This window comes from Streptomyces bikiniensis (assembly GCF_000716625.1).
Taxonomy (GTDB): domain Bacteria; phylum Actinomycetota; class Actinomycetes; order Streptomycetales; family Streptomycetaceae; genus Streptomyces; species Streptomyces bikiniensis.
The window spans coordinates 1-56,810 of sequence record NZ_JNXJ01000029.1 but is presented as its reverse complement, the minus strand read 5'-3'; the positions used below and the strand labels follow the sequence as shown (position 1 = coordinate 56,810).

The following is a 56,810-nucleotide window of genomic DNA, read 5'->3' as shown; positions in this document are numbered from 1 at the left end:
CAGGGCCGCCCAGGCCACCGCCGCGACGACGGCGGTGACCCCGATCCCGATGACCTTGCCGTCAGGCGCGTGCCGCTCGTCCGGGACTTCCGGGGCGCGCCCGCTCGGTTCCGTGCTCATGCGACCCACTATGGTGCGCCATATCCGTACATCAGGGGGTGGCACGCCGTCCGGGGCTCCGGATAGGGTCGGCAGCGGCGCGACTGCACGTTCGAAAGCAAGGGATGCAAGGTGACGGACGGAGCAGCAACGGTCGCTCGCGTGCTCGTGGCGGCCGACAAGTTCAAGGGTTCGCTCACGGCCGTGGAGGTCGCCCAGCGGGTCACGGCGGGTCTGCGACGGGTCGTCCCGGACCTGGAGGTGGAGACGCTGCCCGTCGCGGACGGCGGCGACGGCACCGTCGCGGCGGCCGTCGCGGCCGGGTTCGAGCGCCACGAGAGGACGGTGACGGGGCCGACCGGCGAGCCGGTCACCGCCGCGTTCGCGCTGCGCGGCACCACCGCGGTCGTCGAGATGGCGGAGGCCTCCGGCCTCCAGCTCCTCCCGGCCGGCGAGTTCGCCCCGCTCACCGCGACCACGTACGGCTCCGGCGAACTGCTCCGCGCGGCCCTGGACGCCGGTGCCACCACCGTCGTCTTCGGCGTCGGCGGCAGCGCCACCACCGACGGCGGCGCCGGGATGCTCGCCGCGCTCGGCGCCCGCTTCCTCGACGCGGACGGCGAGCCCGTCGGCCCCGGCGGCGCGGCCCTCGCCGACCTGGCCACGGCCGACCTCACCGGCCTCGACCCCCGCTTCGCCGAGGTCGACCTGATCCTCGCGAGCGACGTCGACAACCCCCTCACCGGCCCCAAGGGCGCCCCCGCCGTCTACGGCCCGCAGAAGGGCGCCACCCCCGACGACGTCCGCACCCTCGACGCGGCCCTCGCCCACTTCGCCACGGTCCTGGAGAAGGCGATCGGCCCCAAGGCGGCCGAGGCCGCCCTCGCGCCCGGCGCGGGCGGCGCCGGCGGCATCGGCTACGGCGCCCTCATCCTCGGCGCGAGCTTCCGCCCCGGCATCGAGCTGATGCTGGAGGTCCTGGGCTTCGCCCCCGCCCTGGAGCGCGCCACCCTCGTCGTCACCGGCGAGGGCTCCCTCGACGAGCAGACCCTCCACGGCAAGGCCCCGGCGGGCGTCGCCGCCGCGGCCCGCGCGGCCGGCAAGGAGGTCGTCGCGGTCTGCGGCCGTCTCGCCCTCCCCGCCGAGGCCCTGGGCCGGGCCGGCATCCGCCGCGCCTACCCCCTCGCCGCCCTGGAGCCGGACCCCGCCAAGTCCATGGCGAACGCGGGCCCGCTCCTGGAGGAGGCGGCGGCGAGCATCGCCCGGGACTTCCTGAGCTGACCCCCGGGCCGGAGGGGTACGGAGACGGGACCGGTCACCCCGGCCCCGTCAGCCGGAACGCGTCCAGCGCCAGCGTCATCTCCGTGAGGTCCCGCGGCCGGGAGAGCGACCGCGACGTCAGCTGTTCGAGCCGCCGCAGCCGGTTGAAGACCGTGTTGCGGTGGCAGTACAGGCGCCCGGCCGCCCGCCCCGCCGACCCCTCGCACTCCAGCCACGCGTCCAGCGTCTCCAGGAGCACCGCCCGGTCCGCCGGATCCAGCTCCAGGAGACCGCCCAGGACGTCCGATACCAGCAGGCTCGCCATCTCCGGCTGGCCCACCACCAGCGCCCCCGTCATCCGCCGGTCGAGCCGCACGATCCGCCGGCTGCCCGGCGGACACGTCCGCAGCGCCAGCTCCGCGAGCCGGCGCGCCCGGCCCAGCTCGGTCAGGCCCACCACCACCGGACTGATCCCGCCCGGCCCCGGGCACCGCCCGTCCAGCAGCTCCGAAAGGGCGTCCAGACCGGTGTCACCGGCGAGCGCCACCACCCCCAGCTCGCAGTCCGCGCCCATCCGCCACAGGAACCGCACCCCCTCGCCCTGCACCTGCCGGTGGAACGCCTCCCGCTCCTCCCGCCGGTCGTAACGCAGCACCACCACCGCGTACCGCCCCTGCTCCGGCAGGTCCAGGCCCGCCGCCGCCCGCGCCACCAGCTCCGGCGAGCGCTGCCCCTGGAGCAGCGCGTCCAGGAGCGCCTGCAACTGCTCGTCCGTACGGCTGCGCAGCTCCAGCTCCGTCTCCCGGTACGCCTCCGACGCCGTGTCCGCCTGGGCGTCCACCGCCGACCACACCGTCGTCGCCGACTGCATCAGGGCTTCGAGCCGCGCCGCGTCCGACCCCGCGTCCTCGATCAGCGCGTCCCACACCAGGTGCCCGGCGTGCCGGTAGGCGTGCACGACCAGTTCGAGCGGCATGCCCTGCGCGGCCCGCCGCCGGCCCATCCCGTCGGCGTGCTCCAGGTCCCGCCGGGGCGAGTTCCGGGGCGCCGAGATCATCTCGATCCCGACCCGCATCGCCTCGTGGGCCTCCTGCCAGTGCTGGTCGTACGGCAGGATCCGCCCGTAGGCGGGCTCGTACGCGTGGAGTTCCCTCAGATGCTCGTCCACCAGCTCCGGCACCCGCTCCAGAAGCTCCGTGCACGCCTGCGCGAGCACCTTCCAGTCGTCACCGGTCCGCCGTCTGCGCCGTCCCATGCCGGGAGGATCCCCCGTCCGGGCCCCCTTCGCACACCCCCTGACGCGCACCGTTGTGCGCGTGCACAACCCGCCGCCGCGCCCGCTGGTCACCGGCAGCGATTCGGCCGCCGGGCGTGGACGCGCGGTCCGGTGCGGTGCTGGGGTGAGCGCCACCGAACGGCCGGGCCGACGTGGGAGGCCCGGGAAAGGGGAGCCATGGGAGGTACCGCACCCGCCCTGGAGGTCACGGACCTGACGGCGGGATACGGACCGGTGCGCGCGCTGCGGCGGGTGTCGCTGACCGTGCCCGCGGGCGCCGTCGTCACCGTCCTCGGCGGCAACGGAGCCGGCAAGTCCACCCTGCTGCGGGCCGTCTCGCGCACCCTGCGGTTCCACGGCGGCGCCGTGGTCTCCGGCACGGTGAGCCGCGACGGGCGCCCGCTCGACGGACTGCCGCCCGACCGGGTCGTCGCCGCGGGCGTCTCCCAGGTGCCCGAGGGCCGCCAGGTCTTCGCCCGGATGACGGTCGAGGACAACCTGCGGGCCGGGGCGCTCGGCCGGCGCGGCGGCCGGACCTCCCGGGCCGCCGCCCTGCGCCGGGTCCACGAGCTCTTCCCGGTCCTCGCCGAGCGCGCCCGCCAGCCGGCCGGGCTGCTCTCCGGCGGCGAACAGCAGATGCTCGCCGTCGGCCGCGCCCTGATGGCCGCACCGGGCCTGCTCCTCCTGGACGAGCCCTCCCTCGGCCTCGCCCCGCTGATGGCGGCCCGGATCGCGGACGCCGTCCGCGAGATCAACGCCCAGGGCACGGCGGTGCTCCTCGTGGAGCAGAACGCGGCGCTCGCGCTGCGGCTCGCCTCCCTCGCGTACGTCCTGGAGGTCGGCGAGGTCACCCTCTCCGGTCCCGCCGCCGAACTCGCCGCCTCCGACGAGGTGCGCCGCCGCTACCTGGGCGTGGTGGACGAGGACGCCGCCGCCGACGCGGCCCGCGCCGCCACCGCCCACCCGGTCCTGACCCGCTGGGAGGCGACCCGATGAGACCGCAGTCACCGCAGCCCCCGGAGCCTCCGCCGTCGGGACCCGGCCCGGAATCGACACCGGAGCCCCCGCCGCCGGGACCCGCACAGGGCCCCGGGCCCGACGTCCCCGCCCTCCACGTCCGCGACCTGACCGTCCGGTTCGCCGGGCTCACCGCCCTCGACGCCGTCGGCTTCACCGTCCGGCCCGGCACCGTCCACGCCCTCATCGGCCCCAACGGCGCCGGCAAGTCCACCTGCTTCAACGTGCTCTCCGGCGTCTACCGCGCCACCTCCGGCTCCGTACGCCTCGGAGAGCACGAGCTGACCGGCCTGCCCCCGCACCGGATCGCGGACCTCGGCGTCGGCCGGATCTTCCAGAACCTGGCCCTGCCGCCCCGCGCCACCGTCGAGGACAGCCTGATGCTCGGCCGCCACCGGCTCACCCGCACCGGCTTCCTCGCCGCCGGGCTCCGGCTCCCCTCCGCCGCCCGCGAGGAGGCCCGGCACCGGGCCAGGGTCCGGGAGATCGCCGCCTTCGTCGGCCTGGAACGGCAGCTCGACCGGCCCGCCGGCTCCCTCCCGTACGGACAGCAGAAGCTCGCCGAACTGGCCCGCGCCCTCTGCACGGAGCCCCGGCTCCTGCTCCTGGACGAGCCCGTCGCCGGCATGACCGCCGACGAGCGGCGCCGCACCGCCTCCGTCATCGCCGGGGTCCGCGACGGCCTCGGCATCTCGGTCCTCCTCGTCGAGCACGACATGGGTCTGGTGATGCGGCTCGCCGACTCCGTCACCGTCCTCGACTTCGGCCGCCGGATCGCCGACGGGGCACCCGCCGACGTGCAGAACGACCCGGCGGTCGTCCGCGCCTACCTCGGAGAGGAGTCCGCCGCGTGAGCACCTTCGCGGAGTTCCTGATCAACGGCGTCTCCCTGGGCTCGATCTACGCCCTCATCGCCCTCGGCTTCGTCGTCATCTTCCGCGCCACGGAGGTCGTCAACTTCGCCCACGCCTCCCTCCTCCTGGCCGGCGGCTACGTCACCGCCGTCCTCCACGACGACATCGGCTTCTGGCCCGCCCTGCTCGCCGGGATCGCGGGCGCGGCGGTGGTCGGCGCGGCCGTCGAGTTCCTGGTCATGCGCCGCCACCGGGGCTCCGACCACAGCGTCCTCGCGATCGTCACCATCGGCGTCGACATCCTGCTCGCCACCGAGCTGACCCGCCGGATCGGCACCGACATCCTCGCCCTCGGCGACCCGTGGGGCGACGCCGTCGTCACCGTCGGACCGGTCACGGTCGCCCAGACCCGGATCGCCGCCCTCCTCGCGGCGGCCCTCCTCATCACCGCCTTCCTGCTCGCCTTCCGGTACACCTCCTGGGGCGTCGCCATGCGGGCCGCCGCCGAGAACCAGGAGACCGCCGCCCTCATGGGCATCAGGCTCGGCCGGGTCTCGCTCGGCGCCTGGGCGGTGGCGGGCGGCCTCGCCGCCGTCGCCGCGCTCTTCCTCACCGTCTTCCCGACCCCCGGTCTGGAGCGGGCCACCTCGCTCGCCGCCCTCAAGGCCTTCCCGGCCGCGATCCTCGGCGGCCTCGACTCCACCACGGGCGCCCTGGTCGGCGGCCTCCTCGTCGGCGTCACCGAGTCCCTGGCCACCGGCTACCAGGGCGACCTGGCGTTCCTCGGCCGGGGGATCGGCGACCTCGCCCCGTACCTCGTCATGGTCGCGGTGCTCCTGATCCGCCCGGCCGGCCTCTTCGGCACGAAGGAGCTCGCCCGTGTCTGAGACCCTCGCCCGCCCCGGCCTCCGGGTGCGGCCCGCCGCGTACGGAGGGGCCGCCGCCGGGCTCGTGCTGCTCGCCCTGCCCTTCTACCTGGACCGCTTCTGGCTCCAGGCCGGCCTCTTCGCCATGGCCGCCGCCCTCGGCGCCATCGGGATCAACCTGCTGACCGGCGCCACCGGCCAGCTCTCCATGGGGCACGCCTTCTTCCTCGCCGTCGGCGCCTACGGCTACTGCGCCCTCGCCGGGGAGGGCACCGACGGCCTCGCCGGACTCGGCCTTCCCGGCTGGCTCGCCGCCGTCCTCGCGGTCGTCCTCGCGGGCCTGGCGGGCGGGGTGTTCAGCCCCATCGCGGGACGGCTGCACGGCGCGTACCTCGGCATCGCCACCCTCGCGCTGATCTTCATCGGCCAGCACGTCCTCTTCAACGCCCACGACCTCACCGGCGGCTACAACGGCCGCGCCGTCCCCCCGCTCTCCCTCTTCGGCCTCGCCTTCGACGACACCGAGCTGCTCGTCGCCCAGGTCCCCTTCGGGGCCGTCGAGAAGCTCTGGTACCTCGGCCTCGCGCTGCTCCTCGCCGGTGTCCTCTTCGCCAGGGGAGTCCTCCGGGGCCGCCCGGGGCGCGCCATGAACGCCATCCGGGACCACCGGATCGCCGCGGGCGTCATGGGCATCCCCGTCGCCCGCCACCGCGCCGCCGTCTTCGTCCTGTCCTCGATGTACGCGGGCCTGGCCGGCGTCCTGCTCGCCCTGGTCTTCCAGCGGACCGTCCCCGAGTACTTCGGCATGGCGCTCTCCCTGGAGTACCTGGCCATGATCGTCATCGGCGGCCTCGGCTCGGTCGCCGGGGCGGTCGCCGGAGGCGTCTTCGTCTCCCTCCTGCCCCAGCTCCTCACCCGCTACAGCGACGCCCTGCCCCTGGTCTCCGCCCCGGGCACGGGCGGGATCGCACCGGGGGAGGCCGCCCGCTACCTGTACGGCGCCGCCGTCGTCGCGGTGGTGCTGTTCCTGCCCGGCGGCCTGGCCCGCCTCGCCGCCCGGAAGCCCGGGCCGTCCGAGCCGCCCGAAGCACCCGAGACCCCCACGCCCACCGAACCCCCAGGGGAGACACGATGAACCACAGACGACAGGCCGTGCGGGGCCTGGCCGCCGCGCTCGCCGCACTGGTCGCCCTCACCGCCGCCGGTTGCAGCTCCAAGGCGAAGACCGGCGACGGCAAGCAGACCGGCGCGGGCGGGGTGAAGACCGGCAAGGGCGTCACCGACAAGGCGATCACCCTCGGCGCGCTCACCGACATGACCGGCGTGTACGCCACCCTCGGCAAGAGCGTGACCCAGGCCCAGCAGCTGTACGTGAAGCAGGTCAACGCCGCCGGCGGGATCTGCGGCCGGCAGCTGGAGCTCACGGTCCGCGATCACGGCTACGACCCGCAGAAGGCGCTCGCCGCCTACACCGAGCTGGAGGCCGGGGTCGTCGGCTACCCCCAGTTCATCGGCTCCCCGTTCGTCGCCGCCGTCAAGCAGCGCGTCGACGCCCGGGACAAGGGCCTCGTCCTCCCGCAGGCCTGGTCGGCCTCGCTGCTCGGCTCGCCGTACATCCGCGTCCTGGGCTCCACGTACGACGTCGAGACGATCAACGCCGTCGACTTCCTCCTCACCGAGAAGGGCCTCAGGGCCGGCGACAGGCTCGGCCACGTCTACTTCGAGGGCGACTACGGCGAGAACGCCCTCAAGGGCTCGAAGTACGCGGCGGAGAAGGCCGGCCTGACCGTCGTCGAGCAGAAGATCAAGCCCACCGACAACGACATGTCCGCGCAGGTCGCGGCGCTCAAGCAGGCCGGGGTCAAGGCCGTCGTGATCAGTGCGGGCCCCCGCCAGGCCGCCTCCCTCGTCGGCGTGGCCGCCGCCACCGGCCTGAAGGTCCCGGTCGTCGGCAACAACTCGGCCTTCGCCCCGCAGCTCCTCGGCACCCAGGCCGGGCCCGCCCTGGAGAAGATGTACTGGTTCGCCTCCCCGAGCCTCCCCGTCGGCGCGGACACCCCGGTCGCGAAGAAGCTGGTGGCGGACTATCGGGCCGCCTACCCGGGCGAGGCCCTCGACAACGGCATCGTCGCCGGCTGGACCGCCGCGAGCGTCTTCGGCGAGGCCCTGAAGAAGGCCTGCGCCGACAAGGACCTCACCCGCGAGGGCGTCGGAAAGGCCCTGCTCACCCTCACCTCCCACGACGCCGGCTTCGGCATGACCCACGACCTCGGCGACCCGAAGGCCCCGTCGTCCCGGGAGTCCGTCATCGTCCAGCCGGACAAGTCTGTCCCCGGCGGCATGCGCACGGTCCGGCAGCCCTTCGTCTCGGACGCGGCGAAGAGCTACACCCCGTAGCCGGCCGTCGGCCCCGGCCCGCTCGGCCCCGGCCCGCTTGGTCCCGGTCCGCTCGGCCCCGGCCTGCTCGGTCCCGGCCCGCTCAGCCCTGGTCCGCGAAGCCCGTCCGCCAGGACGGGCGGGCCGGGGCCCAGCCGAGCGCACGGGCCCGGGCGTTCACCGCGCCCCGGGCCCACGGCGTCCGCCCCTCCGTCCGGCCGGGCGCCGGAACGCCCAGCGCCTCGGCCAGGACCGGCAGCCAGGCGTGGCCGGGGGCGGGCTCGTCGTCCACCACGTTGTACGCGCCCGGGGGCCACTCCAGGGCCCGTACGGCCGCTTCGGCGGCGTCCCCGACGTGCACGAAGGAGCCGACCGAACCGTCGGCCGCCGTGCTCCCCAGGAACCGCGCCCCCGGGTCCCCGGCGAGCGCGGCGGCGACGGCGCCGCCCGGCGCGTACCAGGTGCCGGGCCCGTAGAGGATCCCGTACCGCAGGACCACCGCCTCCGGCAGCTCGGCCACCGCCGACTCCAGGGCGCGCACCCCGGCGACGATCCGGGACCGGGGCGGCTCCTCCGTCGGGTCGAGCGGCACGGACTCGTCGGCGGGCGCGTCCCCGGGCGCGTACGCCCAGGAGATCGACTGCGCCACGATCCGCCGGACCCCGGCCTCCCGCGCCGCGTCCACCAGGTTCCGGGTGCCCTCGACGCGGACCCGGTTGTTCGCGGCCCCGTCCGCCCGGCCCAGGTCGGTGAGCTGGTGCACCACCGCGTCCGGCGCGGCCTCGGCCACGGCCCGCCGCACCGCCTCCGCGTCGAGCACGTCCACCGGGCGCGGACCGCGCCGGGAGATCCCCACGACCTCGTGGCCCGCCGCCTCCAGGCGCGGCACGAGCTGACGACCCACGGCGCCCGTGGCGCCCGCGACCAGTACACGCATGGGCGCCAGCCTAGAAGCCCCCGGGAAGCGCCACCCCGGAAGCCCTCCGGGGAGATCGTCATCTCCCGGAAACAAGCCGGTGTGAAGCTCGCCCCATGAAGCCGCACACCGCTCCGCTCATCGAGGAGAACCGCTCCCACCCGCACCTCGCCGGCCTGCTGGGCGCCTACCACCTGGCCAACCAGGCCGAGAAGGGGACGCCCGTGGCGACGGTCGCCGAGCTCCCGGCCGTCTACCGCGGGGAGGCCGAGGACCCGGTCGCCGCGTTCGCCGCCGACACGGTCCTGCTCGCCACCCCGCCCGGCGGGGAGCACCCGGTCGGCTGCGTCGTCCTGAAGGCTCCCCGCGCGGGGCGCGCGCCCGAGGTCAAGCGCCTCTGGGTCGAGCCGGGGGAGCGCCGGAAGGGCTTCGCGCGGGCCCTCGTGGCCGAGGCCCTGCGCCGGGCCGCCGCCCTCGGGGCGTCCTCCGTGCGGCTCACGGTCTGGGACCGGCGGCGGGAGCCGCTGGCCCTCTACCGGAGCCTCGGCTTCGCGACCGCCCCCTCCTGGGACCCCCGTCCCGGCCTCCTCTGCCTGGAGAAGCCGCTCGCGGCGGACCGCGTCGAGCGCCTCACCCCCGACGCCGTCCGCGCCCACGCCGCCGACGGCCTCGCCGCGCTCCTCGTGGACGCCGTGGACGGCGGCGCCTCCGTCGGCTTCCTCACGCCCCTGGAAGCCGCCGAGGCGGCCTCCTGGTGGCTCCGGGCCGCCGGGGAGGCCGAAGAGGGCGTACGGGACGTCTGGGCGGCCCTGGACGCCGACGGGCGCCCCGTCGGGGCCGTCACCCTCGTCCGTACCGGCGCCGCCAACGGCCGGCACCGGGGCGAGATCGCCCGGCTCCTGGTCCACCGGTCCGCCCGGGGCCGGGGCCTCGGACGACGGCTGCTCGCCGCGGCCGAGGCGCACGCCGCCGCCACCGGTCTGACCCTGCTCGTCCTGGACACCCAGACCGGCAGCCCGGCCGAGCGCCTCTACCGGGGCACGGGCTGGACCGCCGCCGGAACGATTCCGGACTACGCCGCCGACCCGGCCGGAGCCCTCCGCGCGACCACGCTCTACTACAAGCGGCTCGGCTAGGGCACGCGGAAGGGCCCCGAGAGGCTGTTCGCCTCTCGGGGCCCTTCCGTACACGCACCGTCCGCTACGGCAGCTGGGCCGCCCGCGCCTCCCGGCTCTCGCGCCGGTTGTCGCGGAAGGTGTTCACCCGGCGGGCCGTCGCGAAGAGGGGGATCACGGCGCCCATCACGACCTGGAGCGCGCAGCCGGTCTGGAGCAGGAACTGCCCGCCCGGGGCGTCGAACGCCCAGGCCGCCAGCATGCCCATCGCGCCGACGATCCAGGAGAGCATCGCCACCGCGAGCACACCGCGCGGCTTCGGGTACTCGACCCGGCTCACCATCAGCCAGGCCACCCCGATGATCGCGAGGAGCGTCGGGATGAACGGCAGCTCCAGGAGCACGATCGAGACCACCGTCAGCGCGCCGAAGGGGCTCGGCATGCCCTGGAACATGCCGTCCTTCATGGTCACGCAGGAGAATCTCGCGAGCCTGAGGACCACCGCGAGCAGCACCACGATCGCGGCCACCGCCGAGACCTTCTGCTGCGCGTCGTCCGCGACCATCCCGTACACGAGCACGAAGTAGGCCGGGGCCAGACCGAAGCTGATCAGGTCCGACAGGTTGTCGAGCTCGGCGCCCATCGGGGACGAGCGGAGCTTGCGCGCCACGATCCCGTCGAAGAGGTCGAAGATCGCCGCGCACAGCATGAGGATCACGGCGGTGGCGGCGCTGTTGCGCGCCATGCCGGTCTCCGTGCTGCCCGTCAGGTGCGGGATGAGGATTCCGGTGGTGGTGAAGTACACCGCCATGAATCCGCACGTGGCGTTACCGAGCGTGAGGGCGTCCGCTATGGACAGCCTCAGCGACAGCGGCATCTCCTCGGCCTCTTCGGCCGCGTCGGTCTCGGCGTCGGCGGCCCAGTCGGCCGCCCGTGTGTCGGGATCAATCACGGTCAATGCGAGTCACCCCCGCTGTGGTGACCTGCCCGACCTCGACCGCGACCTCGACGCCCTCGGGGAGGTAGATGTCGACGCGCGAGCCGAAGCGGATCAGGCCGATACGGTCGCCCTGCTCCACCTTCGTCCCCTGCGGGATGTACGGCACGATGCGCCGGGCGACGGCGCCCGCGATCTGGACCATCTCGATGTCGCCGAGCTCGGTGTCGAAGTGCCAGACGACGCGCTCGTTGTTCTCGCTCTCCTTGTTGAACGCCGGGACGAACCCACCGGGGACGTGCTCCACGGACGTCACCGTGCCGGCGAGCGGCGCGCGGTTGACGTGGACGTTCAGGGGGCTCATGAAGATGGCGACCCGGGTGCGTCCGTCCTTCCACGGCATGATGCTCTGCACCACGCCGTCGGCGGGGGAGATGACCCGGCCCCGAGCGATCTCGCGCTCGGGGTCGCGGAAGAACCACAGCATGCCGGCCGCGAGGGCGGTGGTCGGGACGGCGACGGCCGCGGCGCGCCGCGACTTGCGGGCGCGCACGAGGCTGAGTGCCGCGGTGGCGACGGTCGGCAGGAGCCACGGCGATGCTCCGCGCGCGAGGCGTACGCCCTTGAGGCTGTCGCGGTGTGCAGAGGTTTGGCTGTGGGGCATGGATGACCTTCGTAGCGGATGATGCCGCGCAGGCAACGGGGACGGCGGCTTTCCGGCGATGCTATCGGTTGCGGGGCGCAACTGGGCAAGCCAGGAACCGAGTCGGAGGCCGGAAGACGAACACAGGGTGTGATCTTCTTCGCGGCCAAACCGGCTCAAAAGCGACAATCATCCCTGGAATCGGTACTCCTCGAGCAGCCGACGACCAATGATCATTTTCTGGATCTCGGCGGTACCTTCACCGATGAGCAGCATCGGCGCCTCGCGGTAGAGGCGCTCGATCTCGTACTCCTTCGAGAACCCGTATCCACCGTGGATACGGAAGGCGTCCTCGACGACCTCCTTGCAGTACTCGGAGGCGAGGTACTTCGCCATCCCTGCTTCGAGGTCGTTTCGTTCCCCGGAGTCCTTTTTGCGTGCTGCGTTGACCATCATCGCATGAGCGGCCTCGACCTTGGTAGCCATTTCGGCCAGCTTGAACTGGATCGCCTGGTGCTGGGCGATGGGCTTGCCGAAAGTGTGACGCTGCTGGGCGTACGAGACGCCCAGCTCGAACGCACGCTGAGCGACGCCGCAACCACGGGCCGCCACGTTCACGCGCCCGACCTCGACACCGTCCATCATTTGGTAAAACCCTCGGCCGGTCTCCCCACCGAGCACACGATTGGCCGGAATGCGCAGTCCGTCCATGATGAGCTCGGTCGTGTCGACGCCCTTGTAGCCCATCTTGTCGATCTTCCCGGGGATGGTGAGGCCGGGGCGGACCTCTCCGAAGCCGGGCTCCTTCTCGACGAGGAAGGTCGTCATCGACTTGTGGGGCGCGGTGCCCTCGGGGTGTCCTTCGTCACTCCGGACCAGGACGGCCACCAGCGAGGAGGTGCCGCCGTTCGTCAGCCACATCTTCTGGCCGTTGAGGACGTACTCGTCGCCGTCCCTCACCGCCTTCGACGTGATGGCCGACACGTCCGAGCCGAGGGCCGGCTCCGACATCGAGAAGGCGCCGCGCGTCTCGCCGGCCGCCATCCGCGGAAGGAAGTACTCCTTCTGCTCCTGAGTGCCGTGCTGCTTGAGCATGTACGCCACGATGAAGTGGGTGTTGATGATGCCGGAGACCGACATCCAGCCGCGGGCGATCTCCTCCACGCACAGCGCGTAGGTGAGCAGCGACTCGCCCAGGCCCCCGTACTCCTCGGGGATCATCAGGCCGAAGACGCCGAGCTCCTTGAGCCCGTCCACGATCTGCTGGGGGTACTCGTCGCGGTGCTCCAGGTCCGTCGCGACCGGGATGATCTCCTTGTCGACGAAGTCCCGGACGGTGGCGAGGATCTCCTGCTGGACATCGGTCAGACCGTGGGTCTGGGCGAGTCGCGCCATGACTACTTCTCCGACTTCTTGGAGGGCTCGACGAGCGTGGGGCGGCCGGGCTGCTCCCCGCCGCGCTCCTTGATGTACGTCTCGGTGGGGACCATCACCTTGCGGCGGAAGACGCACACCAGGGTGCCGTCCTGCTTGTAGCCCTTGGTCTCGACGTAGACGATGCCGCGGTCGTTCTTCGACTTCGACGGGGTCTTGTCGAGGACCGTCGTCTCGCCGTAGATCGTGTCGCCGTGGAAGGTCGGCGCCACGTGCCGCAGCGACTCGATCTCCAGATTGGCGATGGCCTTGCCGGAGACGTCCGGCACGGACATGCCGAGCAGCAGCGAGTAGATGTAGTTGCCGACGACGACGTTCTTGCCGAAGTCCGTCGTGTTCTCGGCGTAGTTCACGTCCATGTGCAGCGGATGGTGGTTCATCGTGAGCAGACAGAAGAGGTGGTCGTCGTACTCCGTGACCGTCTTCCCGGGCCAGTGCTTGTAGACGGCACCGACTTCGAACTCTTCGTACGTGCGGCCGAACTGCATCGGACTCAGGCCTCCGGGATCTCGAACTTGCCGGTGCGCTGCATGCCGGCGGCGCGGCCCTTGCCGGAGATGACCAGGGCCATCTTGCGGGAGGCCTCGTCGATCATCTCGTCGCCGAGCATCGCGGAGCCCTTCTTCCCGCCGGCCTCGGACGTGTAGTAGTCGTACGCGTCGAGGATCAGCTCGGCGTGGTCGTAGTCCTCCTGCGAGGGCGAGAAGATCTCGTTCGCGGCGGCGACCTGGTCCGGGTGCAGCACCCACTTGCCGTCGAAGCCCAGGGCGGCGGCGCGCTGCGCCACGGCCTTGTAGCCCTCCTGGTTGCGGATCTGGAGGTAGGGGCCGTCGATCGCCTGGAGGTTGTTGGCGCGGGCGGCCATCAGGATGCTCATCAGGATGTGGTGGTACGCGTCGGCCGGGTAGCCGGGCGGCTGCTCGCCCACGACCAGCGACTTCATGTTGATGGAGGCCATGAAGTCGGCCGGGCCGAAGATGATCGTCTCGACGCGCTGGGAGGCCTGCGCGATGGCGTTGACGTTGGTCAGGCCCTGCGCGTTCTCGATCTGCGCCTCGATGCCGATCTTGCCGACCTCGAAGCCCATGGTCTTCTCGATCTGGGTGAGGAGCAGGTCGAGCGCGACGATCTGCTGCGCGTCCTGGACCTTCGGCAGCATGATGCAGTCGAGGTTCTGGCCGGCGCCCTCGACGACCGTGACGACGTCCCGGTACGTCCAGTGGGTCGTCCAGTCGTTCACGCGGACCACGCGCGTCTTGCCGGTCCAGTCGCCCTCGTTCAGGAACTTCACGATGGTGTGCCGGGCCTCGGGCTTGGCCAGCGGGGCGCAGGCGTCCTCCAGGTCCAGGAAGACCTGGTCGGCGGCGAGGCCCTGGGCCTTCTCCAGGAAGCGCGGGTTGGAGCCGGGGACCGCCAGGCAGGAACGGCGGGGGCGCAGCCGGTTCACGGGGGACGCGGGGCTGGTCATGCGGGGACCTCCAGGGGATCGAGCTTGTTCGCTTTCCGGATCTCGTCGACGATACGGCCGATGATCTCCGTGATACCGAAGTCCTTCGGTGTGAAGACGGCGGCCACACCCGCGCGCTTCAGTTCTGCGGCGTCGGCGTTCGGGATGATCCCGCCGACGATGACCGGGATGTCGGCCGCGCCCGCCTCGCGGAGGCGGTCGAGGACGTCCGGGACCAGCTCGGCGTGCGAGCCGGAGAGGATCGACAGGCCCACGCAGTGCACGTCCTCGGCCAGGGCCGCGTTGACGATCTGCTCGGGGGTCAGCCGGATCCCCTGGTAGACCACCTCGAAACCGGCGTCACGCGCGCGTACGGCGATCTGCTCGGCCCCGTTGGAGTGCCCGTCCAGGCCGGGCTTTCCGACGAGCAGCCGCAGCCGCCCGGCGTTCAGCTCCTCGGCGGTCCGCGCCGCCTTCTCCCGCACGAGGGCCAGCGGCGTGCCGGCCTCGGCCGTCACCGCGACCGGGGCGGAGGAGACGCCCGTGGGGGCGCGGAACTCGCCGAAGACGTCCCGCAGCGCCCAGGCCCACTCCCCGGTGGTGACGCCCGCACGCGCGCACTCCAGGGTGGCGGCGAAGAGGTTGCCGTCGCCGGCCGCCGTCGCCTTCAGCGCCGCCAGGGACTCCTGGGCGCGGGTCTCGTCGCGGTTGTCGCGCCACTCGTGGAGGGCGGCGACGACCCGCGCCTCGTTCGCCGGGTCCACCGTCATGATGGCGGTGTCCAGGTCGGCGGTGAGGGGGTTCTCCTCGGTCGACTGGAAGATGTTGACGCCGACGATCTTCTCCTCGCCGGCCTCGATCCGGGCGCGCCGCTCGGCGTGCGAGGAGACGAGCTGCGACTTGAGGTAGCCGGACTCGACGGCGGCCATCGCGCCGCCCATCTCCTGGATCCGGTCGATCTCGGCCAGGCACTCCTCGACGAGGGCGTCCACCTTGGCCTCGACGACGTGCGAGCCGGCGAAGATGTCCTCGTACTCCAGGAGGTCGGACTCGTGGGCGAGCACCTGCTGGATGCGGAGCGACCACTGCTGGTCCCAGGGCCGGGGCAGGCCCAGGGCCTCGTTCCAGGCGGGGAGCTGGACGGCCCGCGCGCGGGCGTCCTTGGAGAGGGTGACGGCCAGCATCTCCAGGACGATCCGCTGGACGTTGTTCTCCGGCTGGGCCTCGGTCAGACCGAGCGAGTTGACCTGCACGCCGTAGCGGAACCGGCGCTGCTTGGCGTTCTCGATGCCGTACCGCTCGCGGGTGACCTTGTCCCAGATGCGCCCGAAGGCGCGCATCTTGCACATCTCCTCGATGAAGCGGACGCCCGCGTTCACGAAGAACGAGATGCGGGCGACCACCTCGCCGAAGCGGTCCTCGGGGACCTGGCCGGAGTCCCGGACCGCGTCGAGCACCGCGATGGCGGTGGACATCGCGTACGAGATCTCCTGGACCGGAGTGGCCCCGGCCTCCTGCAGGTGGTAGCTGCAGATGTTGATCGGGTTCCACTTCGGGATGTTGTTCACCGTGTAGGTGATCATGTCCGTCGTGAGGCGGAGGGAGGGGCCGGGCGGGAAGACGTGCGTCCCGCGCGACAGGTACTCCTTCACGATGTCGTTCTGGGTGGTGCCCTGGAGCCTGGTGACGTCCGCGCCCTGCTCCTCGGCGACCACCTGGTAGAGCGCCAGGAGCCACATCGCCGTGGCGTTGATCGTCATCGAGGTGTTCATCTGCTCCAGGGGGATGTCCTGGAACAGCCGGCGCATGTCACCGAGGTGCGAGACGGGGACCCCGACCCGGCCGACCTCGCCGCGGGCGAGGATGTGGTCGGGGTCGTATCCCGTCTGCGTCGGCAGGTCGAAGGCGACCGAGAGGCCGGTCTGACCCTTGGCGAGGTTGCGCCGGTACAACTCGTTGGACGCCTCGGCGGTCGAGTGACCGGCGTACGTCCGCATGAGCCACGGACGGTCCTTCTGGCGCTCAGTCATCTATGGTCCCGGGCTCAGATGTTGCGGAAGCGGTTGATGGCGTCGATGTGCTGGGACCGCAGCTCCGGGTCGCGCACGCCCAGGCCCTCCTGGGGCGAGAGGGCGAGGACGCCGACCTTGCCCTGGTGGAGGTTGCGGTGGACGTCGTAGGCGGCCTGGCCGGTCTCCTCCAGGGAGTAGACCTTCGACAGGGTCGGGTGGATCTTGCCCTTGGCGATGAGGCGGTTGGCCTCCCAGGCCTCGCGGTAGTTCGCGAAGTGCGAGCCGATGATCCGCTTGAGCGACATCCACAGGTAGCGGTTGTCGTACTGGTGCATGTAGCCGGAGGTGGAGGCGCAGGTGGTGATGGTGCCGCCCTTGCGGGTGACGTACACCGAGGCGCCGAAGGTCTCGCGGCCCGGGTGCTCGAAGACGATGTCGATGTCCTCGCCGCCGGTCAGCTCGCGGATGCGCTTGCCGAAGCGCTTCCACTCCTTCGGGTCCTGGGTGTTCTCGTCCTTCCAGAACCTGTAGCCCTCGGCGTTGCGGTCGATGACCGCCTCGGCGCCCATGGACCGGCAGATGTCGGCCTTCTCGGGGGAGGAGACGACACAGATCGGGTTGGCGCCGCCGGCCAGGGCGAACTGCGTGGCGTACGAGCCGAGGCCGCCGCTCGCGCCCCAGATCAGGACGTTGTCGCCCTGCTTCATGCCGGCGCCGTTGCGGGAGACCAGCTGGCGGTAGGCGGTGGAGTTGACGAGGCCCGGGGCCGCCGCCTCCTCCCAGCTCAGGTGGTCGGGCTTCGGCATGAGCTGGTTGGACTTGACGAGGGCGATCTCCGCCAGGCCGCCGAAGTTGGTCTCGAAGCCCCAGATGCGCTGCTCGGGGTCGAGCATCGTGTCGTTGTGGCCGTCGGAGGACTCCAGCTCGACGCTCAGACAGTGCGCGACGACCTCGTCGCCGGGCTTCCAGGAGTTCACGCCCGGGCCGGTGCGCAGGACGACGCCCGCGAGGTCGGAGCCGATGATGTGGTACGGCAGGTCGTGGCGCTTGGTCAGTTCGGAGAGGCGCCCGTAGCGCTCCAGGAAGCCGAAGGTCGAGACCGGCTCGAAGATCGAGGTCCAGACCGAGTTGTAGTTGACCGAGGAGGCCATGACGGCGACGAGCGCCTCGCCCGGGCCCAGCTCGGGCAGCGGGACGTCGTCCAGGTGGAGCGACTTGCGCGGGTCCTTGTCGCGGCTCGCGACCCCGGTGAACATCTCCGCCTCGTCCTTGTGGACGGTGACGGCGCGGTACGACTCGGGGAGCTTGATGTTCACGAAGTCGGCGGACGTGGAGTCCGGGGACTGGATCGCGTCCAGGATTTCCTTCACGGGTTGCCTCCGGCGGTGAGCGTCCGGGGGAGGACGCCTGAGGGTTACGGCGGTGGGTTCTGCTCTGGAGGTGTGCCGTCGGTTCGGCTGGGTGGTGCGGTGGCGCGGCGCCGGTCCGGCGCGGGGGTGCCTGTGACGCAGGCGTCCGGGCACACGAGCCGTCGGCTTGTGGGGACAGCCGGCGCACGAGGTTGGTCTCTGCGCGCCGGCCGCCCGGACAACATCAACGTATGGCACGCCGTGTCACCTGACAAGGCACTGCGTGCCAACGATTTCACTCAGATGCAATCTGGCGGTCACACATGAGCGATGATCGATCGAATCATGCCCGTAAGCGGCTCCGAACTGGGCAAACGCGCCGAGGGCCGTTCCCGGAATCCGGGAACGGCCCTCGTGACGGACCCTCCTGGGGTTCTCGTGGGGTCCTTCGTGGGTCTTTCGTGGGTCCTTCGTGGCGGAAAGGGGCTCAGGCGGCGCCGAGCGCCTTCCGGATGGTCCGCATGACCTCGTCGAGGGGCGCGTCCGTGCGGGCCACGGCGACCACCACGTCACCGGTGGTGGAGGCCCGGACGGCTGGGGCGGCGGTCTCCTCCCGCACCTCCGGGGCGGCCGCGGCGGCGGTGGCGGAAGGGGCGGGGCGGCCGGCGCCTATGCCCGACCCGAAGGTCTCCCGGACGATCGCGAAGGCGTGGTCGAGCTGGGCCTCCACGTCGCCCTGCCCGCCCGCCCGCAGCCAGCGGCGCAGCACGTGGTTGTGGGCGGTGACGACCGCCGAGGCGGCCACCTCGGCGAGCAGCGGGTCGTCGTTGCCGTCGTGGTGGTCGCGCTCGTCGAAGTGCCCGAGGAGGTACCGGGTGAAGAGGCGCTCGTAGCGGGCCACCGAGGCGATCTCCCGCTCCCGCAGGGTCGGCACCTCGCGGGTGAGCCGGTAGCGGGCCACGGAGACCGCGGGGGACGCCGCGTACATCTTCATGACCTCCTTGATGCCCCGGCACACCGTGTCGAGCGGGTGCTCGTGCGGCGGGGCGGCGTTGAGGACCGCCTCCGCGCGCACCAGGGTGTCGTCGTGGTCGGGGAAGATCGCCTCTTCCTTGGACCGGAAGTGCCGGAAGAAGGTCCGCCGCGCGACCCCGGCCGTGGCCGCGATCTCGTCCACCGTGGTGGCCTCGTACCCCTTGGTCGCGAACAGCTCCATCGCGGCGGTGGCGAGCTCCCGGCGCATCTTGAGCCGCTGAGCGGCGGCACGGGTGCCCGCCGCGCTCTCCGGAGCGTCGGACGGGGACGTGGCACGGGGTGACTTCGCGGCCTTGGGCATGGTCCGAACGTACTGCATCGGAGGGGAAGTGTGCCCAGGTGGGGGCGGGGAGCCCCCCGGGGCACCGGGGGTGCCCGAGGGGCTCAGGAGCCCGCCCCAGCCGGAGGCGCGGGGCTCAGCGTCGGGCATATTCGCGGAAGCCGCGACCCGTCTTGCGGCCCAGGCAGCCGGCCGCCACCAGGTGCTCCAGGAGCGGGGCCGGGGCGAGGCCGGGGTCGCGGAACTCGCGGTGCAGGACCTGCTCGATCGCGAGCGAGACGTCCAGGCCGACCACGTCGAGCAGTTCGAACGGCCCCATCGGGTAGCCGCCGCCCAGCTTCATGGCGGCGTCGATGTCGTCCAGGGTCGCGTAGTGCTCCTGGACCATCTTGATCGCGTTGTTCAGGTACGGGAAGAGCAGCGCGTTCACGATGAAGCCGGCCCGGTCGCCGCAGTCCACCGGGTGCTTGCGGATCTTCGCGGTGACCTCGCGGACGGTGGCGTGGACGTCGTCGCCGGTCAGGACCGTGCGGACGATCTCCACCAGCTTCATCGCGGGCGCCGGGTTGAAGAAGTGCATCCCGATGACGTCCTGCGGGCGCGTGGTGGCCCGGGCGCAGGCCACGACCGGCAGCGAGGAGGTCGTGGTGGCGAGCACCGCGCCCGGCTTGCAGATCTTGTCGAGCCGCGCGAACAGGTCCTGCTTGATCTCCAGGTCCTCCGCCACCGCCTCGACCGCCAGGTCGACGTCGGCGAAGGCGTCGAGCGTGCCGGCCGGGGTGATCAGGGCGAGCACGGCGTCACGGGCCTCGGCCGTCATCCGGCCCTTGGACACCGAGCGGTCCAGGGACTTGGCGATCCGGGCCTTGGCCGTGTCCGCCTTCTCCTGGGAGCGGGCCGCGAGCACGACCTCGTACCCGGCCTTGGCGAAGACCTCCGCGATGCCCGAGGCCATGGTGCCCGAGCCGGCCACGCCGACCGAGCGGACCTCGCGTCCGCAGCCGCTCTCCGCCGAGGTCAGCGGGGTCAGCGCGTCGCGCACCACCTCGTCGGAGCCCGGCGCCGCGTACGTGTAGAAGCCGCGGCCCGCCTTGCGGCCGGTCAGACCCGCCTCGCTGAGCTGCTTGAGGATCGGGGCCGGGGCGTGCAGCCGGTCGTGCGAGGAGGCGTACATGGCCTCCAGGACCGTGCGGGCCGTGTCCACGCCGACCAGGTCGAGCAGCGCGAGGGGGCCCATCGGCAGGCCGCAGCCCAGCTTCATCGCCGCGTCGATGTCCTCGCGGGAGGCGTACTTGGCCTCGTACATGGCGGCGGCCTGGTTCAGGTAGCCGAAGAGCAGCCCGTCCGCGATGAAACCGGCCCGGTCCCCGACCGCCACCGGCTCCTTGCCGAGGTCCTGGGCGAGCCGCGTGACGGCGTCGACGGCCCGCGGGTCGGTCAGCACCGAGGAGACCACCTCGACCAGCTTCATGGCCTGGACCGGGGTGAAGAAGTGCAGGCCGAGGACCCGCTCGGGGTGCGCCGAGTCGGCCGCGAGCCGGGTGACGGAGAGTGCGTTGGTGCCGGTGGCCAGGATCGCGTCGGGCCGGACGATGCCGTCCAGGGCCCGGAAGACCTCCTGCTTCGCCTCGTACGACTCCGGCACGACCTCGATCACGAGGTCGGCCCCGGCGGCTGCCTGGAGGTCGGAGAAGGTGCGGAAGCGGGCCAGGACGTCCTGCCGCTCCTCCTCGGTGATCCGCTCGCGCGCCACGGCGCGGGCGGTGGAGGCCTCCAGGGCGGCGACGGCCCGGGCCGCGGCGGCGTCACTGACGTCGATGCCGATGACCTCGCGGCCGGCCCGGGCGAGGACGTCGGCGATGCCCGCGCCCATGGTGCCGAGACCGACGACGGCGACGGTGGAGAGAGGGGTGTCCATCAGGGGACTCCAGAGAGGAAGAGTGACGACTGAGGGCAGTGCGTGCGGGTGGTGCCGCTGAATTGCCCGGGCGCGCGGAGAATCGCGGAAGAACACGCGGGAAGGAGCCCGCGGAAAGGGGCGGCGCCCGGTGGGAAAGGGGTGACGGGCTCTGTCCCGGAGCCGCGTCGAAAACTGCCGAACCGACGTGCGCTCACCACGGCTGCGTCACCAGGCCGTTGTGAGAAGCGGGGGTTGACCCGCTCACCTGAGACTAACCGGCGGGTAACGAGCGCGCCAGTCCCGGGAAGTCGAGAAAGTGTGATCTGGATCGCGGATAGGCTCGGATTCATGGAATACGCCGAGGATCCGGAATTCTGCTCGATGATCGATCGATTGCGCTCCGAGATCGGGCGCGCCGAGATCGGGAATGGCACCGGAGAAGTCCCGGCGGCATTCGGCAGGCTCGCCGAGACCGGCGACCCCGGGGAACTGCCCGCCGACCCCGAGGAGCTGCACCGCGTCCTCACCGCGCCCGGACAGCCGCTCTGGGTCCGCGAGATCGCCGCCTACGCCCTCGGCGTCGCGGGCGACCCGCGCGCCTTCGAGGCCCTCGTCCTCCTCCTCAACCACCGGGACCCCGAGCGCTGCGTCACCGCCGCCCACGCCCTGGTCCGGCTCGGCGACCCGCGCACCGCCCGCGCCGCCGCGGCCCTCGCCACCAACGAACTCCGGGCCGCCTACGCGCTGCTGCCGGTCCGGCTCCTCGCCGAACTGCGCGCCCCCGAGTCCGTACCGGCCCTCATCACCGTCCTCGAACGGCGCCTCCCGGCCGCCGACCCCCACTGGCGGGTCGGCCTCGCCTGCGTCGAGGGCCTGGGCGCCCTCGGCGACCCCCGCGCCCGCCCCGCCCTGGAGGCCGCCCTGCCGCACCCCCGCCTCGGCCCGGCGGCCGCGCGCTCCCTGGGCCTGCTCGACCGGGAGCGCGCGGCCGACCGCCCCTGAACGGGGCGGCCCTCAGCGCGTACGACCGTTCAGCGCACGTGTCCGAGGAGGCCGTGCAGGGCGGTGCCGGCCGGCACCGTCCGCCCGGCGCCCGCGCGCGTGCCGCTCCGCTCCGAGGGCGCCGACCCGGTCGTGACGACGGGGTCGGGCTCCGGCTCGGGGAGCGCGGCGCAGACCGCGTCCGCCTCGGCGCCGTCCGCGCCGCGCGGGACCTCGCCCGTGGCCAGGTAGGCGGCCAGGTGGTCGTCGAGGCAGTCGTTCCCGGCCAGCGTCACGCCGTGGTTGCCGCCGCCCTCCTCCACGACCAGGCGGGAGCCGCGCAGCAGCCGGTGCAGCGCGACCGCACCCTCGTACGGCGTCGCCGCGTCGTCCGTCGCCTGGAGGACGAGGACCGGCGGCACCCGGTCGTTGGAGACGTCCGGCGGGGTCAGGGACTCCACCGGCCAGAACGCGCACGGCGCGTTGTACCAGATGTTGTTCCAGCTGGAGAACGGCGCCTTGGCGTGCGTCTCCCAGCCGTCCTTGCGCCAGACGTTCCAGTCGCGCGGCCAACCCGCGTCCCGGCACTGCACGCTCGCGTAGACCGAGTAGCCGTTGTCGGCGGCCGCGTCGGCCTCCCCGTACCGCTCGTACGCCTCGACCAGCGGCCCGGAGTCCCCCTCGTTGACGTACGCGGAGAAGGCGCTCGCCAGCTTGGGCCAGTAGCCGTCGTAGTACCCGCCGGGCAGGAAGGTGTCCTCCAGCTCGCCCGGCCCGACCTTCCCGCCGGCCGGCTCCGCGCGCACCGCGTCGCGCATCCGGTACCAGGCGGCCTCGACCGCCGCCGGGTCGGTGCCGAGCCGGTACGTGGCGTCGTACCGCGCCACCCACGCCGTGAAGTCCTTGTGCCGCGCGTCGAAGGCGAGGTTCTGCCCGAGGTTGCCCTCGTACCAGACCCCGTGCGGATCGACGACCGAGTCGAGCGCCATGCGCCGCACCCGGTCCGGGAAGAGCCGCGCGTACACGGCGCCCAGATAGGTGCCGTACGAGTAGCCGAGGTAGTTGAGCTTCGGCGCGCCGAGCGCGGACCGGATCGCGTCCAGGTCCTTGGCCGCGCTCACGGTGTCGACGTACGGCAGCACGTCGCCGTACTTCTCGCCGCAGGCCTCCGCGAAGGCCCGCGCCCGCTCGGTCCCCGCCCGCTCGGCCCGGGAGCCGCGCGGCACCGAGTCGGGGCGCACCGGCGCGAAGTGGCCGGGCCGGCAGTCGAGCGCGGGCTCGCTCTTCCCGACCCCGCGCGGGTCGAAGCCGATCACGTCGTACTGGGCGGCCACCTCCGGCGGCAGCGAGGCCGCCACGTACCCCGCCATGCCGCGCCCGCTGCCGCCGGGCCCGCCCGGGTTCACGAGCAGCGGCCCCTGGAAGGACTCCGCGGTGTGCGGGACCCGGGTCAGGGCGAGCGTGATCTTCCGCCCGGCCGGGTCGTCGTGGTCCAGTGGCACCTCCAGGGAGGCGCACTGGAGCTTCGGGTACGCCTTGGTGGCGCAGTCGGTCCAGGCGAGCCGGGGGAGCGGGCGGGGGGCCGGGTCGGCGGCGTCCGCGGGGACGGCGGGCAGCGCGGTGACCGTCCCGGCCACCAGCGCTCCAGCGGCGATCAGCATTCCTGCGCGTGGGGTCATAGGGCCTTTGTGCCTCGAACGGGGCCCGGCGGGACCCGTTCCGCCCGGAGTTGACCCGAAAGGAGGGGATCGGACGGCGTGTCAGACGGGCCGGTCCGATGATCCGCCCGGCCGTCGGGGCCGCGAGGGCTCCGGCGGGCTCAGAGGAAGGTGAGCTGCTCCGGAGCGGCCGCCGCGTCCGGCTCCTCCGGCTCTTCCGGCTCCTCCGGTGCGGCGGTCCGGCGCGTCCCGCCCCGCCCCGCCGGACCGATGCCGAACTCGGTCGCGAACTCGTGCACCTGACGGGTGATCCGGCGCTGGTACCAGGTCGGCGCGTAGGCCCCGTCCGCGTACATCCGCTCGTACCGCCGCACCAGGCCCGGGTGGTGGCGCCCCAGCCACTCCGCGAACCACTCGCGGGCGCCCGGCCGCAGGTGCAGCACGAGCGGGGTGACCGAGCTCGCCCCGGCCTCGGCCACCGCGCGGACCGTCGCGCGCAGCTGCTCCGGCCGGTCGCTCAGGAAGGGCACCACGGGGGCCATCAGGACCCCGCACTCGATGCCGTTCCGGACGAGCGCGCGAACGGTGTCGAGGCGGCTCTGCGGGGAGGGGGCGCCGGGTTCGACCGTGCGCCACAGCTCGCGGTCGGTGAAGCCGACGGAGACGGAGACGCCGACCTCGGTGACCCGGGCCGCCTGGGTGAGCAGTTCCAGGTCGCGCAGGATCAGGGTGCCCTTGGTGAGGATCGAGAAGGGGTTGGCGCGGTCCCGCAGGGCGGTGAGGATGCCCGGCATCAGGCCGTACCGTCCCTCCGCCCGCTGGTAGCAGTCGACGTTGGTGCCCACGGCGATGTGCGCGCCCTGCCAGCGGGCGGAGGCGAGCTGGCGGGCGAGCAGTTCGGGGGCGTTGACCTTGACGACGATCTGGGAGTCGAAACCGAGACCGGTGTCGAGGTCGAGGTAGGCGTGGGACTTGCGGGCGAAGCAGTACACGCACGCGTGGGTGCAACCCCGATAGGGGTTGACCGTCCATTCGAACGGCATCCGGGAGGCGCCGGGCACCCGGTTCAGGACCGAGCGGGCCCGCACCTCGTGGAAGGTGACGCCCCGGAACTCGGGGGTGTCGAAGGTCCGGGTGGCGACCGCGTCCGCACCGAACAGGGAGAGGTCGGCGGGGGTCGAGGGATTCGCGGGGTTTTCGCCCAGGTTGTCCCAGCGCATGGACGCCTCCTCGATCGCTCGGATCCGGCCGTTCGCTCAGAATAGAACACTTGTTCCCTTGATCGCCGCAACCCGGATTTCGCGCGCCGGGGCGCACGTGGTTCGCTTGGCCCGCACCCCCCGAGCAACCACGAGCTGGAGGAAGTCAATGGCGCAGGTCGAGGCCACGACGGAACGGATCATCGCCGCGGACGCCGAGACGGTGTTCGACGCCCTCGCCGACTACAGCGGCACGCGCGCGAAGCTGCTCCCCGAGCACTTCAGCGAGTACGAGGTGCGCGAGGGCGGCGACGGCGAGGGCACCCTCGTCCACTGGAAGCTCCAGGCCACCAGCAAGCGCGTCCGCGACTGCCTCCTGGAGGTGAGCGAGCCCACCGACGGGCAGCTCGTCGAGAAGGACCGCAACTCCTCCATGGTCACCACCTGGACCGTCACCCCGGCCGGCGAGGGCAGGTCCCGCGCGGTCGTCACCACCGTCTGGAACGGCGCCGGGGGCATCGGCGGCTTCTTCGAGAAGACCTTCGCGCCCAAGGGGCTCGCCCGGATCCACGACCTCGTCCTCGCCAGGCTCGCGGCCGAGGTCGAGGCCGGGGCCGGGAAGTAGGACCCGGGGCCCGAGGGGCGACGCCCGGAGCGTTCACCGATTCGAGTGGATCGCCCGCGCCTCCCGTGACCGCGCCCGCGCGCGCAGGGGGCGCGGGTCCTCTCGTAAACGCGCTGATGAGCGCCCCAAGTGCGCCGCCCTCCGGGGCCGTTCACCGCCCCGGGCCCCACCGACCTCCCGTACCGCCCGACTTGCTCCCCCTTCGCGCCCAATGCGAAGAATGGCCTGGCGCAGACGCCGTGACGAGGGGAGCAGACACGTGGGTGCGGTCACCGTGGTGAAGAACACCAAGAACGCCGCGGACGCCGCAGACGCCGCGGGCGTCGACGGTGTCGGGGGTACGGGGGACAGCGGGGGCACGGCACCGGCCGCCCCGCCCGCCGGGACCACGCCGGCAGCCGGTCCCGGACCGGACGCCCTCGACCCCCGCCGCGTCCGGCTCGTCTTCTTCGGCCTCATGCTCGCCCTGCTCCTCGCCGCCCTGGAGCAGATGATCGTCGCCACCGCCCTGCCGAAGATCGTCGGCGAACTCCAGGGCCTGGACCGGATGTCCTGGGCGATCACCGCCTACCTGCTGACCTCCACCATCGGCCTGCCGGTCTACGGCAAGCTCGGCGACCTCCTCGGCCGCAAGGGCGTCTTCCTCTTCGCCATCGTCGTCTTCGTCGTCGGCTCCGGCCTCGCCGGCTGGTCCCGGACGATGGACCAGCTCATCGCCTTCCGCGCGATCCAGGGCATCGGCGCCGGCGGCCTCATGATCGGCGTCCAGGCGATCATCGCCGACATCGTCCCGCCCCGGGAACGCGGCCGGTACATGGGCACGATCGGCGCCGCCTTCGGCCTCGCCTCCGTCGCCGGACCGCTGCTCGGCGGCTTCTTCACCGACCACGTCTCCTGGCGCTGGTGCTTCTACTTCAACGTGCCCTTCGGGCTCGTCACCCTCGCCGTCGTCGCCACCGTCCTCAAGCTCCCCAAGCCCGCCGCACGCGCCCGCTTCGACGTCCTCGGAGCCCTGCTCCTCGCCGCCGCCTCCACCTGCCTGGTCCTGCTCACCAGCTGGGGCGGCACCGAGTACGCCTGGGACTCCCGGGTGATCCTCGCCCTCGCCTGCGGCGCCGCCGGAACCACCCTGCTCTTCCTGGTCGTCGAGCACTTCGCGCCCGAACCCCTCATCCCGCTCCGGCTCTTCCGCGACTCCGTCTTCACCGTCACCGCCCTCGTCGGCGCCGTCGTCGGCATCGCGCTCTTCGGTGCCGCCAGCTACCTGCCCAGCTTCCTCCAGATGGTCGAGGGCGCCACCGCCACCGAGTCCGGCCTGCTGATGCTGCCCCTGATGGGCGGCATCGTCGTCGCCTCCGTCGTCTCGGGCCGGCTCATCAGCCGCACCGGCCGCTACAAGGCCTATCCGGTGGCCGGCGGAGCCCTCTCCGTCCTCGGCATGTGGCTGCTCTCCCACATGGACGCCGACACCCCGCGTCTCCAGCACAGCCTCTGGCAGGCCGTCCTCGGCACCGGCATCGGCCTGGTCATGCCGGTGCTCGTGCTCGCCGTGCAGAACTCCGTGCGCCCCGCCGACCTCGGCACCGCCACCAGCGCCCACACCTACTTCCGCCAGATCGGCGGCAGCGTCGGCGCCGCGGTCTTCGGCACCCTCTTCGCCTCCCGGTTCGACGACGCCCTCGGCGACCGCCTCGCCGGCGTCCTGGCCCAGGGCGGCTCCGCCGCGCTCCCGCCGGCCGAGTCGATCACCCCGCAGACGGTGCGCACCCTGCCGCCCGCCCTGCGCGACGCGTACGTGCAGGCGTACGCGGACGCGATGCCGCGCATCTTCCTCTACCTCGTGCCGGTCCTCGTGCTCGGCCTCGTCCTCGCCTTCTTCCTCAAGGAGAAACCGCTGGTGTCCCACCCCACCCCCACCACCGAGGCCACCGACCACGGCACCCGCGCGGTCCCGCACGCCCGGCACGCGGCCCCCGAACCCGCCGCTCCGCCGCACTCGGGGCTCCCGGTCTGCGGCACCGTCCAGCACCACGACGGCAGCCGCGTCCCCCGGGCCGCCCTCACCCTCATCGACGTCCAGGGACGCCAGATCGGCCGCGGTGCGAGCGGCGAGGACGGCCGGTACGCGCTGAGCGTCCCCGGCGGCGGGGCGTACGTCCTGATCGCGGCGGCCGGCGGACACCAGCCGCAGGCCGTCTCCGTCACCGTCGGGGACCGCCCGGTGGAGCTCGACGTCGTCCTCGGCGGCGCCGGACGGCTCGCGGGCAGCGTCGTCACCGCCGACGGCACGCCCGTGCGGGACGCGGCCGTCACCCTCACCGACGTGCGCGGCGAGGTCGTCGCCTCCACCCGCAGCGGACGCGAGGGCGGGTACGTCATCACCGAACTGGTCGCGGGCGAGTACACGCTCGCCGCCAGCGCCCCCGCCTTCCGGCCCGCCGCGCTCCCGGTCAGCGTCCAGGCCTCCCGCGAGACCCGCCAGGACATCGAACTGGCCGGCGGCGCCGTGCTGCGCGGGACGGTAAGGGCGGGCGGCGGGCGCCCGGTGGAGGACGCCCGGGTCACCCTGCTCGACGCGGCCGGGAACGTGGTCGACACCCTCACCACCGGGACCGACGGCACCTTCCGCTTCATCGACCTGTCCTCCGGCGAGTACACGGTCATCGCCGCCGGCTACCCGCCCGTCGCCACCGTCCTCCAGGTGGCCGGCGGAGGCCGCACCGAACGCGACCTCCAGCTCGGCCACCAGGACTGAGGCCTCCGGAGGCCTTCGCGAGGGGATCAGGAGGCGAGGCGATTCCTCCCGCGGACTCCCGCGAGCGGATCAGGAGGCGGAGGTACTCCCTCCCGCGGACTCCCGCGAGCGGATCAGGAGGCGGTCGACGCCCTGCGCAGCGCGCTGATGCAGGAGCCGATCGCCTCCTGGAGGGCTTCGAGCCGCTGGAGCATGTCGTCCTCGAAGACCTCCTCCTCCAGGACCTCGTCCAGGGTCAGCTCCTCGAAGACCTTCGTCGCCTTCTGCAGGCTGCTGTAGAACTTCGTCCGCCGCTCCTGGACCCGCAGCGCCGGGTCCTCCTCGACGGCCTTGGCGACCAGGCCCCTGACCGCGTCGTACGCCTCGCCGGCCCACTCGCCGGCCTCCTCCGAGTCGTCCAGCTCGTCGAGGAGCGACAGGTGCCGCTCGGCCTCCGCCCGCAGCTCGGGCGGCGCCTCCACGGTCTGTCCGGCAGGTGTCCTGATCTGTCCCTTCTCCACGATCTGCCGCACGTACCCGATGCGGTCGGCCGCCTTCGACTCGCTCGCCACCGCCTTCTTCAGGTCGTCGGTGCGCACGAACGCGCGGGCCATCTCCGTCTGGAGGGCCGGGTCCTCCTTCATCCGGTCGAGCAGCGCGCCGCGCGCCGCCTCCGCCGTCCCGGGGTCGGCGAGGATCGCCGCCCGCAGCGCGGTGGGGTTCTCCGCGACCTCCAGGGCCTTCGTCGGCCGGATGCCCTCGGCCTCGGCCACCGCGCTGATCGCCTGGCCGCGCACCGAGCCCGCGCTGTTGCGGGAGGAGTAGTACGAGATCCAGACGTCCGCGTCGGGCAGCTCGACGTCCTCGCCGGGGACCAGCACCTCGAACTGCGGGACCAGACCGTCGTCGGCCGCCATGTCCCAGGCCCTGTAGTGGCGCATGACCCGCTCGGGCGAGCACCCGGCGAGCTCCGCGAACGCCTTCGCGGAGACCTTCCGCCGGGCGTCGCCCTCGGCGGCCTGGCCGCCGGGCCGGACGCTCCGCGCCACCTTGAGGGCGAAGGCCCACCCGCCGGTACGGGCGTAGACGCCGAAGTCGTGGGCGTCACGGACGACGACGGGGTCCACCTCTCCGGGGTCCGGGCCCTCCTCCGGGTCCTCCCCCCGGCCCTCGACGTCCGGCTCGTCCCGGGACTCCGGCGCCGAGGGCTCCCAGAACTCGGGCTCCTCCGCCATGACGGGTCCGGCGGACTCCTCGGCGGGCCCGTGAGCCTCCTCGGCAGGTCCGGGGACGGCGGGCTCGGGGACGGCGGGTCCGGCCTCGGCGGGCGTGGTGTCGGACGGGGTGAGGGCGATGGTCACCGGGGCTCTCCGAGGGTCGGGTACGGGAACTGCGGCCGACAGCCTATACACACCCCTTGGTGAAGTTTCACCCGTTTCAGCGGTACGGCGTCCAGGAGTCGACCGGAACCCGCCGGGCTGCCCCTGCAGCCGCCCGGTCCGTGCCATTGGTCCACTCCAACGGTGGTTTTCCACAGGGGTGGTACGGCTGCCGGGCGGCGCGTACGGTGCCAGGCATGAAGATCCTCATCAGCGCCGACATGGAGGGCGCGACCGGCGTGACCTGGCCCGCCGACGTGCTGCCCGGCACGCCGCAGTGGGAGCGGTGCCGCGCGATGTTCACGTCCGACGTGAACGCGGCGGTGCTCGGGTTCTTCGACGGCGGCGCCGACGAGGTCCTGATCAACGAGGCGCACTGGACCATGCGGAACCTGCTCCTGGAGGGACTGGACGAGCGGGCCGAGATGCTCACCGGCCGGCACAAGTCCCTCTCCATGGTCGAGGGCGTTCAGCACGGCGACGTCGACGGCGTCGCCTTCATCGGCTACCACACGGGCGCGGGCGCGGAGGGGGTCCTCGCCCACACCTACCTCGCCAACTCCGTCACCGGCGTCTGGCTCAACGGCGAGCGGGCGAGCGAGGGCCTGCTCAACGCCCATGTGGTCGCGGAGTACGGCGTCCCCGTCGTCCTCGTCACCGGCGACGACCTGACCTGCGAGGACGCCCTCGGCTACGCCCCCGAGGCCCCCAAGGTCGCCGTCAAGGACCACGTCTCGCGGTACGCGGCGGTGTGCCGGCCCCCGGCCAGGACCGCCGCCGACATCCGGGCCGCGGCGAAGGCCGGCGCCGCGCTCGCCGTGCGGTACGAACCGGTCCGGGGCGGCCCCTTCACCGTGGAGGTCGAGTTCGACGCCGAGCACCTGGGCGCCGCCGCCACGGTGGTTCCCGGCGTGGCGCGCAGCGGGGAGCGGCGCGTCGCGTACACGAGCGGCACCATGTACGAGGCAATCCGTACGTTCAAGGCGGTCACGACCATCGTCTCCGCCGCGGTGGAGGAGCAGTATGGCTGAGGAGGTCCGGGAACCGGACGCGACGGCGCTCGACGAGGTGGTCACCTTCACCTCCGAGCTCATCCGCATCGACACCACCAACCGGGGCGGCGGCGACTGCCGCGAGCGCCCCGCCGCCGAGTACGTCGCCGAGCGGCTCGCCGCCGCCGGGATCGAGCCCGCCCTCCTGGAGCGGACCACCGGCCGCACCAACGTCGTGGCGCGCATCCCCGGCACCGACCCCGCGGCCCCCGCGCTCCTGATCCACGGCCACCTGGACGTGGTGCCCGCCGACCCCGCCGAGTGGAGCGTCCACCCCTTCTCCGGCGAGGTCCGCGACGGCCTCGTGTGGGGGCGCGGCGCCGTCGACATGAAGAACATGGACGCGATGGTCCTGGCCGTCGTCCGCTCCTGGGCCCGCCAGGGCGTCCGGCCGCGCCGGGACGTCGTCCTCGCCTACACCGCCGACGAGGAGGACAGCGCCGCCGACGGCTCCGGCTTCCTCGCCGACCGGCACGCGGGACTCTTCGAGGGCTGTACGGAGGGCATCAGCGAGTCCGGGGCGTTCAGCTTCCACCCGGAGCCCGGCACCACCCTCTACCCGATCGCGGCGGGGGAGCGGGGCACCGCCTGGCTCAAGCTCACCGCCCACGGCCGCGCCGGCCACGGCTCCAAGGTGAACACGGCCAACGCCGTCACCCGCCTCGCCGCCGCCGTCGCCCGGATCGGCGCCCACACCTGGCCGGTCCGGCTCACCACCACCGTCCGCGCCGCCCTCACCGAACTGGCCGCGCTGTACGGGATCGAGATCGACACCCACGCCCCCGACTTCGACACGGACCTCCTCCTCGACAAGCTCGGCCCCGCCGCCGCCCTCGTCGCGCCCACCGTCCGCAACAGCGCCAACCCGACCATGATGGAGGCCGGTTACAAGGTCAACGTCATCCCGGGCACCGCCGTCGCGTACGTGGACGGGCGGATGCTGCCGGGCGCCGAGGAGGAGTTCGCCGAGACGATGGACCGGCTCACCGGGCCGGACGTGGAGTGGGAGTTCCACCACCGCGAGGTGCCCCTGGAGGCCCCCGTCGACTCCCCGACCTTCGCCAGGCTGCGGGCCGCCGTCGAGCGCTTCGACCCGGACGGGCGCGTCGTGCCGTTCACCATGTCCGGCGGCACCGACGCCAAGCAGTTCTCCCGGCTCGGCATCACCGGCTACGGCTTCTCGCCGCTGAAGCTGCCCCCGGGCCTCGACTACGCCGCGCTCTTCCACGGCGTCGACGAGCGGGTCCCCGTGGACGCCCTCCACTTCGGCGTCCGGGTGCTCGACCACTACCTGAAGTCCGCGTAGGGCACGCGGGACGTACGGGGAAACCCGGGACACGAGGGGGAACGGACCTGTGACAGCAGGGGGAGCGGAGAGCATGGAGACGGCCGCCTACGGCAGCTGGCCCTCGCCCGTCGACGCGGCGCTCGCCGCCGCGCACGACGGACGGCCCGAATACCCGGGCACCGTCGGCGACGAGCTGTGGTGGACCGCGCCACGGCCCGCCGAGGGAGGCCGCCGGGCCCTGGTGCGGCGGCGCGCCGACGGCACGGAGGAGACCGCGCTGCCCGCCCCGTGGAACGTCCGCAGCAGAGTCGTCGAGTACGGCGGACGGCCCTGGGCGGCGGCCGACCGGCCGGAGGGCGGACCGCTCGTGGTGTTCTGCCACTTCCCCGACCAGCGGCTGTACGCGTACGAGCCCGACGCGGGCCCCGGAGCGGAGCCCCGGCCGCTCACCCCCGTCTCCGCCGTCGGCGGCGGACTGCGCTGGGCCGACCCGGTGGTCCACCCGGACCGGGGCGAGGTGTGGTGCGTCCTGGAGGAGTTCACCGGGCCCGCGCCGACCGACGTGCGCCGGGTCCCCGCCGCCGTGCCGCTCGACGGCTCGGCCGCAGGAGACCGCACCGCCGTGCGCGAACTCACCGCCGAACGGCACCGGTTCGTCACCGGCCCCCGGCTCTCCCCGGACGGGACCCGGGCCGTCTGGATCGGCTGGGACCACCCCCGGATGCCGTGGGACGGCACCGAGGTCCTGCTCGCCGAGGTCGCCTCCGACGGCACCTTCCGGGACGCCAGGACCGTCGCCGGCGGACCGGCCGAGTCGATCCCGCAGGCCGACTGGGACGCGGCGGGCCGACTGCTCCTCGTCAGCGACCGCACCGGCTGGTGGAACCTCTACCGGGCCGCGGTCGGCGCTGACGGCGCCCTGTCCGAACCGGTCGCGCTCTGCCCCCGCCCCGAGGAGTTCGGCGGCCCGCTCTGGAAGATCGGACACGGCTGGTTCGCACCCCTGGACAGCGGGCTCGTCGCCGTCGTCCACGGCGTCGGCACCACCGCCCTGGGCGTCCTCGACCCCGAGCGCGGCGACCTCGTCGACGCCGTCGGCCCCTGGACCGAGTGGGCCCCGGCCCTCGCCGTCCACGGCACCCGGGTGACCGGCGTCGCCGCCGGACCGTACGGCTCCCACGAACTGGTCGAGCTGGACACCCGCACCGGCCGCGCCCGTGTGGTCGGCGCCGCGCACACCGACGCCGTCGACCCCGCGTACTACCCCGAGCCCCGCCTCCGCACCTTCACCGGGCCCGGCGGCCGGGAGGTCCACGCCCAGGTGTACCCGCCCCGCCACCCCGCCTTCACCGGACCCGCCGGGGAGCTGCCCCCGTACGTGATCCGGGTCCACGGCGGACCCACCGGGCACGCCCCGCTCGTCCTCGACCTGGAGACCGCCTACTTCACCTCGCGGGGCATCGGCGTCGCCGAGGTGAACTACGGCGGCTCCACCGGCTACGGCCGGGAGTACCGGGAGCGGCTGCGCGAGCGGTGGGGCGTGGTGGACGTGGAGGACTGCGCGGCCGTCGCGACGGCGCTCGCCGCCGAGGGCACGGCCGATCCGGCACGGCTCGCCGTCTGCGGCGGCAGCGCGGGCGGCTGGACGGCCGCCGCCTCCCTCGTCGGCACCGACGTGTACGCCTGCGGCACGATCGTCTACCCGGTCCTCGACCCCCGGGGCTGGGCCACCGGCGAGACCCACGACTTCGAATCCCGGTACCTCGACGGGCTGATCGGCCCCGTCGACCGGTTCCCCGACCGCTACAAGGAGCGCGCGCCCGTCGAGCACGTCGACCGGATCACGGCCCCCTTCCTGCTGCTCCAGGGCCTCGACGACGTCATCTGCCCGCCCGCCCAGGCCGAGCGCCTGCTCGCCCGCGCGGCCGGCCGGGGCGTCCCGCACGCCTACCTCGCCTTCGAGGGCGAGGGCCACGGCTTCCGCGGGGCCGAGGCCCTGACCCGCGCCCTAGAGGCGGAACTGTCCCTGTACGTCAAGGTGTTCGGCCTCGACCGCACGGACGTCCCGGACCTGGAGTACCGCACGTGACCGGCCGCGAGACACGGGAGCCGCTTGCCGTCAAAGCCCTGGAGCGGCCCGCCCGGCTCCGGCCCGGGGCCCGGGTGGCCGTCGTCGCCCCCAGCGGGCCCGTCCCCGAGGAGCGGCTGCGGGCGGGGCTCGACGTGCTGCGCGGCTGGGACCTGGAGCCGGTGGTCGCCCCGCACGTCCTGGACGTGCACCCCGCCCTCGGCTACCTCGCGGGCGCGGACCGGGGGCGGGCCCGGGACCTGACCGAGGCCTGGTGCGACCCCTCGGTCTCCGCCGTGATCTGCGCGCGCGGCGGATACGGAGCCCAGCGCATGGTGGACCTCGTCGACTGGGCGGCGGTCCGGGCGGCCGGACCCAAGGCCTTCGTCGGCTACAGCGACGTCACCGCCCTGCACGAGGCCTTCGCCGTCCGCGCGGGCTTCGCCACCCTGCACGGGCCGATGACCGCCGCGGGCACCTTCCTGTCGGACCCGCGTACACAGGAGTCCCTGCGGGCCACCCTGTTCGAGCCCGAGTCGGTACGGACCCTGGGCTTGGAGACGGCACGGGCCCTCGTGCCGGGCCGCGCCCGGGGCGTGACCCTCGGCGGCTGCGTCAGCCTCCTCGCCGCCGACCTCGGCACTCCGTACGCCCGGCCCTCGGCGCGCGGCGGACTGCTGCTCCTGGAGGACGTGGGGGAGGAGGCGTACCGCCTCGACCGGATCCTCACCCAGCTCCTCCGCTCCGGCCGGCTCGACGGGGTCGCGGGCGTCGGGCTCGGCTCCTGGGAGGAGTGCGGACCGTACGAGGAGGTGCGGGCGGTGCTCGCCGACCGGCTCGGCGGCCTCGGGGTGCCGGTCGTGGAGGAGCTGGGCTTCGGGCACGGCGCGACCGCGCTCACCGTGCCGTTCGGCATACCGGCGGTGCTCGACGCGGACGCGGGGACGCTCACCCTCGACGTACCGGCCCTGCGCTGAGGCCCACGGCCCTTTCGCGGACCAGCCGCCTCCACGAACCGCCCGTCTTCGCGGACCAGCCGCCTCCACGAACCGCCCGTCTTCGCGGGCCGCCCGCCTCCACGAACCGCCCGCCTTCGCGGGCCACCCGTCTTCACCGAATCTCCGTCAACAACCTGTGACGCGCGCGTTGACGAGGCTGTGACGCGTGCCACAGCATGGGCGCGCTGCCCTGGTACTGACCAGTCGGTAGGTCGTCGTGGGCCGCCCGGTGTCGTCCTCAGCGTGGAGGTCCCTGTGTCCCGTGCCGTGCCCAGGTCCCGCAAGCTCCTCGCCCTCGCGACCGGTGCGGCCGCGCTGGCCGCGCCCCTCGCCCTCGCGGCACCGGCCGGCGCCGCGCCCACCGCACCCGCACCCACCGGAGCCGGGGAGGCCGCCGCGTACACCGTCACCCCGCTGAAGTTCACCGTCCGGGCGGGCGGGCGGAGTTGCGCGGTCGACGCCGACCTCTACCGGCCGGCCGGCGTGGACGCCGACCACCCCGCGCCCGCCGTCCTCGCCACCAACGGCTTCGGCGGGAGCAAGGACGACGGCTCCACCGACGCCATCGGCCGGGCCTTCGCCGAGCGCGGCTACGTCGGCCTCGTCTACTCGGGCCTCGGCTTCGGGAAGTCCGGCTGCCTGATCTCCCTGGACGACCCGGAGACCGACGGCCGGGCCGCCTCCCGGCTCGTCGACTTCCTCGCGGGCACCCTGGCCGCCGACGACGGCACCCGCACCGACTTCGTCGCCCGGGACGGCGCGGGCGACCCGCGCGTGGGCATGATCGGCGGCTCGTACGGCGGCGCCGTACAGCTCGCCACCGCCTCCGTCGACCGGCGCCTCGACGCCCTCGTCCCGCTCATCACCTGGAACGACCTGGCGTACTCGCTCGCCCCCAACGCCGCCGACCGCGCCACCCCCGGCGTCTTCAAGTGGCAGTGGGCGAACGGCTTCTACCTCATGGGCGAGGGGCAGCCACTGCTCGTCCCCTCGCTGGACCCCAGCCGGATCAACGCGCTCGGCTGCCTGCACTTCACCACCGACGCCTGCGAGACCGTACGGCTCCTCAACTCCGGCCGCCTGCCCGGGGCCGCGACCGCGAAGATGCTCGCCTACGCCCGCGGCGTCTCCCCTGTCTCCTACCTCGACCGGGTGACCGCGCCCACCCTGATCGTCCAGGGCCAGGCCGACACCCTGTTCAACCTCAACGAGGCGCGGGACACCTACGACCGGCTCCGCGAGCGGGGCGTCGACACCCGCATGATCTGGCAGTCCTGGGGCCACAGCGGAGGGCGGAAGCCGGGCGAACTCGACCTCGCGAACCCGGAGGGGAGTTACGTCGGGCAGCGGATCCTCGCCTGGTTCGACCGGCACCTGCGGAAGGACGCGACCGCGGACACCGGCCCCGCCTTCGCCTGGTACCGGGAGGGGGAGGGCGGCTACGGCACCGCCGACGAGGTCCCCGCCCTCAGCCAGGAGCTGTACCTCTCCGGGAACGGCAAGCTCGTGGACGACCGCGCGAAGGTCGCCCGGGGCTCCCGCACGTACAGCAACTGGCTGATCCCGACCAGTCATTCGGAGTCCTCGCTCGCCGGCACGATCGGGCTGCCCGACCCCCGGCCGTACGACACCCCCGGCACGTACCTCGGCTGGACCAGTGCCCCGCTCACCGCCCCCGTCGACCTGGTCGGCGCCCCGAGGGCCACCCTGAAGGTCGTCTCCCCGGCGACCGAGCGGGTCCAGGGCTCCGGTAACGCCGCCGACAAGCTCGTCCTCTTCGCCAAGCTCTACGACGTGGCGCCCGACGGCACGAAGACCCTGGTCAACCGGCTCGTCGCCCCGGTCCGCGTCCCGGACGCCACCCGCCCGTTCACGGTCGAACTGCCCGGCATCGTCCACCGCTACGAGACCGGCCACCGGCTGGAGTTCGTGATCGCCGCCAGCGACACGGCGTACTCCGGCAACCGTGGCGTCAAGCCGGTGACCGTCGTCAGCGCCCCCGAATCGACGGGAACGCTCTCCCTGCCCCTGGTAAGGGGGAGGGTGGGCTGAGGTCCTCCCTCAAGTCGCCCGCGTCGCAACCACGTTCGTCGTGACGACGGAACGTCCTCGCCATCTTCGTGGCTTCCGCCAGTACGGCCTTCCGGACGGCCGGGGAGAGACTTCCCGCCAGGGGCCGCGGCCTGCCCGAAGGCCGACGCCACGAAGAAGGGAACGGCACGATGGGCGGTCAGCTGTACGACGGGATCGGCGAGGCGTTCGAGGGGTTCAAGGGCCTCCCCCTCGCACGCTACGGCGAGGTGCCCGGTTTCCTCGCCCTCGTCGGGGACGTGAAGGGCAGGTCGGTCCTCGACCTGGCCTCCGGAACCGGCTTCTACAGCCGGGAGCTCAAGCGCCGCGGCGCGTCCGACGTCCTCGGCGTCGACATCTCCGGCGCGATGGTCGACGCGGCCCGGGCCCTGGAGGACGCCGAGCCGCTGGGCGCGCGGTACGAGGTCGGCGACGTCGCGGAGCTGCGCGCCTTCGACGAACCCTTCGACCTCGCGATCGCGGTCCAGCTGTTCAACTACGCCGACAGCGTCGCCACCATCGAGCGGATGTGCCGGAACGTCCACCGCAGCCTCGCGGCCGGGGCCGGGTTCTTCGTCTTCACGCAGAACCCGGACTTCCGTTTCGACGGGCCGTCCCTGGCCAAGTACGGCTTCCTGTGCGAATCGCTGGGCGAGGAGACCGAGATCGGGCCGCGCGAGCGGCTCACCGCCCTCCTCGACCCGCCGATCTCGTTCGAGGCGAACCCGCCCGGCCGCGAGGTCCTGGAGAAGAGCCTGCGGGCGGCCGGGTTCCACGGGATCACCTGGGTGCCCCTGGAGATCTCGGAGGCCGGCGTGCGCGAGTACGGGAAGGAGTTCTGGGCCGACCACGACGCCAACCCGCCGCTGACGATGCTGCGCTGCCACGCCTGACCCCGGGCGGACCCGCGGGCTCCGGGCCGCCCCCGCTCGCGACCGGGGCGGGGCGGCCCGGAATGCGAGGAACTTCACGGCCCCCGCCGTACATCCCCGGAGTTCCTTCGCTCGTCTTCCGTGCGCCGGGCCCGCACGGGCGCCGGAAGGCATCGATCCAAGGGCAGAAGACTTTGAAGACTCCCACACTCGGGGTGCGCAGCGCCGTGACCGTCACGCTCACGGCCTCGGCCGTGCTGGCCGGCGGACTCTTCGCCGGCCAGGCGTACGCCGCACCCGTCGACCCGACGGTCACCGCCCTGGGCGGTTTCATCATGAACGACGGCACGGGCACGACGGTGTACGGGAAGGCCGCCGACACCCGCCGGTCCACCGGCTCCACCACGAAGATCATGACCGCGAAGGTGGTGCTCGCCCAGAAGGGCCTCAACCTCGACGCCAAGGTCACGGTCGACAAGGCCTACAGCGACTACATCGTCGCCAAGAACGCCTCGTCGGCCCGGCTCATCGTCGGCGACAAGGTGACCGTCCGCCAGCTCCTCTACGGCCTCATGCTGCCGTCGGGCTGCGACGCCGCCTACGCCCTCGCCGACAAGTTCGGCACCGGCTCCACGCGGGCGGCCCGGGTCAAGTCGTTCATCGGCAAGATGAACGCCGAGGCCAAGAACCTCGGTATGAAGAACACCCACTTCGACTCGTTCGACGGCATAAGCAACGGGCAGAACTACTCGACCCCGCGCGATCTGACGAAGCTCGCGAGCAGCGCGATGAAGAACACCACGTTCCGCACCGTCGTCGGGACGAAGACCACGACGCAGAAGGTGACCACGAAGTCCGGTGGCTACCGGTACATGTCGTGGACCAACACGAACAGGCTCCTGAGCGAGTACAGCGGCACGATCGGCGTGAAGACCGGCTCGGGCCCGCAGGCCAAGTACTGCCTCGTCTTCGCGGCCACCCGCAACGGCAGGACGCTCATCGGCACCGTGCTGGCCTCGTCGTCCGAGGCGAACCGGACGGCCGACGTCAAGAAGCTGCTGGACCACAACTTCAAGAAGAAGTGATTCCGGGGCGGGCCGGCGCCGTGGCGCGCCGGCCCGCCGCTCCGGACGGCCTCAGAGCGCCGCGTACCCCGGGCGCACGACCTCGTCGATCAGGCGCCGGCGCTCCGGCAGCGGCAGGAACGCGGCCTCCAGGGCGGCGACCGTGAACTCCTCGAAGACCTCCGGGCCGTAGCCGAAGGCGTCCGCCATGTGCTGGAACTCCTCGCTCATGGTGGTGCCGGAGACCAGCCGGTTGTCCGTGTTGAGCGTGATCCGGAAGCCCAGGCGGCGCAGTTCGTCGATCGGGTGCGTCGCGTAGTCCTTCGCCGCGCCCGTCTGGAGGTTGGAGGTCGGGCAGACCTCCAGGGCGATCCGGTTGTCCCGGACGTACGAGGCGAGCCGGCCGAGCGTGCCGTCCTCGGCTATGTCGTCCGTGATCCGTACGCCGTGGCCGATCCGCTCGGTGCCGCAGACCTGCACGGCCTCGTGGATCGACTCCGCGCCGACGGCCTCGCCGGCGTGGATGGTGAAGTGGCAGTTCTCGCGCTTCAGGTGCTGGAAGGCGGGGAGGTGGCGGGCCGGCGGGTTGCCGATCTCGCCGCCCGCGATGTCGAAGCCCGCCACGCCGTTGTCCCGGTGCGCGACCGTGAGCCGCGCGATCTCCAGGGAGCGGTCCGTGTGGCGCATCCCGGTGAGCAGGGTGCGGACGGTGATGCGGCCGCCGGAGCGGCGCTCGCCCTCGCGGAAGCCGTCGTTGACCGCCTCCACGACCTCGTCGAGGGTCAGACCGCCCTCCAGGTGCTGCTCGGGGGCGTAGCGGACCTCGGCGTAGACGACGCCGTCCGCCGCCAGGTCCTCGGCGCACTCGGCCGCGACGCGCGTGAGCGCCTCGCGGGTCTGCATCACCGCGCAGGTGTGGGCGAAGGTCTCCAGGTACCGCTCCAGCGAACCGGAGTCGGCGGCGTCCCGGAACCAGACCGCGAGCTCGGCCGGGTCCTCGGTCGGCAGCGCGGTGTAGCCGCACTCGCGCGCCAGCTCGACGATGGTCGCGGGGCGCAGCCCGCCGTCGAGGTGGTCGTGGAGGACGGCCTTGGGGGCCCGCCGTATCCAGTCGGAGACGGGGGCGGCGGTGGGCGCGGTGAGGTTGTCAGACAAGTGCATGGCGGGGAAGTGTACGCCACGGGGAGGGGGCGCGCCGTGACGGCCCCGACAGGGGCCGGGAGGAGCGCGGGGACCGCTCAGTGGGAGTGCAGCACCGGCAGGGCGGGCGCGCCCGTCGGCAGCGTGTGCTTGGCGGCCAGGACCGGGACCTCGCCGACTCGCACGACCTGGGTGACCAGGACGGCCGGGGTGTCCGCCGGGCGTCCCAGCTGGTCCCCGCGCCGCCGCCCGAGCAGCGTCGCCGTGATGCCGCTGTGCGCGCTCAGGGCCGTCTCGCGCGAGGCCCCGACCAGGACCGAGAGCATGGAGGCGGCGGGACGCCCGCCGGCGTCCGCCTCCCGCAGGGCCCGCGCGAACTCGGGGTGCACCCGGCCGAGGAGGTCGTCGGCCGCCGCCCACTCGTGGCTCAGGGCCGCCGCCGTCCCCTCCCCGGACAGCACGGACTCCCAGAACCGCAGCTCGGCGCGGGCCGGGGCCAGCAGGTGCTGGGCGGTGAAGTCGGTCGGCTCCTCGGCCGTCCGCAGGAGCGCCCGCACGCGGAGCGGTACGCTCCCGCCGATCAGCTCCTCCAGCGGCTGGACCTGCTCGAACCCGCGCCGGGGCGGGCGGTCGTTCACGGTGCGGCCGACCCCGCGCCGCACGGTGAGGACGCCGTCCTCCTGGAGCAGCAGCAGCGCCTCGCGCAGGGCGGGCCGGCTCACGCCCAGCTCGGCGGCGAGCTTCGGCTCGGAGGGGAGCGTGGACCCCGGCGGGTAGGTGCCGTCGTGGACGGCGTCCGCGATCCGCTCGTAGAGCGCCACGACCGGCCGCCGCCGCTGTCCGCCGACCGCCACGGGCCCTCCTCTTCTCGTTGTCGGTCCCGCCTCCGGAACCACGGTAGCCGGGCCACGTTGTCTGACAAGTCACCCGTACGGCTCTCCCCACCGCCATGGCAGGGCCCCGCGCCCCTCATTCTGGTCCCACGGCGGCGGCCGGTACGGACGGCAGGGACAGTACGACGCAGGGACAGTACGACGAGGAGAGGCCCGGAACGATGAGTCCCCAGGACAGGGAACGGACGGCGGACGCGGGCGCGGGCACGTTCCGGCCCGGCGGGAGGCGGAAGTGAGGCGGGCCGCCGCCGTCGGCGCGGGCGCCCTCCTCGCGCTCGCGGCCGTCGCCGCGACCTCGGCGGAGGAAGCCTCCGGGGCCGCGGACGGACCGGGAGAACGGACGGTGCCGGACTTCCTGGGCCTGGGCCTGTGGCGCGTCTTCACCCGTCTGGACCGCCGGACCCGGCTCGACGTCCACGACGTGAGCGGCCGGGACCGGCGGGTGCTCTGGCCCTCGCGCTGGCAGGTCTGCACCCAGTACCCGGAAGCGGGCGCGGACCTCGACCGGCGGACCACCGTCATGATCGGGGTCGTCCGCCGGGGCGAGACCTGCCCGCCCCGCGTCCGCACGGCCCGCCGCTGACCGGGGGCCCCGACCGTACGGCGCGCCGGTCCGGCCTCGCCGGTGGCCGGGCGGGCGGTTCCACCGGCTACCGACCGCCGCCCCCTGGCCGCCGACCGCCAGCCACAGATCGCCGACCGCAGATCGCGGACCGCAGATCGCCGACCGCCGACTGCCCATCGCCGACCGCCGACCGCCGACCGCCGACCGCCGGCACCGGCACCGGCCGCCGGCCGCGGGACGCCGCAGGCCGCCCGGTCCGCCCCGTACGGCCGGTCCGCATAACCTGGCCGCATGTCCGATGCCCCGGGTCCGTACCCCTCCGCCCCGGATCCGTCCTCCGGGAATCCCGGCCCGTACCTCGCCGTCGGCCCCCGCGTGGGTCTGCGGCCCTTCTCGCGGGACGACGCCGGCGAGTTCACCGCCCGTGCCCGCGAGAGCCGGGAGCTGCACCGGCCGTGGCTGTTCCCGCCGTGCACGCCCGAGGCGTACGCCGCCTACGCCGGGACGCTCCTCGGTGACCCGGCGCGCGCCGGGTTCCTGGTGTGCGAGCGCGCGCGGGACGGCCGGATCGCCGGGTTCGTCACCATCAACAACATCGTCCGCGGTGCCTTCCGCAGCGGGGCCCTCGGCTACGGCGCCTTCGCGCACGCCGCCGGGCGCGGTCTGCTCACCGAAGCCCTGGGCCTGGTCCTGGACCACGCCTTCGGGTCCCTCGACCTGCACCGCCTGGAGGCGAACATCCAGCCCGGCAACGCCGCCTCCCGCGCCCTCGTCCGCCGCGCCGGCTTCCGCCTGGAGGGGTTCTCGCCCGCGATGCTGTTCATCGACGGCGCCTGGCGCGACCACGAGCGCTGGGCGATCACGGCACCCGCGACGGCCCCGGAATCCGCGGTGTGAGCCTGCGGCCCGGACCCGGGGCGTGACCGCGCGACGGCCTCAGCGCTTGCGGTTGATCTTCATCGTGTCGAGGTCCGTCACGGTCGAGCGCAGCCCCTTGTAGCCGTGGCCGAGCGCCCTGAGCGCCGTCTCCACCCGGTCCTCCGCGAGCGCGCCCGCCATCTCCTCGCCGTCCTCGGCGTCGGAGACGACGACCAGACGGTACGAGAAGTGCTTCAGCGTCCGGTCGTAGGCCAGCGAGCCCTCCTCCGTGAACTGCATCGCCGCGAGCCCGTGGTCGTCCGCCTCGGCGAGCAGCCGGGACCGGCTCTCCTCCGACAGGCCGTCGAACGTGCCGCGCACGATGACCCGGTAGGTGTGCTGCGTGCCCATTCCCCGTACTCCCTGTGCCTCTGGTGCCACTGCTGCCCGGCCCGCCACGGCGGCGCGCCGACCCGTCACCGTACGACGGCGGGCCCCCGCGCCGCCCGGAATATCCGGCCGCCCCGCCCGTCTGGCCTGCCCGGAGCCCGACGCCGAGAGCCCCTGGTCAGGACGGACCCCACCGTGTTCCATGGGGCGATGACGACCGTACGACGTGCCGTACTGACGCTGCCCGCGGCCCCGTTGGGACCGGACAACCCGCTTCCCGCCCTGCGCGCGCCCGCCCGCGCCGGGGCGCACGCCGTCGACGCGCGGACCCTCGCCGGGCTCCCGCGCGACATGGCCCGGGGCATCGGCCGGGCGCCGCTGCGCAGCCTCCTGCCCGTCCCCGTGCGCGACGGCTACGGCCGCGACCGGGCCCCCGCGGACCTCGACGCGCTCGTGATCGAGAACGACCGGCTCCGGGTCACCGTCCTGCCCGGCCTCGGCGGCCGGATCCACTCCCTCCACCACAAGCCCACCGGCCGCGAGCTGGTCCACCGCAACCCCGTCCTCCAGCCCGCCGCCTTCGCCCTCAACGGCGCCTGGTTCGCCGGCGGCGTCGAGTGGAACACCGGCGCCACCGGCCACGGCGCCCTCTCCTGCTCGCCCCTCCACGCGGCGGCCGTCCGCGCGCCCGACGGCGGCCCGATGCTCCGCCTCTGGGAGTGGGAGCGGCTGCGCGACCTGCCGTTCCAGGTCGACCTGTGGCTCCCGGAGGGCTCCGACTTCCTCCGCGTCGGCGTCCGGATACGCAACCCCCACGAGCGCCCCGCCCCCGTCTACTGGTGGTCCAACACCGCCGTCCCCGAGGACCGGCGGATCCTCGCGCCCGCCGACGAGGCCTGGCACCACGGCTACGAGCGGGGCCTGGACCGCGTGTCCGTACCCGCCGACGACACCGGCACCGACCGCTCGTACCCCCTGAACAGCACCCACGCCGCCGACTGGTTCTACGACCTCCCGGAGGGGCGGCGGCCCTGGATCGCCGCCCTCGGCGCGGACGGCACCGGGCTCGTCCAGACCTCCACCGACGCCCTGCGCGGCCGCAAGCTCTTCGTCTGGGGCACCGGGCGCGGCGGCCGCCGCTGGCAGGAGTGGCTGACCGAACCCGGCACCCCCGGCTACGCCGAGATCCAGGCCGGACTCGCCCGCACCCAGCTGGAGCACCTGGAGCTGGCGGGCGGGGAGGAGTTCAGCTGGCTGGAGGCGTACGGTCCGCTCGCCGCCGATCCCGCCGCCGTACTCGGTGACGACTGGGCGGCGGTCCGCGCGGACGCCGAACGCGCCCTGGACGGCGCCCTGCCCCGGGCCGCCGTCGACGCCGCGTACACCGCCTGGCGGGAGCACGCCGCCGACGGCGAGCCGGAGACGGTCCTCGCGGCCGGCTCCGGCTGGGGCGCCCTCGAAGTCCTGCGCGGGGGGTACGAGCTGCCCGGCACGCCCTTCCCCGAGTCGACGCTCGGCCCGGCGCAGGAGCCGTGGCGCGCACTCCTGCGCACCGGCGTCCTGCCGCCCCCGGCGAAGGGTGCCGGGCCCGGTGCGCCGCTCGTCTCCGCCCCCTGGCGGGACATGCTGGAGACCGCCCCGGCCGACCCCGCCACCGAGTACCACCTCGGCATCGCCCAGTGGCACGCCGGGGACCGAGCCCAGGCGGTACGGAGCTGGGAGCGGGGACTGCGCGGGGCCGGGGTCTCCTGGCCGCTGCTGTACTGCCTGGCCGTGGCCGACCGGGAGGACGGGCACGCGGAGCGGGCCGCCGAACGGTTCGCCGAGGCCTTCGCCGACCACGCGGGCCACGCCGTCTCCGAGGAAGGGGAGGCGGTGGCCGCCGCCCTCGGCCGCGAGGCCGTGACGGCGCTGCTCGACGCCGGCCGGACCGACCGGGCCCGGCAGCTCTGGGCCCGCCTTCCCGACGGGGTACGGGGGAGGGGAGCGTTCCGGCTCCTGGAGGTCCGGATCCTCCTCGCGGAGGGCCGCCCGGACGCGGCCCGTGCCGTCTTCGACGAGGGCTTCGAAGTGGCGGACCTGGGCGAGGGCGCCGAGGTGCTCGGCGAGCTCTGGGCGCGCACCACCGACGAACCCCTGCCGGACGCCTACGAGTTCCGGATGCGCCCGAACCCGTGAGGGGGGATCACGCCACCCGGCACAGGATCTCCCCGTGCGGGACCATGAACCACGCGTCCTCCCGCCCGCCCCACTCCCGCCAGGCCTCCGCGATCGCCGCCAGCTCCCCGGCGGTCGCGTGGCCGCCGGAGACGGCCAGGTCCGCGTAGCCGGAGGCGGTCGTGCGGTCCGCCCACAGGCCGCTCCACCAGGCCCGCTCCCCGGGGGTGGCGAAGCACCAGGTCCCGGCGGTCGCCGTGACGTCCGTGAAGCCGGCCCGCCGGGCCCAGGAGTACAGGCGCCGGCCCGCGTCCGGTTCGCCGCCGTTGGCGCGCGCCACCCGGTGGTACAGCTCCAGCCACCCGTCCAGGACGGGCAGTTCGGGGAACCAGGCGAAGGCCCCGTAGTCGCTGTCCCGGGCCGCGACGATCCCGCCGGGGCGGCACACCCGCCGCATCTCGCGCAGTGCGGCGACCGGGTCCCCGACGTGCTGGAGCACCTGGTGGGCGTGGACGACGTCGAAGGAGTCGTCGGGGAAGTCCAGGGCGTGGACGTCGGCCACGGCGAACCGGACGTTCTCCAGGCCGCGTCCGTCCGCGACGGCGCGGGCCTTCACCAGGACGTCCTCGGCGGCGTCGACCCCGGTCACGCGGCCCGGCGCGACAAGGGCGGCCAGGTCGGCGGTGATGGTGCCGGGCCCGCAGCCCACGTCCAGGACGTCCAGCCCCGCCCGCAGCGCGGGCAGCAGGTAGGCGGCGGAGTTGACGGCGGTCCGCCAGCTGTGCGAGCGCAGGACCGACTCGTGGTGGCCGTGCGTGTAGACGGCGGTCTCGTGGGCCGCGGGCGGTGTGGAGGCGTGCGTCATGGAACCGGCTCCCTCGGTGTGGGCGGATGCCCTCACGGTATGCGCCACGGCCGAATGGTGAGACCCATGTCTTGAATTGTGGACAGAGGTCCACCTCGACAGGGCGCGTCGGCAAAGGAGTTCCTCCAAGGGCCGACCGCCGGAGCGGCCGTGCACGGCGGCGGAGGCGACCGGGTCCGCGGGGAGCGCCGCACGGATCGGCGTGCCGCGCGTCCCGCGCCCGGCCCCTCTCCGCCGACCTTGCATTCTCCGGTCCTCACCGGAAAGCGCCCTCACGTCTGCCAGGCCCCGCAGGCCCTCTGTGACAGGCCTGTGAACGGACCGTTCGAACGCGTCCCGTGCCCCTAGGATCGGCGCGCCGCCCGTTCGGCCCTCCCCCTTCCTTCCGCCGAGGAGACCCGTGCCGTACTCGCCCGTGCCCGCCCGCCGCTCCCTCCTGAAGCTGCTCGCCGCGAGCCCTGCGGTCTCCGCCCTCGGCGGGCTCGCCGCCGCGGCCCCCGCGCACGCGGCCGCGGCGGGGCCCGCCGCGCCCGGGATCGTCAAGGCGCTCCCCGCCGAGCACTTCACCGTCCGGGGCACCAACGCCGAGGCCCGGTTCGACGCCTTCGCGGACACCGGGTACCTCACCCCCGCCGACCGCTTCTTCGTCCGCAACCACACCTCCACCCCCGTCCTCGACGCCCGCGACTGGCGCCTGACGCTCTGGGGCGACGGGCTCCACGGCCGCCGCCCCTTCCACCTCACCTACGGGCAGCTGCGCGACCTGCCGTCCGTCACCCGTACGGCCCTCATCGAGTGCGCCGGCAACGGCCGCGGCTTCTACACGAGCCAGCAGGGCGAGGCCGTCAGCGGCACCGCCTGGACCCTGGGCGCCGTCGGGGCCGCCCGCTGGCGCGGCGTCCGCCTCGCCGACGTGCTCCGGCGCGCCGGACTCGCCCGCGACGCCGTCGCCGTCCAGCCGCGCGGCCTCGACGACCCGTACGTCTCCGGCGGCGTCGACTACGGCCGGGTGCGCCGCCCGCTGCCGCTCGCCAAGGCCCTGGACGACGTGATCCTCGCGTACGAGATGAACGGCGAGCCCCTTCCGTACGACCACGGGCACCCGGTCCGGCTCGTCGTGCCCTCCTGGATCGGCATCGCCTCCGTCAAGTGGCTCGGCGACATCGAGGTCTCCACCCGCCCCCTGGCCTCGCCCTGGTCCACCGACTGGTACCGCCTCTTCGGCGAGGCCCACCCCGAGGGCGGCAGCGCCCCGCTCGGGCGCCAGACCCTCAAGTCCGGCTACCAGCTCCCCCTCGGGGCCACCCTGGAGGCCGGGCGCGTCCACCGGCTGACCGGCCGCGCCTGGTCCGCCCTCGCCCCCGTGCGGAAGGTGGAGGTCTCCACCGACGGCGGCGCCCACTGGCGCCCGGCCCAGCTCCACGACGTCCCCCGGCGCGACGGCTGGGTCCGCTGGAGCGCCCCCTGGCGCCCGGACCGCCCCGGGCAGGCCACCCTGCTCTCCCGCGCCACCGACGCCGCCGGGAACACCCAGCCCGAGCGGGCCGTCCACAACACCCAGGGCTACCTGTTCGGCGCGGCTGTACGCCACCCCGTCACCGTCGCCTGAGCCCGTCCCGGAGCGACGCCTTCCCCCGGGCCGCGAACCGCCCCGGGGCGGGCACCCCTCCCCGGGGCGCGAACCGCCCCGGGCAGGCGCCCGTCCCTCGGACCGCCCCCAGAAGCGGCGGAACCGTCCGAACCTCCGTATAAAGGGCACGAGGGTGCCGTGCCCGGCGCCCCCGTGCGCTCAGGAGGTACGGGACATGCCGCAGAAGGCTCCGGAAGGGCGCGGCCCGGTGCGCTACGGTCCCCCCGCCCCCGACACCGGCCTGCCCGTCCCGCCCGTGCTCGCCGGCCTCCTCTCCGCCGCCGCCGGACGCACCGACCCCGAGCCGCCCGGCGGCGGCCCCGTCCTGCGCGAGGCCGCCGCCGGACACTGGTGGCGCCGGGGCCTGCGCACCCACCCCGAGGACGTGGTCGCCGCCCCCGGCGCCCCCGCCCTCCTCCTGGCCCTCATAGCCGCCCACGGCGGCGACCTCCTGCTGCCCCGGCCCTGCCCCGCCTGGTGGGCCCCGCAGGCCCGGCTCCTCGGCCGCCCCGCGTACCACGTGCCCACCCCCGCCGAGTGCGGCGGCGTCCCCGACCCGTACGCCCTCCTGGAGACCGTCCGGCGCGTCCGCGCCGAGGGCGGCCACCCCCGCGTCCTGCTGCTCTCCGTCGCCGACGACCCCACCGGCACCGTCGCCCCGCCCGAACTCGTCCGCGAGGCCTGCGAGGCCGCCGTCGCCGAAGGACTCCACGTCGTCAGCGACGAGACCTGGCGCGACACCCGCCACGACCCGCACGGCACCGTCCTCGTCAGCCCCGCCGAGATGTGCCCCGACGACGTCACCGTCCTCAGCGACCTCGGCGGCGCGCTCACCCCCGCCGCCTGGCCCTGCGCCGTCGCCCGCTTCCCGCCCACCGACCCCTCCCGCGCCGACCGCTGGACCGACCCCCGCGCCCGCGTCCTCGACGTCCTCACCGCCCTCGGCTCCGTCGTCCCCGGCCCCCTGGCACCCGCCCTCGCCCACGCCCTCGACGAACCCGAGGACGTCACCGCACCGGCCCGCCGCGCCGCCGCCGTCCACGGCCGCCTCGCCGGAGCCGCCCACCGCGCCGTCCTCGCCGCCGGAGCGCTCTCCCTGCCCCCGCAGGCCGGCCGCCACCTCTACGCCGACCTCGGACCGCTGCGGGACGGCCTCCCCGCCCGGGGCGTCACCGACTCCCTGGAACTGGAGTCCCTCCTCACCGAACGGCTCGGCGCCCCCGCGGCCGGCGGTCACCGCTTCGGCGACGAACTGGGCGCCCTCCGGGTCCGCTTCGGCACGCGCATGTTCCTGGGAACCACGGGGGAGGAGCGGACCGAGGCCCTGGGGGCCGAGGACCCCCCGGAGCTTCCCCGGGTGGCCCGGGCCCTCGCGGACTTCGGCGCGGCGCTGGAGGAACTCCGGTGACCCCGGCCGCCCGCCGACGCCCCACGAGCCCGCCATGAAGCGCCGAGCGGAACGGAGCCCGCAGATGACCGAACGGACGGCAGCCGCCCCGTACGAGACCGACCGTGCCACGGCCCCCGCACCCGCCCTCCAGCCCGTCGGACGGCTGCGGTACGACTGGCCCCGCACCTTCGCCGACCGGCTCACCACCCCCCTCCCCGGCGTCCGGTCCATGGCCCGCCTCGCCCGCGAAGGAGCCGTGCGCCCCCGCCCCGAAGGGCTCCGGGACGTCCCCCTGCTCCCCTTCGAGCCCGGCCCGGTCCCGCCCGCCGGGCCCGACACCCTCGCCGTCACCTGGGCCGGACACGCCAGCTGGGTGGTGCGGATCGGCGGCCTCACCGTCCTCACCGACCCGGTCTGGTCCCGCCGCATCCTCGGCACCCCCGCCCGGCTCACCCCCGTCGGGGTCCGCTGGGAGGACCTGCCGCGCGTCGACGCCGTCGTCATCAGCCACAACCACTTCGACCACCTCGACGCCCCCACCCTGAAACGGCTGCCCCGCGACACCCCCGTCTTCGTCCCGGCAGGCCTCGGCCGCTGGTTCACCCGCCGCCGGTTCACCCGCGTCACCGAACTCGACTGGTGGGAGGCGGCCGAACTCGGCGGCGTCCGCTTCGACTTCGTCCCCGCCCACCACTGGTCCAAGCGCACCCTCCTGGACACCTGCCGCTCCCTGTGGGGCGGCTGGGTGCTCACCGACCGCTCCGGACACCGCGTGTACTTCGCCGGGGACACCGGATACGGCCACTGGTTCGCCGAGATCGGCCGCCGCCACCCGGGCATCGACCTGGCGCTGCTCCCGATCGGCGCCTACGACCCGCGCTGGTGGCTCCGCGACGTCCACACCGACCCCGAGGAGGCCGTCCGCGCCCATCAGGACCTGGGGGCCCGGCGGATGGCGCCCATGCACTGGGCCACCTTCGTGCTCTCCTGCGAGCCCGTCCTCGAACCCCTCACCCGGGTCAGAGCCGCCTGGGAGAAGGCCGGCCTCGCCCGCGAGGACCTGTGGGACCTGCCGATCGGCGGCTCACGGGTGCTCGTGCCGTGACCCGCCCGGCGCCCCGGAGGCCGGGGTTTCAGGGGCCGGGGCTCCGGAGGCAGGTCCTCCGGAAGCCGGAGCTCCGGAGGCGGGCGCTCCGGAGCGCGTCCCCCGCACCCGCCGCCACAGCGCCGGAACCGCGCTGATCAGCACCGTCAGGGCCACCGCCGCCACGACCCCCTGCCAGGGCTCCGGGAAGAGCGAACCGCCCAGGATCCCGATCAGCTGGTACGTCGCCGCCCACGCCAGGCAGGCCGCCGCGTCCCCCCGGACGAAACGGCGCAGCGGCATCTCCGCGAGCAGGCACGCCAGCATCACCGGGATCCGCCCCGCCGGCACGAGCCGGGACAGGACGAGCACCGACACCTGGTGCGCGTCGAGCCGCTCCCGCGCGTGCGCCAGCCGCTCGGGCGGGGCCCGGCCCTCCAGCGCGGCCAGCCACCGCGAGCCCTTGTCGGAGTGCACCCCGCGCCGCCCCAGCCAGTACAGCGCCGCGTCCCCGAGGCACGCGGCGAACGCCGCCACCAGGAAGACGAAGAGCAGCGACAGCGGCGAGGTCTGGTGGAAGGCCACCACCGCCGCCGAACTGACGATCGCGCCCGTCGGCACCACCGGCACCAGCGCGCCGAGCGCCACGAGCAGGAACAGCGAGGGATAGCCGACCGCCTGCTGCGTGGACTCCGGCGGCAGCTCGCCCACCACCTCGGCGAACCGGGCGATCCCGTCGCTCACCGGGCGACCTCCGGCCGCACCCGCTCGCCGTGCCCCAGCCGGTGCACCGCCACCTTCGGCGCCAGGCGCGCCGCGTGCCGCACGAACTCGTCCCCCGGGGAGTGGAACTCGTGCGGCCGGACCCCGTCGAGCCCGATCGGCCAGTACGTGCCGTAGTGCACCGGCACCGCCGCCGCCGGGGACAGCTCCGCGAGCGCCTCGGCCGCCCGGCCCGCGTCCAGATGGCCCGGCCCCAGGTACGGGCCCCAGCCGCCGACCGGGAGCAGCGCCACGTCCACCGGGCCCACCGCCTCCGCCATGCCGTCGAAGAGGCCGGTGTCCCCGGCGAAGTACGTCCGCGCCTCGCCCTCGACGACGTACCCGAGCGCGGGCGCCCGGTGCGGCCCCACGGGCAGCCGCCGCCCGTCGTGGAGCGCCGGGACGGCCCGTACCGTCACGCCCTCCACGGTCACCTCGTCGCCCGCCGCCACTTCGGTGAGCCGCAGCCCGGCCCGCTCCAGCCGGCGCAGCCCCGGCACGGCGGCGGGGGCCCCGCGCGGCACCAGGAGCCGCGTCCCGGGCGCGAGCCGCGCGAGCGACGGCAGGTGCAGGTGGTCGGAGTGCAGGTGCGAGACGAGGACCGCCTCGGCGGACGCGGCCTCGGGCGGCGGCGGGGCGCCGCGGCGGCGCCGCAGGTGGGCGAGCCGCCGTGCGAACAGCGGATCGGTGAGGAAGCGGACCCCGGAGTCCTCGACCGTGCAGGTCGCGTGACCCCACCAGGTGACCTCCACCGCGTGCCGCCTTCCGTCCGTCTCCGGCCCGTTTCCGGGCCGCTCCGTGCCCTCGTACCCTGCCGTACCCCCGTAACGAGGGTAGATGTCCAGAGCGGGCGCCGGAGGATGTTCGGCCGCACCTTCCCGCAGTAGGGTCCCTCCATGGACGACGTTCGGGTGGCGGCGATCGCCAGCCTCACCCCGCTCGAAGAGCTCGACAGCGAACCCTTCCTCGTCGACACGCGCGCCCAGCACGCGGTGTGCGCGCGCTGGGCCGAGGACAACGGGTACGTGATCGCCCGCCAGCTGCTGTTCTACGGCATCCGGCCCGACCACGAGGCACTGTGGGCGGACGTGGAGGCCGGCGCGGTCGACCTCTTCGTCGCGGCCAGCGAACGGGTCCTCGGCCGCGCGCTGACCTCCGTGTCCGGCTTCCGCGCCGAGTGCGAGCGGCGCGGGGTGCGCCTGGAGACGGTCTGTCCCGACGAACCGGTGTACGACGCGGCGGCCAAGGCCGGGGTGCACCGGCGGCTCTCGATGCCCACCGCCGGGTACGACGGCTCCTGACCCCGCCGGGCCCCGCCCGCCTTCCTCCGGTCCCGCCGTGGGCGTTGTGACACGCTTGGGGCAGGAACGGCTGAAAGGCGAGGCGGGCGTGGGTGACGGGCGAGGGGGCGGCGCCGACCGCCGGCGGTCGGAGACGGGGCGGCGGTCCGGGAGCGACCGGCGGGTCGCCGGGGGCTGGCGGGCCGCGGGAGGCGCGCTGGGGCGCGTGATCGCGGTCTGGGCGGTGTCCACGCTCACCCTGCTCCTCCTCGCGGGACTGCTCCCCGCCTTCCAGCTGCAGTCCCCCGACGGGGACAGCCTCACCCGCACCGCGATCACCGCCGCCTGGGCGGCCGGCGCCTTCGGCCTGCTCGGCGCGCTCGTGTGGCCCCTCCTCGTACGGGCCCTGCTGCTCGTCCCGGCCCTCGTCCTCGGCCTGCTCGGCTTCTTCCTCAACGGCTCGCTGCTGCTCGTCGCCCTCTGGGTCACCCCCGACGGGCGCGGCGCCGCCGACCCCGAGACCGCCGTCGTGGTCGCGGCCGTCATGTCCGCCGTCGCCTCCGCCACCTCCACGGCCCTCGCCGTCCGCGACGACGACGCCTACCGGCGCCGCCTCTACCGGCTCACCGGCCGCACCCGGGCCCGCGCCCCCGGCGACCCGGCGGACGCCGTCCCCGGCACCGTCTTCCTCCAGCTCGACGGCGTCGGCCACCGCGTGCTGCGCGACGCCGTCGCCGCCGGACTCATGCCGACCGTCGCCGCCTGGCTGGAGGCCGGACACCGGCTCACCCCCTGGCGCACCGACTGGTCCAGCCAGACCGGCGCCAGCCAGCTCGGCATCCTGCACGGCTCCAACGAGGACGTGCCCGCCTTCCGCTGGTACGAGAAGGACACCGGCCGGCTCATGGTGTCCAACCGCCCGGCCAGTGCCGTCGAACTCCAGCGGCGGGCGGTGCGCCGCACCGGCGACGGCGGGCTCCTCTCCTACGACGGGGCCTCCCGGGGCAACCTCTTCAGCGGCGGCGCCGAACAGGTCGCCCTGGTCCTGTCGGTGGCCGCCCGCCGAGGCCGGCGCAACCGCTCACGGGCCGGCTACTTCGCGTACTTCTCCGACCCGGCCAACACGGTCCGCACCGCCGGGTCGTTCGTCACCGAGTGCGTCCGCGAGGTGTGCCAGTCGACGCGGGCCCGGCTGCGCCGCGAGACCCCCAGGATCTCGCGCGGCGGCACGTACCCCTTCGTCCGCGCCTTCGCGACGGTCGTGGAGCGGGACGTGGTGGTCGCGGCCGTGATGGGGGACATGCTGGCGGGCCGGACCGCCGTCTACGCCGACCTCGTGGCGTACGACGAGGTGGCCCACCACTCCGGCCCGCACGGCCGGGACGCCGACCAGGTCCTGCGCCGCCTCGACCGCGCGATCGCGCTGATCGCGGACGTCGCCGGGCACGCCCCGCGCCCGTACCGGATCGTGCTCCTCTCCGACCACGGGCAGAGCCCCGGCGAGACCTTCGAGGCGGTGTACGGCCTGACGCTCAAGGACCTGGTGAGGGCCGGGTGCGGGCTGCCCGTGCCGCGCCGGGTACGGCGCACCCGCAGCGGTTCGGAGGCGCGGGACGCGGCCAGGGACGCGCTGCGCAGCGCGCTGCACCGGCCGCTCGACGAGGGCGACGAGACGGCGCGGGAGCTGCCCGCCAAGCCCTCCGAGCCGGTGGTCCTCGCCTCCGGCAACCTCGGCCTCGTCTCCTTCCCCGACGTGCCGCACCGGATGACCCGGGAGGAGATCGACCGGCGCCACCCGGCCCTGCTCCGCACCCTCGCCCACCATCCGGGCGTCGGCTTCGTCCTCGTGGCGAGCGCCGAGCACGGCTCGGTGGTCCTGGCCGGTGACGGGACCGAGGTCCCGGTCGCCGAGCTGACCGACGACGGACCGCTGGCCGTGTACGGACCGGGCGCGGCGCGGGCCGTGCGGCGCACGGACGGCTTCCCGCACGTCGCGGACATCATGGTCAACTCCATGTACGACCCCGGGACCGGCGCCGTGCACGCCTTCGAGGAGCAGATCGGCTCGCACGGCGGCCTCGGCGGCGAGCAGTCGGAGCCCTTCCTGCTCTCGCCGCCGGAACTCTCCCCGCCGGTGGGGGAGGGGGAGGAACTGGTCGGCGCGGAGCAGGTCCACCGGGTCCTGCGCCGCTGGCTGCGGGAGTCCTCGGGCCCACAGGTACCGGTGGGGCTCCAGGCGCCGGTGGAACTCCCGGAGGCGACGGGACCGCCGGAGGCGGCGGGGCCTCCACCACTCCCGTCCCGACCGGAACCACACCGTCCGGCGGACGGGCGGACCGGCGCCCCGGAGGGAGGCCCGGCCGGTGCACCGGCCGACACGCCGACCGGCGCCCGGGTTGACGACCCGGCCGACGCCCGGGCCGACCAGCCGGCCGCCGCCCCGGCCGACGGAGCAGCCGACGGGCCGGTAGGTGCCCCGGCCGGCGGTTCGGGCGGCGATCCGACCGACACGCCGACCGACGCCCCGGTCAACGGAGCAGCCCGCGGTTCGGGCGGCGATCCGGTCGATGCCCCGGTTGACGAACCGACCGACGCCCTGGCCGACGGAGCAGCCGCCGCCCCGGTCAACGGAGCAGCCCGTGGTTCGGGCGGTGCCCCGACCGACGCCACAGTCCGCGGCTCTGCCGACGGTACGGTCCATGGCCCTGCCGACGGACCCCTCGACGGACCCGCCGGAACCCCCGTCTCCGGCCCCCTCCACGGGCCGTCCGTCCGCGACGAGAAGCGCTGATCCGGGCGTGACCGCCGGGGCGGTGAATCCCGGAGGCCGGGCGTAGGCCGCCCGGGCGGATCTCGGGCCCCGGGCGCCGCGCCGGGACCCGCGCGGGGCAGTACGGATCTCCGTGAGCCCCGCGCCCGAGCCGACCGCAGTGCCCGCCGCCCCGGCGGGCCGCCGGGCGCGCCCGGGCCGGCACCGCTGGGTCGTCGTCCTCCTGGTCCTTGCCGCGCTGTGCGGCGCCGGGGGCCCGGCCCTGCTCTCCGGCACCTCCCCGCTTCCCGCAGCGGCCTCGGTCCCGGCCCCCGACCCGGTCGGCGAGACCCACGACCAGGCCGCCGAGGCCGGGTTCCCGGGCCGTACGCGACGGCACCGCACCGGCCTGCGCCCCACCGGGCCCCGGCGCCGGAACCGCGCACACCGGAGGCGTCGCCGGAGCCCGCTCCCCGCCCCCGTACCCGCTCCGCGCGGGGACGCCCTCCGGTGCGTGGTGATGCGCTGCTGAGAGGCCCCGACCTCACCGCAGCCCCCATCACCCACCCTTCGCACCGCGAGGAGTTTCGCCATGCCCGTCGATCCGTTCGCCGTCCTCCACGCCCTGATGCGGGCCGAGGCCTCCCGGGCCCGCCGCGCCGACCGCGCCGCGCCCGAACCCGAACCCGGCGCCCCGACCCCGGCCCCCGCCCCCGCCCCCGCTCAGGAGCCGCCCACCTCCCGGAGCGAATCCGTCCGCTGACCCCGGGAACGGCTCGACGCGGGCCCGGCGCCGTCCGATGCCCGGCCCGCCGGACCCGCGTCCGCCCCCACCGCCGAACGCCCCGGCCACAGCGTCAGGAACTCGCCGGGACGGCCGCCCTGGCGGCCCGCTCGATCTTCGCGAAGTGGGCCGCACGGGCTTCCTCGTCGATCTGCGTCTCGTGTTCGGGCCGCATCCCGGTTCGGCCGTCGACGTTTTCGCGCAGGATGTCGGCGTGTCCGGCATGCCGGTTGGTCTCGCCGAGAACGTGGACCATGACGGCGAACAGGTTCGTGTGGGAATGGGGTTCCGGCCACCACGGCACGTGGCCGGGGGCGTCGAGGGGAAGCGCGTCGATCGTCGCGTCCGAGTGCTCCCACGTGCGCCGGTAGAACCCGACGATCTGATCGCGGGTCTCGTCCTCGGCCGCCCACAGATCGCTGCCGTCGTGGTCCTGCCACCGGGGCAGCGGTTCCGGGGAAGGACGGTCGAAGACCTCGCCGAAGTACCTGGCTTCGACACCGGCCACATGCTTGACCAGGCCGAGGAGGTTGGTCCCGGTCGCCGTCAGAGGCCGGCGCGCGTCGTATTCGGACAGGCCGTCGAGCTTCCAGAGCAGCGCCGCACGATCCCGCCGCAGTCTTCCGTGCAGGTTGTTCTTCGCGAAGTCGTCGATCATGCGGTACGAGCCTGCCACGGGCTGCTCGTGGCCTCAAGATCCCGTACGCGCTCCGCAACGACCGGCGGAGCCGTGAGCCGGTCCCGGTCGGGGACGTGTCCTGATGTCCGCCGAACGAGGGGGGGCCGCATTACCTCCCACGTCATCGACCCCCCGCCCGCCGCCCGGCATGCTCGTTCGTACCGGGACCCGGGCGGCGCACTCCGTCCGGGCTCCGGGCCCACGACCAGCACGAACGCCCGGCACGAACGTCCGGTACGAACGCCCCGGAAGGTGATCCGCCATGTCCCAGTCCCAGGTCCTGTCCGCCGGCCCCGCCCGCGCCACCCGCACCCACACGGCGCTGCGCCGCTTCCTCGCCCTCGACGCCGTCGTCACCGGGGCCAACGGCGTCGCCTACGCCGCCGCCTCCCGCCCCCTCGGCGAACTCCTCGGGATCGACGCGGGCCTGCTGTTCGAACTCGGCCTGTTCCTCGTCGTGTTCGCCGCCGGGGTCGGCTGGCTAGCGAGCCGGCCGCAGCCCCCGGCCACCGTCGTGAAGCTCGTCGTCGACGCCAACCTCCTGTGGGCCGCCCTGAGCGTCGTCGCCCTGGTCGCCTGGCTGGAGCCGACCACCGCCGGACTGGTGTGGACACCGCTCCAGGCGGCCACCGTCGCCGGGTTCGCTGCACTCCAGTGGACCGCCCTGCGGTCCGTCAGCCGCTAGGTTCTGTCGTCAAATGTCACGCCCACATCAGGAGTGATGCGAGGGTGACGGCTGCTTCGTAGGACTGGGCGGTTTTGTCGTAGCGGGTGGCGATG

The 56,810-nt window shown here is 74.2% G+C and carries 49 protein-coding genes and 2 pseudogenes (1 of these 51 running past the window's edge); 29 read left to right on the top strand and 22 right to left on the bottom strand.

Annotated elements, in window-relative coordinates:
- On the bottom strand, positions 1-120 hold the 5' portion of the coding sequence (locus OO47_RS22190; RefSeq protein WP_030218401.1) for a BCCT family transporter. It extends 1,572 nt beyond the left edge of the window; the window shows 120 of its 1,692 coding nt (coding positions 1-120); it begins with the start codon at positions 118-120; its stop codon lies beyond the left edge, outside the window.
- A gap of 111 nt (positions 121-231) precedes the next feature.
- Between OO47_RS22190 and OO47_RS22185 the strand changes: the two genes are divergently transcribed.
- Positions 232-1,380, top strand: coding sequence for a glycerate kinase (locus OO47_RS22185; RefSeq protein ID WP_078489813.1), 1,149 nt, complete (start codon positions 232-234; stop codon positions 1,378-1,380).
- 34 nt (positions 1,381-1,414) lie between these two features.
- On the opposite strand, the gene OO47_RS22180 is transcribed toward OO47_RS22185, so the two are convergent.
- Entirely contained in the window at positions 1,415-2,614 is a 1,200-nt protein-coding gene (locus OO47_RS22180; protein ID WP_030218388.1) for a PucR family transcriptional regulator, read from the bottom strand.
- 198 nt (positions 2,615-2,812) lie between these two features.
- Between OO47_RS22180 and OO47_RS22175 the strand changes: the two genes are divergently transcribed.
- Genes OO47_RS22175 through OO47_RS22155 form a run of 5 tightly spaced genes read left to right on the top strand, consistent with a single transcriptional unit; the run spans position 2,813 to position 7,769 of the window.
- Positions 2,813-3,631 (top strand): ABC transporter ATP-binding protein, encoded by an 819-nt coding sequence (locus tag OO47_RS22175; protein ID WP_030218386.1) that lies wholly within the window; start codon positions 2,813-2,815, stop codon positions 3,629-3,631.
- Positions 3,628-4,506 (top strand): ABC transporter ATP-binding protein, encoded by an 879-nt coding sequence (locus tag OO47_RS22170; RefSeq protein WP_234323262.1) that lies wholly within the window; start codon positions 3,628-3,630, stop codon positions 4,504-4,506. Before OO47_RS22175 ends, OO47_RS22170 begins: the two co-directional genes overlap by 4 nt.
- Complete coding sequence (locus tag OO47_RS22165) at positions 4,503-5,393, top strand: branched-chain amino acid ABC transporter permease (protein WP_030218380.1); 891 nt, start codon at positions 4,503-4,505, stop codon at positions 5,391-5,393. Before OO47_RS22170 ends, OO47_RS22165 begins: the two co-directional genes overlap by 4 nt.
- Complete coding sequence (locus OO47_RS22160) at positions 5,386-6,507, top strand: branched-chain amino acid ABC transporter permease (protein ID WP_051716212.1); 1,122 nt, start codon at positions 5,386-5,388, stop codon at positions 6,505-6,507. The genes OO47_RS22165 and OO47_RS22160 overlap by 8 nt, the downstream gene beginning before the upstream one ends.
- A complete protein-coding gene (locus OO47_RS22155; protein ID WP_030218374.1) occupies positions 6,504-7,769 on the top strand; it encodes an ABC transporter substrate-binding protein in 1,266 nt (421 codons plus the stop codon). Before OO47_RS22160 ends, OO47_RS22155 begins: the two co-directional genes overlap by 4 nt.
- An 82-nt stretch (positions 7,770-7,851) precedes the next feature.
- Here OO47_RS22155 and OO47_RS22150 read toward each other — a convergent pair whose 3' ends face one another.
- Entirely contained in the window at positions 7,852-8,685 is an 834-nt protein-coding gene (locus OO47_RS22150) for an NAD-dependent epimerase/dehydratase family protein (protein WP_030218371.1), read from the bottom strand.
- Positions 8,686-8,780: 95 nt separating this feature from the next.
- Between OO47_RS22150 and OO47_RS38800 the strand changes: the two are divergent.
- Both OO47_RS38800 and OO47_RS38795 read left to right on the top strand, forming a co-directional pair.
- Positions 8,781-9,206: pseudogene (locus OO47_RS38800) on the top strand (GNAT family N-acetyltransferase); the annotation flags it as partial.
- A gap of 141 nt (positions 9,207-9,347) precedes the next feature.
- Positions 9,348-9,800: a GNAT family N-acetyltransferase gene (locus OO47_RS38795; protein ID WP_234323265.1), complete on the top strand. Its 453-nt coding sequence runs from the start codon at positions 9,348-9,350 to the stop codon at positions 9,798-9,800.
- 64 nt (positions 9,801-9,864) lie between these two features.
- On the opposite strand, the gene pssA is transcribed toward OO47_RS38795, so the two are convergent.
- From pssA to OO47_RS22100, 9 genes are all read right to left on the bottom strand, one after another.
- The gene (gene pssA / locus OO47_RS22140; protein ID WP_030218365.1) at positions 9,865-10,731 is read right to left on the bottom strand and encodes a CDP-diacylglycerol--serine O-phosphatidyltransferase; all 867 of its coding nucleotides are present in this window, start codon (positions 10,729-10,731) and stop codon (positions 9,865-9,867) included.
- Complete coding sequence (locus tag OO47_RS22135) at positions 10,724-11,380, bottom strand: phosphatidylserine decarboxylase (RefSeq protein ID WP_030218364.1); 657 nt, start codon at positions 11,378-11,380, stop codon at positions 10,724-10,726. Before OO47_RS22135 ends, pssA begins: the two co-directional genes overlap by 8 nt.
- A 168-nt stretch (positions 11,381-11,548) precedes the next feature.
- On the bottom strand, positions 11,549-12,754 hold the full coding sequence (locus OO47_RS22130) for an acyl-CoA dehydrogenase family protein (RefSeq protein WP_030218360.1): 1,206 nt from the start codon (positions 12,752-12,754) through the stop codon (positions 11,549-11,551).
- A gap of 2 nt (positions 12,755-12,756) precedes the next feature.
- Positions 12,757-13,281, bottom strand: a complete 525-nt coding sequence (locus OO47_RS22125; RefSeq protein ID WP_030218358.1) for a MaoC family dehydratase — start codon at positions 13,279-13,281, stop codon at positions 12,757-12,759.
- A 5-nt stretch (positions 13,282-13,286) separates the two neighbouring features.
- Positions 13,287-14,261 carry an HpcH/HpaI aldolase/citrate lyase family protein gene (locus OO47_RS22120; protein ID WP_030218356.1) on the bottom strand — a complete coding sequence of 325 codons (975 nt, stop codon included), beginning with the start codon at positions 14,259-14,261 and terminating at the stop codon, positions 13,287-13,289.
- On the bottom strand, positions 14,258-16,270 hold the full coding sequence (locus OO47_RS22115) for a protein meaA (protein ID WP_030218354.1): 2,013 nt from the start codon (positions 16,268-16,270) through the stop codon (positions 14,258-14,260). The genes OO47_RS22120 and OO47_RS22115 overlap by 4 nt, the downstream gene beginning before the upstream one ends.
- A gap of 14 nt (positions 16,271-16,284) precedes the next feature.
- A complete protein-coding gene (gene ccrA / locus OO47_RS22110; protein ID WP_030218352.1) occupies positions 16,285-17,622 on the bottom strand; it encodes a crotonyl-CoA carboxylase/reductase in 1,338 nt (445 codons plus the stop codon).
- Positions 17,623-18,088: 466 nt separating this feature from the next.
- Complete coding sequence (locus tag OO47_RS22105) at positions 18,089-18,937, bottom strand: TetR family transcriptional regulator (protein ID WP_030218350.1); 849 nt, start codon at positions 18,935-18,937, stop codon at positions 18,089-18,091.
- Between the two features lie 115 nt (positions 18,938-19,052).
- On the bottom strand, positions 19,053-20,834 hold the full coding sequence (locus tag OO47_RS22100) for a 3-hydroxyacyl-CoA dehydrogenase family protein (protein WP_030218348.1): 1,782 nt from the start codon (positions 20,832-20,834) through the stop codon (positions 19,053-19,055).
- A gap of 330 nt (positions 20,835-21,164) precedes the next feature.
- On the opposite strand from OO47_RS22100, the gene OO47_RS22095 reads away from it, so the two are divergent.
- Positions 21,165-21,818 carry a HEAT repeat domain-containing protein gene (locus OO47_RS22095; RefSeq protein WP_030218347.1) on the top strand — a complete coding sequence of 218 codons (654 nt, stop codon included), beginning with the start codon at positions 21,165-21,167 and terminating at the stop codon, positions 21,816-21,818.
- 29 nt (positions 21,819-21,847) lie between these two features.
- On the opposite strand, the gene OO47_RS22090 is transcribed toward OO47_RS22095, so the two are convergent.
- Positions 21,848-23,476 (bottom strand): alpha/beta hydrolase, encoded by a 1,629-nt coding sequence (locus tag OO47_RS22090; RefSeq protein ID WP_033209948.1) that lies wholly within the window; start codon positions 23,474-23,476, stop codon positions 21,848-21,850.
- 140 nt (positions 23,477-23,616) lie between these two features.
- A complete protein-coding gene (locus OO47_RS22085; RefSeq protein ID WP_030218344.1) occupies positions 23,617-24,675 on the bottom strand; it encodes an Rv2578c family radical SAM protein in 1,059 nt (352 codons plus the stop codon).
- 148 nt (positions 24,676-24,823) lie between these two features.
- Between OO47_RS22085 and OO47_RS22080 the strand changes: the two genes are divergently transcribed.
- Entirely contained in the window at positions 24,824-25,279 is a 456-nt protein-coding gene (locus OO47_RS22080; RefSeq protein ID WP_030218343.1) for an SRPBCC family protein, read from the top strand.
- 220 nt (positions 25,280-25,499) lie between these two features.
- On the top strand, positions 25,500-28,034 hold the full coding sequence (locus OO47_RS22075; protein ID WP_407696337.1) for an MFS transporter: 2,535 nt from the start codon (positions 25,500-25,502) through the stop codon (positions 28,032-28,034).
- 113 nt (positions 28,035-28,147) lie between these two features.
- On the opposite strand, the gene OO47_RS22070 is transcribed toward OO47_RS22075, so the two are convergent.
- Entirely contained in the window at positions 28,148-29,374 is a 1,227-nt protein-coding gene (locus OO47_RS22070; RefSeq protein ID WP_030218338.1) for a hypothetical protein, read from the bottom strand.
- A 215-nt stretch (positions 29,375-29,589) separates the two neighbouring features.
- On the opposite strand from OO47_RS22070, the gene OO47_RS22065 reads away from it, so the two are divergent.
- From OO47_RS22065 to OO47_RS22035, 7 genes are all read left to right on the top strand, one after another.
- The gene (locus OO47_RS22065) at positions 29,590-30,423 is read left to right on the top strand and encodes a M55 family metallopeptidase (RefSeq protein ID WP_030218332.1); all 834 of its coding nucleotides are present in this window, start codon (positions 29,590-29,592) and stop codon (positions 30,421-30,423) included.
- Entirely contained in the window at positions 30,416-31,750 is a 1,335-nt protein-coding gene (locus tag OO47_RS22060) for a M20/M25/M40 family metallo-hydrolase (RefSeq protein WP_030218325.1), read from the top strand. The genes OO47_RS22065 and OO47_RS22060 overlap by 8 nt, the downstream gene beginning before the upstream one ends.
- A gap of 73 nt (positions 31,751-31,823) precedes the next feature.
- Positions 31,824-33,821 (top strand): LpqB family beta-propeller domain-containing protein, encoded by a 1,998-nt coding sequence (locus OO47_RS22055; RefSeq protein WP_030218322.1) that lies wholly within the window; start codon positions 31,824-31,826, stop codon positions 33,819-33,821.
- Entirely contained in the window at positions 33,818-34,777 is a 960-nt protein-coding gene (locus tag OO47_RS22050; RefSeq protein WP_030218319.1) for a S66 peptidase family protein, read from the top strand. The genes OO47_RS22055 and OO47_RS22050 overlap by 4 nt, the downstream gene beginning before the upstream one ends.
- A 276-nt stretch (positions 34,778-35,053) precedes the next feature.
- On the top strand, positions 35,054-36,850 hold the full coding sequence (locus OO47_RS22045) for a CocE/NonD family hydrolase (protein ID WP_030218318.1): 1,797 nt from the start codon (positions 35,054-35,056) through the stop codon (positions 36,848-36,850).
- Positions 36,851-37,020: 170 nt separating this feature from the next.
- On the top strand, positions 37,021-37,761 hold the full coding sequence (locus OO47_RS22040; protein ID WP_030218314.1) for a class I SAM-dependent methyltransferase: 741 nt from the start codon (positions 37,021-37,023) through the stop codon (positions 37,759-37,761).
- 194 nt (positions 37,762-37,955) lie between these two features.
- Positions 37,956-38,825 carry a D-alanyl-D-alanine carboxypeptidase family protein gene (locus OO47_RS22035; RefSeq protein ID WP_030218311.1) on the top strand — a complete coding sequence of 290 codons (870 nt, stop codon included), beginning with the start codon at positions 37,956-37,958 and terminating at the stop codon, positions 38,823-38,825.
- A 51-nt stretch (positions 38,826-38,876) separates the two neighbouring features.
- Here the strand turns inward: OO47_RS22035 and OO47_RS22030 are convergent, their stop codons facing one another.
- Together OO47_RS22030 and OO47_RS22025 are read right to left on the bottom strand one after the other, a co-directional pair.
- The gene (locus OO47_RS22030) at positions 38,877-39,965 is read right to left on the bottom strand and encodes an adenosine deaminase (protein WP_030218308.1); all 1,089 of its coding nucleotides are present in this window, start codon (positions 39,963-39,965) and stop codon (positions 38,877-38,879) included.
- A gap of 77 nt (positions 39,966-40,042) precedes the next feature.
- Positions 40,043-40,798 (bottom strand): GntR family transcriptional regulator, encoded by a 756-nt coding sequence (locus tag OO47_RS22025; protein WP_030218306.1) that lies wholly within the window; start codon positions 40,796-40,798, stop codon positions 40,043-40,045.
- A 271-nt stretch (positions 40,799-41,069) separates the two neighbouring features.
- On the opposite strand from OO47_RS22025, the gene OO47_RS22020 reads away from it, so the two are divergent.
- Both OO47_RS22020 and OO47_RS22015 read left to right on the top strand, forming a co-directional pair.
- A complete protein-coding gene (locus OO47_RS22020; RefSeq protein WP_030218304.1) occupies positions 41,070-41,420 on the top strand; it encodes a hypothetical protein in 351 nt (116 codons plus the stop codon).
- Positions 41,421-41,693: 273 nt separating this feature from the next.
- Positions 41,694-42,299 carry a GNAT family N-acetyltransferase gene (locus OO47_RS22015; RefSeq protein ID WP_051716210.1) on the top strand — a complete coding sequence of 202 codons (606 nt, stop codon included), beginning with the start codon at positions 41,694-41,696 and terminating at the stop codon, positions 42,297-42,299.
- Positions 42,300-42,338: 39 nt separating this feature from the next.
- Here the strand turns inward: OO47_RS22015 and OO47_RS22010 are convergent, their stop codons facing one another.
- Entirely contained in the window at positions 42,339-42,671 is a 333-nt protein-coding gene (locus tag OO47_RS22010; RefSeq protein WP_030218298.1) for a DUF6204 family protein, read from the bottom strand.
- Positions 42,672-42,860: 189 nt separating this feature from the next.
- Here OO47_RS22010 and OO47_RS22005 point away from each other — a divergent pair, with 189 nt between their 5' ends.
- A complete protein-coding gene (locus tag OO47_RS22005; RefSeq protein WP_030218292.1) occupies positions 42,861-44,828 on the top strand; it encodes a DUF5107 domain-containing protein in 1,968 nt (655 codons plus the stop codon).
- Positions 44,829-44,835: 7 nt separating this feature from the next.
- Here the strand turns inward: OO47_RS22005 and OO47_RS22000 are convergent, their stop codons facing one another.
- The gene (locus OO47_RS22000; RefSeq protein WP_030218289.1) at positions 44,836-45,672 is read right to left on the bottom strand and encodes a class I SAM-dependent methyltransferase; all 837 of its coding nucleotides are present in this window, start codon (positions 45,670-45,672) and stop codon (positions 44,836-44,838) included.
- A 400-nt stretch (positions 45,673-46,072) separates the two neighbouring features.
- On the opposite strand from OO47_RS22000, the gene OO47_RS21995 reads away from it, so the two are divergent.
- The 3 genes from OO47_RS21995 to OO47_RS21985 all read left to right on the top strand — a co-directional run bounded on the left by OO47_RS21995 (position 46,073) and on the right by OO47_RS21985 (position 49,797).
- On the top strand, positions 46,073-47,281 hold the full coding sequence (locus tag OO47_RS21995) for a sulfite oxidase (RefSeq protein WP_030218286.1): 1,209 nt from the start codon (positions 46,073-46,075) through the stop codon (positions 47,279-47,281).
- A 196-nt stretch (positions 47,282-47,477) separates the two neighbouring features.
- Complete coding sequence (locus tag OO47_RS21990; protein ID WP_030218283.1) at positions 47,478-48,710, top strand: aminotransferase class I/II-fold pyridoxal phosphate-dependent enzyme; 1,233 nt, start codon at positions 47,478-47,480, stop codon at positions 48,708-48,710.
- 64 nt (positions 48,711-48,774) lie between these two features.
- Positions 48,775-49,797 carry an MBL fold metallo-hydrolase gene (locus OO47_RS21985; protein ID WP_033209944.1) on the top strand — a complete coding sequence of 341 codons (1,023 nt, stop codon included), beginning with the start codon at positions 48,775-48,777 and terminating at the stop codon, positions 49,795-49,797.
- Here OO47_RS21985 and OO47_RS21980 read toward each other — a convergent pair.
- Positions 49,777-50,520, bottom strand: coding sequence for a DedA family protein (locus OO47_RS21980; RefSeq protein WP_078489805.1), 744 nt, complete (start codon positions 50,518-50,520; stop codon positions 49,777-49,779). The genes OO47_RS21985 and OO47_RS21980 overlap by 21 nt on opposite strands.
- On the bottom strand, positions 50,517-51,290 hold the full coding sequence (locus OO47_RS21975) for an MBL fold metallo-hydrolase (protein ID WP_030218276.1): 774 nt from the start codon (positions 51,288-51,290) through the stop codon (positions 50,517-50,519). Before OO47_RS21975 ends, OO47_RS21980 begins: the two co-directional genes overlap by 4 nt.
- 144 nt (positions 51,291-51,434) lie before the next feature.
- On the opposite strand from OO47_RS21975, the gene OO47_RS21970 reads away from it, so the two are divergent.
- The 4 genes and pseudogenes from OO47_RS21970 to OO47_RS36955 all read left to right on the top strand — a co-directional run bounded on the left by OO47_RS21970 (position 51,435) and on the right by OO47_RS36955 (position 55,330).
- Positions 51,435-51,839: a recombinase family protein gene (locus OO47_RS21970; protein ID WP_030218275.1), complete on the top strand. Its 405-nt coding sequence runs from the start codon at positions 51,435-51,437 to the stop codon at positions 51,837-51,839.
- A 205-nt stretch (positions 51,840-52,044) separates the two neighbouring features.
- Positions 52,045-54,052 (top strand): annotated as a pseudogene (locus tag OO47_RS21965) (phage holin family protein); the annotation flags it as partial.
- 669 nt (positions 54,053-54,721) lie between these two features.
- Positions 54,722-55,099 (top strand): hypothetical protein, encoded by a 378-nt coding sequence (locus tag OO47_RS21960; RefSeq protein WP_030218269.1) that lies wholly within the window; start codon positions 54,722-54,724, stop codon positions 55,097-55,099.
- A 60-nt stretch (positions 55,100-55,159) separates the two neighbouring features.
- Complete coding sequence (locus OO47_RS36955) at positions 55,160-55,330, top strand: hypothetical protein (protein ID WP_158708686.1); 171 nt, start codon at positions 55,160-55,162, stop codon at positions 55,328-55,330.
- A 94-nt stretch (positions 55,331-55,424) separates the two neighbouring features.
- Here the strand turns inward: OO47_RS36955 and OO47_RS21955 are convergent, their stop codons facing one another.
- Entirely contained in the window at positions 55,425-56,009 is a 585-nt protein-coding gene (locus tag OO47_RS21955; protein ID WP_030218266.1) for a DinB family protein, read from the bottom strand.
- A gap of 283 nt (positions 56,010-56,292) precedes the next feature.
- Between OO47_RS21955 and OO47_RS21950 the strand changes: the two genes are divergently transcribed.
- Entirely contained in the window at positions 56,293-56,715 is a 423-nt protein-coding gene (locus tag OO47_RS21950; RefSeq protein WP_030218258.1) for a hypothetical protein, read from the top strand.
- Positions 56,716-56,810 lie beyond the last annotated feature (95 nt).

Bases quoted from the DNA above. Each gene is read 5' to 3' on its own strand.
- OO47_RS22180 (WP_030218388.1), bottom strand. From the start codon at position 2,614: ATGGGACGGCGCAGACGGCGGACCGGTGACGACTGGAAGGTGCTCGCG.
- OO47_RS22175 (WP_030218386.1), top strand. From the start codon at position 2,813: ATGGGAGGTACCGCACCCGCCCTGGAGGTCACGGACCTGACGGCGGGA.
- OO47_RS22170 (WP_234323262.1), top strand. From the start codon at position 3,628: ATGAGACCGCAGTCACCGCAGCCCCCGGAGCCTCCGCCGTCGGGACCC.
- OO47_RS22155 (WP_030218374.1), top strand. From the start codon at position 6,504: ATGAACCACAGACGACAGGCCGTGCGGGGCCTGGCCGCCGCGCTCGCC.
- OO47_RS22150 (WP_030218371.1), bottom strand. From the start codon at position 8,685: ATGCGTGTACTGGTCGCGGGCGCCACGGGCGCCGTGGGTCGTCAGCTC.
- OO47_RS22135 (WP_030218364.1), bottom strand. From the start codon at position 11,380: ATGCCCCACAGCCAAACCTCTGCACACCGCGACAGCCTCAAGGGCGTA.
- OO47_RS22130 (WP_030218360.1), bottom strand. From the start codon at position 12,754: ATGGCGCGACTCGCCCAGACCCACGGTCTGACCGATGTCCAGCAGGAG.
- OO47_RS22125 (WP_030218358.1), bottom strand. From the start codon at position 13,281: ATGCAGTTCGGCCGCACGTACGAAGAGTTCGAAGTCGGTGCCGTCTAC.
- OO47_RS22120 (WP_030218356.1), bottom strand. From the start codon at position 14,261: ATGACCAGCCCCGCGTCCCCCGTGAACCGGCTGCGCCCCCGCCGTTCC.
- OO47_RS22115 (WP_030218354.1), bottom strand. From the start codon at position 16,270: ATGACTGAGCGCCAGAAGGACCGTCCGTGGCTCATGCGGACGTACGCC.
- OO47_RS22105 (WP_030218350.1), bottom strand. From the start codon at position 18,937: ATGCCCAAGGCCGCGAAGTCACCCCGTGCCACGTCCCCGTCCGACGCT.
- OO47_RS22100 (WP_030218348.1), bottom strand. From the start codon at position 20,834: ATGGACACCCCTCTCTCCACCGTCGCCGTCGTCGGTCTCGGCACCATG.
- OO47_RS22095 (WP_030218347.1), top strand. From the start codon at position 21,165: ATGGAATACGCCGAGGATCCGGAATTCTGCTCGATGATCGATCGATTG.
- OO47_RS22090 (WP_033209948.1), bottom strand. From the start codon at position 23,476: ATGACCCCACGCGCAGGAATGCTGATCGCCGCTGGAGCGCTGGTGGCC.
- OO47_RS22085 (WP_030218344.1), bottom strand. From the start codon at position 24,675: ATGCGCTGGGACAACCTGGGCGAAAACCCCGCGAATCCCTCGACCCCC.
- OO47_RS22080 (WP_030218343.1), top strand. From the start codon at position 24,824: ATGGCGCAGGTCGAGGCCACGACGGAACGGATCATCGCCGCGGACGCC.
- OO47_RS22075 (WP_407696337.1), top strand. From the start codon at position 25,500: ATGGCCTGGCGCAGACGCCGTGACGAGGGGAGCAGACACGTGGGTGCG.
- OO47_RS22065 (WP_030218332.1), top strand. From the start codon at position 29,590: ATGAAGATCCTCATCAGCGCCGACATGGAGGGCGCGACCGGCGTGACC.
- OO47_RS22060 (WP_030218325.1), top strand. From the start codon at position 30,416: ATGGCTGAGGAGGTCCGGGAACCGGACGCGACGGCGCTCGACGAGGTG.
- OO47_RS22055 (WP_030218322.1), top strand. From the start codon at position 31,824: ATGGAGACGGCCGCCTACGGCAGCTGGCCCTCGCCCGTCGACGCGGCG.
- OO47_RS22040 (WP_030218314.1), top strand. From the start codon at position 37,021: ATGGGCGGTCAGCTGTACGACGGGATCGGCGAGGCGTTCGAGGGGTTC.
- OO47_RS22030 (WP_030218308.1), bottom strand. From the start codon at position 39,965: ATGCACTTGTCTGACAACCTCACCGCGCCCACCGCCGCCCCCGTCTCC.
- OO47_RS22015 (WP_051716210.1), top strand. From the start codon at position 41,694: ATGTCCGATGCCCCGGGTCCGTACCCCTCCGCCCCGGATCCGTCCTCC.
- OO47_RS22010 (WP_030218298.1), bottom strand. From the start codon at position 42,671: ATGGGCACGCAGCACACCTACCGGGTCATCGTGCGCGGCACGTTCGAC.
- OO47_RS22005 (WP_030218292.1), top strand. From the start codon at position 42,861: ATGACGACCGTACGACGTGCCGTACTGACGCTGCCCGCGGCCCCGTTG.
- OO47_RS22000 (WP_030218289.1), bottom strand. From the start codon at position 45,672: ATGACGCACGCCTCCACACCGCCCGCGGCCCACGAGACCGCCGTCTAC.
- OO47_RS21990 (WP_030218283.1), top strand. From the start codon at position 47,478: ATGCCGCAGAAGGCTCCGGAAGGGCGCGGCCCGGTGCGCTACGGTCCC.
- OO47_RS21985 (WP_033209944.1), top strand. From the start codon at position 48,775: ATGACCGAACGGACGGCAGCCGCCCCGTACGAGACCGACCGTGCCACG.
- OO47_RS21970 (WP_030218275.1), top strand. From the start codon at position 51,435: ATGGACGACGTTCGGGTGGCGGCGATCGCCAGCCTCACCCCGCTCGAA.
- OO47_RS36955 (WP_158708686.1), top strand. From the start codon at position 55,160: ATGCCCGTCGATCCGTTCGCCGTCCTCCACGCCCTGATGCGGGCCGAG.
- OO47_RS21955 (WP_030218266.1), bottom strand. From the start codon at position 56,009: ATGATCGACGACTTCGCGAAGAACAACCTGCACGGAAGACTGCGGCGG.
- OO47_RS21950 (WP_030218258.1), top strand. From the start codon at position 56,293: ATGTCCCAGTCCCAGGTCCTGTCCGCCGGCCCCGCCCGCGCCACCCGC.